Origin of the sequence: Caulobacter sp. UNC358MFTsu5.1, from assembly GCF_000712075.1 — a bacterium.
In the GTDB taxonomy this organism is placed as follows: Bacteria; Pseudomonadota; Alphaproteobacteria; order Caulobacterales; family Caulobacteraceae; genus Caulobacter.
This window is the reverse complement of sequence record NZ_JONW01000012.1, coordinates 220811-274528: the sequence shown is the minus strand read 5'-3', so window position 1 is coordinate 274528 and position 53718 is coordinate 220811. Positions and strand designations below refer to the sequence as shown.

Sequence of the window (53718 nt, the reverse complement as noted above, 5' to 3'; positions counted from 1 at the left end):
AGCAGGCCCACGAACCAGACCATCACCACGATCAGCAGCGCTGCGAAGCTCTTCACGGCATGCCTCTCAACAGGCGCAGGGAGGCGGCGCGGGCCGCGATCCCGGCCACCAGCGCCGCCACCAGCGGACAGGGCAGGGGCGCCAGGAGATCGATCCAGGCCAGCGGCAGGACCGGCGTCAGTCCCTGGCCGCCCCCCACGAGCCGCGCCGCCGCCCCGATCATGGCCGCCCCGGCCCCGCCCAGCAAGCCGGCGAAGAAGGCCATGCCCGCGAAGCGGTTCTGGAACAGGTTGGCGATGAAGCCGTCCTCGGCGCCGGACAGGTGCAGGACCTCGACGATGTCGTGCCGCGCGGTCAGGGCGGCGCGGGTGGCGAAGACGATCACGGCGGCCGCCGCCGTGGCGATCAGGGCGAACACCCCGATGGCGGCCCAGCCGGCCAGGCGGGCCGCGTGCTCGATATCGGCGATCCAGCGGCTGTGGTCGTCGACCACGGCGTCGACATTGGCGTCCTTCAGGGCCTTGGTCAGGGCGGCCGCGGTGGCCGGGGCCTTTGGGTCGAGGTCCAGGGTCACCAGCCGCGGCACGGGCAGGTCGGCGATCAGGGCCTCCCGGCCGATCCACGGTTCCAGTAGCGCCTCGGCCTTGTCCTTGGGCAGGGCGCGGGCCTCGCTGACGCCCTTGACCCCCGACAGGGTCTCGGCGGCGCGGGCGGCGGCGCTGTCGGGGCTTTCGCCGGCGCGGGGGCGGACCACCACGGTGGCCGAGCCGGTCAGCTGGGCGGTCCAGCCGGTGGCGGCGCGGGTCGAGGCGATCGCGGCCAGGGCCGTCAGGCAGGCCAGGAAGCACAGCACGGCCACCACGAACACCAGAGACCCGTCGCGGGCGTCGCGCGGCGGCAGCAGCTGGCCCGGCCTCCAGCGGGCGACGACGAACTCGCTCACGCCTCGTCCTCCTCGCCGTAGTCGTCGTCCTCGTAGGCGTAGGGCGGGTCCGGCTCCTCGTCGGCGAACTCGACCAGGCGGCCCTGCTCCAGGTGCAAGGTGGGGCGGTTGGCGCGGGCGACCAGGTCCTCGTCGTGGGTGGCGATCAGCACGGTGGTGCCCAGGCGGTTCAGTTCGACGAACAGCCGCAGCAGGCGCAGCGACATGGCCGGGTCGACGTTGCCGGTCGGCTCGTCGGCCAGCAGCACGTCGGGCCGGTCGACCACGGCGCGGGCGATGGCCAGGCGCTGCTTCTCGCCGCCCGACAGGGTGGCGGGCAGGGCGTGCATGCGGTCGCCCAGGCCCACCCACTGCAGCAGCTCGGCCACGTCGTCGCGATAGCTGGCCGGCTTGCGGCCGCCGATGCGCAGCGGCAGGGCGGCGTTGTCGAACACCGACAGGTGGTCCAGCAGGCGGAAGTCCTGGAACACCACCCCGATCCGGCGCCGCACGAAGGGCAGGTCCTCGGGCCGGGTCAGGCTGATGTCGCGGCCGAACAGCTCGACGCGACCCCGTGACGCACGGTGGGCCAGGTAGATCAGCTTGAGCAGCGAACTCTTTCCGGCCCCCGACGGTCCGGTGAGGAAATGGAAAGACCCTGGGTGTAGGGTAAACGTGAGATCGCTGAGGGTTTCCGGCCCGCGTCCGTACCGCATCGAAACACCTTCGAAGCGGACGACAGGGACGGCGCCGCCATCCTGGACGTCATCGATGCGCAAGGGTGTGTCGCTGGGTCGTGTGGACATGGCTGGCAAAATCGGCGACCTCGTTTGTAGGAGCGGGGAGCGTCCGATTCGCGGCCATGATACTGACCTGTCCCGAGTGCGCTAGCCGCTATTTCGTCGACGATTCCAAGGTTGGTCCCTCGGGTCGTACGGTGCGCTGCGCGTCGTGCGGCGCCCGCTGGACCGCGCGGAACGAAGACGACCTCGACCTGTTCGAAGAACCCTCGGCGGCCGACCTGGCCGCGGCCGAGGTGCTGGCCAAGCTGGAAGCCCAGAACGCCGCCGACGATCCCGAGACCCCCGTCGACCAACTGCCGGGCGAGGAACTGCCCAAGGTGTTCCGCGCGCGCGCCGACGCCGAGCGCCGCCTGAAGGAAGCCAAGACCACCGGCATCATCTGGGGCGGCATGGTCGCGGTCATGGTGCTGCTGCTGGTGGCCGCCGGCGTGTTCCGCATGAACGTCGCCCACCTGTGGCCCAGCACGGCCGGCGCCTACGCCTTCGCGCGGATGCCCGTGAACAATGTCGGCCTGGTGGTCGAGGACCTGAAGGCCGAGCCGTCGATGCAGAACGGCCATGCGGCGATCACCATCACCGGCGTCATCCGCAACATCACCGACCACCCGGTGTCGACGCCGCCACTGCGGGTGGCTCTGCTGAACAAGCACGAGAAGCGCGTGGCCGGGCAACTGGCCGCCGCCGCCGATCCGCTGATCCCGCCCAGCCAGACCCGGCACTTCGCCGTGACCCTGCTGGATCCGCCCCGCACGGCCAACACCCTGGAGATCGGCTTCGCCCTCGAGCCCGGCGCGGCCAAGCATGCCGGGCCGGCGGGCCATGTCGAGAAGGTCTCGAACCCCGAGGCGCCGTCGCTGCGCGGCGCCCAGGACCAGCCGGCGGAGCTGGCGGCGGGCGGGCAACCGTCGGTCGACGACGCGCAAGGGGCTGGACACGAGCCCCCAGGTCATGAGACCGGAACGGTCGAACCGGCCCCGGCCGACCATCATTGACCAAGAAATCCTGAAATGACCGAACGCCCCGCCCCCGAAGTCCTGATTTCTCAGGAGGAAATCGCCGAGCGGGTGGAAGCCCTGGCCAAGGCCATCGCCCCGCGCATCGACAACGACACCGTCGTCGTCTGCCTGCTGACGGGCGGACTGTGGTTCGCCGCCGACCTGACGCGCGCCCTGTGGCGCGCCGGCCGCGACGTGCGCTTCGACGCCCTGTGGCTGGCTTCCTATCACGACGAGCGCAAGAGCTCGGGCCGCTGCGAGGTCCGCGCCGACCTGCAGCGTCCGCTGGTGGGCCGCCGCGCCCTGGTGGTGGACGATGTGCTCGACACCGGCCTGTCGCTGGGCGAGGCCGCCAAGCTGGTCAAGGACGCCGGCGCCAGCGAGGTGCTGACCGCCGTCTTCGCCCGCAAGCCGTGGGACAAGCCGCGCATCGAGCCCGACTTCATCGCCTGGGAAGCCCCGGCCCGCTACCTGGTCGGCTACGGCCTGGACGACGAAGGCAAGAGCCGCGGCCTGCCGTACGTCGGGGCGCTGGACTAACGTAACCAGTTCTCGATCGTTAGGTCTTCGACTCGGGAGAACTCTCGCTCGTTGTCGGTGACCAGGATGCATCCGCTCGCCAGGGCGTGAGCCGCGATCAGAAGGTCATTGCCGCCGATTGGCGCGCCATTCCGCTCAAGATGGGCTCGCAGCCAGCCGTAAATATGATCGGCTGGCGGCGTCAGCGGCAGAATCTCGATCGCGGCGAGCACTTGTTCCAACTGGCGGGTCAGGCGCTCGGAGCCTCGCTTGGCGGCCCCGAACCGCAGTTCGGCGGCGACGATCACGCTCGTGCAGATATCGACCTCGCCGACCTCCTGCAGGCGACTTGCGACCATGCCGCTCGGATTGCGCACCAAGTCCGATAGGATGTTGGTGTCCAGGAGGCGGAGTGCGCTCACAGATCGACGGGCTCGGGAGCCGGATCGTTGATCGGGGCGAAATCGTCTTCAATGGGCTCCAGCGAGGCCAGGACCGCCAATAGCGAGCGCTTGGGGGCGGGCTCCAGGATCAGACGGTCGCCATCCTTGCGCAGGATGGCCTCGTCGCCCGGAAGTTCGACTTCACGAGGGATGCGGACAGCTTGATTGCGGCCGTTGCGGAACAGTTTGACGTGCTTCTCGTAGCCCATGGCGAAAGCTCCGGCCTATGCCGTAGCATAGGCCAAATGCCGCCTTCCCGCAAATCACGCTAGGCCGCCCGCCGCTGGCTCGCTGAATCCTTCCGCCCCACGTCGAAGATATCCACCCGCGCCGACAGCTCCCGGCTCTCGACCTGCAGGGTCTGGGCCGCGGCGGTGGTTTCCTCGACCATGGCGGCGTTGCGCTGCACCACGCGGTCCATCTCCGCCATGGTGGTGTTGACCTCGCCCAGGCCCTGGGCCTGGTCCTGGGCCGAGCGGGCGATGGCGGTGACCTGCTGGTCGATCTTGGCCACCACTGCGACGATCCGCTGCAAGGCCTCGCGGGTGCGCCCCACGCGCTCGACGCCGGCCGCGACCTGGGCGCCGGACTCGTTGACCAGGCCCTTGATCTCCTTGGCCGCGTCGGCCGAGCGCTGGGCCAGGGCGCGGACTTCCTGGGCGACGACCGCGAAGCCGCGACCGGCGTCGCCGGCCCGGGCGGCCTCGACCCCGGCGTTCAGGGCCAGCAGGTTGGTCTGGAAGGCGATCTCGTCGATCACGCCGATGATCTGGCCGATCTTGCCGGACGAGGCCTCGATCAGGGTCATGGCCTCGACCGCCTCGGTGACCACCGGGTCCGAGCGCTCGACCTCGGCGCGGGCGCTGGCGGCGGCGGCGTTGGCCTGGTGGGCGCCCTCGGCGGTGGAGCGCACGGCGGCGGTGATCTGGTCCAGGGCGGCGACGGTCTCGACCAGGCTGGCGGCCTGCTGCTCGGTGCGGTCGGCCAGTTCGTCGGTGGCGCGGGCCATGTCGGCCACGCCGGCGCCCATGGTGGCCGCGTTGCCGGTGATCTCGCGCATCGCCGCCTGCAGCTTCTCCATCGCGCCGTTGAAGTCGTCGCGCAGCGGCTCGTAGCGCGTCGCGAAGGGCTGGGTCAGGCGGCAGGTCAGGTCGCCGCGCGACAGGCGGGCCAGGCCGGTGGCGACCGTATCGACGACCAGGGCCTGTTCGGCTTCCAGCGCGGCCTTCTGTGCGGCCTGTTCGGCGTTGTCGGCGTCGCGGGCGGCGCGGGCGGTCTCGGCGGCGGCGTTGGCGGCGTCGGCCTCGCGCGCGGCGGTCAGGGCCTTGTCGGTGCGGGCGCCGACGGTGACGAACAGGCGCGAGACGCTGGCCGTCAGCCAGATCAGCGACCAGGCCGTGACCAGCGTGACCCCGGCGTTGAAGGCGATCCGCAGGGGCGTCACCGCGCCCAGCATCAGCAGGTTGGGCGCGACGATCGACGCGCCGACGTCGATGGCCACCACGCTGGCCGCGCCGACCGCCACCACCCGCCAGTCGCCATAGGCCACCAGCAGGGCCAGGGCGGCCAGATAGGCCATGCGCGCGTCGGTCTGCCAGGCGTGGCCGGAGAAGGCGGCGACGAACAGGGTCACCTGGCCGGCCAGGCTGATGGCGGTGGAGATCCGCTGGGCGGCGCTGTCACGCCAGATGGCGAAGCCGCCCCAGGCCAGCGCGCCCAGGCCCACCGACCCGAGCGCCAGGCCCAGGATCGGGCCGCCGGCGAACAGGCGGGCCGCCGGCACGATCAGGATCATCGCGGCGATGCAGGCCAGGACCAGATGGCCCCCGACGCGGCGCTGGGCCTCGATGCTGTCGAACTCGACCATGTGTCGACTCCACTACCAAACTCGGTCGCGAGGTTTGGGCGGCGGAGGTTAATCCCCTGTAACAAGTAGGGGCTTTGTGGCCTAGGTACGAATACCTAGGCTATGGCAGGGGTGCGGACATTTGCGTCGCCCCCGTCCCATATCGAACACCGACCGGCCCGGTGGGTAGTTCTCGGAGCCCTCCGGGTTTCGCCTGATAGGAACATCCGAACAGCCTCGCCGTAATCGCGACCGCCGGTCTCTCCCGGCGCAAGCGATCATCCGAGCGAGGAGGCCCGCCCATGCCGAGCCAAGCCAAGCGTCCCAACATCCTGGCCATCATCGCCGACGACCTGGGTTGGTTCGAGGTCAGCGCCTATCACCGGGGCGTCATGGGCACGAAGACGCCCAATATCGACCGGATCGCCAAGCAGGGCGCCCTGCTGGTCGACGCCTACGCCCAGGCCAGCTGCACCGCCGGCCGCGCCGCCTTCATCACCGGTCAGCTGCCCATCCGCACCGGCCTGACCACCGTGGGCATGCCGGGCGCGCCCCAGGGCCTTCAGAAGGAGGATCCCACCCTGGCGGAGCTGCTCAAGCCGCTCGGCTACATGACCGCCCAGATCGGCAAGAACCATCTGGGCGATCGCAACGAATACCTGCCCACCGTTCACGGCTTCGACGAATTCTACGGCAACCTCTATCACCTCAACGCCGAGGAAGAGCCCGAGCAGCCCGACTACCCCAAGGATAACCAGAAATTCAAAACCCTCTTCGCGCCGCGCGGCGTGCTGGAGTGCAAGGCGACCGACACCGACGACCCGACCGTCGACCCCCGCTTCGGCCGGGTCGGCAAGCAGACGATCAAGGACACCGGCCCGCTAACCCGCAAGCGGATGGAGACGGTCGAGGACGACCTGCTGGCGCACTCGCTGGACTTCCTCGATCGCGCGGCGGCGACGGGCAAGCCGTTCTTCCTCTGGCACAACACCACCCGCATGCACGTCTGGACCCGGCTGTCCGAGCGCTGGGCGGGCAAGACCGGGCTGGGCGTCTATGCCGACGGCCTGATGGAGCTGGACTGGGTCGTGGGCGAGTTGCTGAAGAAGCTCGACGACCTGGGGATCGCCGACGACACCATCGTCGTCTTCACCAGCGACAACGGCGCCGAGAAGTTCAGCTGGCCCGACGGCGGCACCTCGCCGTTCCGGGGCGAGAAGGGCCTGGGCTGGGAGGGCGGCTTCCGCGCGCCCTTCCTGATCCGCTGGCCGGGAAACATTCCCGAGGGCCAGGTGCTGAACGGCATCTTCTCGCTGGAGGACGTCGTGCCGACCCTGATGGCGGCGGCCGGCGAGCCCGAGATCAAGGACAAGCTGCTGAGCGGCCACCAGGCCGGCGACAAGACCTTCAAGGTCCATCTCGACGGCTACAACCAGCTTCCCTACCTGACCGGCCAGGCCGAGGACTCGCCGCGCGAGGAGTTCTTCTACTACGGGGAGCAGAACCTGTTCGCCGTGCGGTTCCGCGACTGGAAGATCCACTTCGCGCTGAAGGACGACTGGTTCGCCGGGACCTTGCGCACGCCGACCGTCCCCCAGCCCGTCAATCTGCGCAACGACCCGTTCGAGCAGCACATGGACGCGCCCTACTACCCGATCTATGTCGGCGAGAAGCTGTGGACGGTCATGCCGGCGGCCTACCTGCTCCAGGTGCATGCGGCGACGTTCACGGACTTCCCGCCGCGCCAGGCCCCGGCCGGCTTCAGCGCCACGGACATGCTGGGCAAGGTCCTCCACGCAGCCGCGTCGGGCGTGGGGAACAGCTAGGCAGGTCGCGGCGCGCGATGTCCGGCGGGGTCGCCCTTGAGTCCTCCTGGGCCGAGGGCGCCTACACCCAGTCCGGCGGCACGTCCCGGCCCAGCATCTCCTCGTACGAGGGACGGGCCCGGATCACGGCGTACTTGTCGCCGTCGACCAGCACCTCGGGCACCAGCTGGCGGGTGTTGTACTCGCTGGCCATGGCCGCGCCGTAAGCCCCGGCCGACATGAAGGCCACCAGGTCGCCTGTCGCCAGCGGCGGCAAAGCGCGATCACGTGTAAACGTGTCGCCCGTCTCGCAGACGGGCCCGACCACGTCGTAGACGGCCTCGCCGGCCCGCTTGGTCACGGGACGGATGTCGTGGAAGGCGTCGTACATGGCCGGACGCACCAGGTCGTTCATGGCCGCGTCGATCACCAGGAACTTGCGGCCTTCCGGGCGCTCGTGGACGTGGATGACTTCCGAGACCAGCACGCCGGCGTTGGCGGCGATGACGCGGCCCGGCTCGAAGGCCAGGGTCACGGGCAGGCCCTGGGTGACCTCGCCGACCATCTTGGCGAACTCGGCCGGCGAGGGCGGTTCGGGGTGGTTGAAATAGGGCACGCCCAGGCCGCCGCCCAGGTCCAGCCGCTCGACGTGCAGGCCTTCGCCCAGCAGTTGCTCGACCAGGCCCCGCATCTTGGTGAAGGCCGCGCGCATCGGCGCGAGATCGGTGATCTGGCTGCCGATGTGGCAGGCCACGCCGATCGGTTCGAGATTGGCGTTGTTGCTGGCGTTGGCGTAGAGGCGCGCGGCCTCGGCGAACGAGACGCCGAACTTGTTCTCGGACTTGCCGGTGGCGATCTTGGCGTGGCCGCCGGCCGCGACGTCCGGATTGACCCGGAACGCGACCTTCGCCTTCAGGCCCAGACCGGCCGCGACGTCCGCGATCAGGTTCAGCTCGGGCTCGGACTCGACGTTGATCTCGGCCACGCCGGCCCGCAGGGCGAAGGCGATCTCGCCGCGCTTCTTGCCCACGCCCGAGAACACGATGCGCTCGGCGGGGATGCCGGCGGCCAGGGCGCGGCGCACCTCGCCCTCCGACACGGTGTCGGCGCCGGCGCCCAGCTTGCCCAGCACCTTCAGCACCGCGACGTTGGAATTGGCCTTCACCGCGTAGGCGACCAGCGGGTCGACCACCCCGGCCGCCAGGAGGGCGTCGCGGAACACCGTGAAGTGCCGCTCCAGGGTGGCGCGGGAATAGACATAGACCGGCGTGCCGACCTCGGCCGCGATGCGCGCCAGGGGGACGCCTTCGCAGGCCAGGCCCTCCGGGCCGTATTCGAAATGGTTCACTTAAGAAGGCCTAGTTGGGCTGCGAGCTGGGGAAGCCGGCGCCGGAGGGGCCGCCGAAGGGGTCGGACTGGGTGCCGCCCAGCGGCGCGGCGCGGGTCGTGCGGTTGCTCGACGCCGGGTCCATGTTCTCCTGGGTGCCGTTGGCGCGGGCCGGCTGGTTGGCCGTGGCGGAACCCTTGCGGCGCTCGGCCTCGTAGGCCGCCTTCTTCTGGGCGTTCCACAGCGGGGCGGGACGCTCCAGCTCGGCCTGCTTGCCGCAGGCGGCGGCGGTCAGGGCCAGGGCGGCGACGGTCAGGATAGTGACGGGGCGGATCATCCGAGCAGTTCCTTCCAACGCGCGATCTGGGCGCGGACCTGGGCGGGAGCGGTCCCGCCATAACTCATGCGGCTGGCCGCCGAGGCGGCCGGGGTCAAGACGGCGTAGACCGCGTCGGTGATCCGCGGCTCGATGGCCTGGAACTCGCCGAGCGACAGGTCCGCCAGGTCGACGCCTTTGGTCTCCGCGGCCTTCACGGCCGAGCCTGTCACGTGGTGGGCGTCACGGAAAGGCATGTTCAGCTCGCGGACCAGCCAATCGGCCAGGTCGGTGGCCGTCGAGAAGCCCGCGCCGGCGGCGGCGGCCATCTTCTCGGTGTTCGGGGTCAGGTCCGACACCATGCCGGCCATGGCCAGCAGGGAAAGCTCCAGGGCGTCGAAGGCCTCGAAGGTCGGGACCTTGTCCTCCTGCATGTCCTTCGAATAGGCCAGCGGCAGGCCCTTCATCACCACGGTCAGGGTGGTGAGCGAGCCCAGGATCCGGCCGACCTTGGCGCGGATCAGCTCGGCCGCGTCGGGGTTCTTCTTCTGCGGCATGATCGAGCTGCCGGTCGTGAAGGCGTCGGTCAGCTTGATGAAGCCGAACATCGGCGTCGTCCACAGCACGATCTCCTCGGCCAGGCGCGACAGATGCATGGCGGCGATCGAGGCGGCCGACAGGGCCTCCAGGGCGAAGTCGCGGGCCGAGACGCTGTCCAGCGAATTGGCGGTCGGGCGGTCGAAGCCCAGGCTGGCGGCGGTCTGATGGCGATCGATGGGGAAGGGCGAGCCGGCCAGCGCCGCGGCGCCCAGCGGGCACTCGTTCATCCGGGCGCGAGCGTCGCGGAAGCGCGAGGCGTCGCGGCCGAACATCTCGACATAGGCCATCAGGTGGTGGCCGAAGGTCACCGGCTGGGCCGGCTGCAGGTGGGTGAAGCCCGGCATCAGGGCGTCGGCATGGGCCTCGGCCTGGGCGATCAGGGCGCGTTGGAGCGCCTCCAGCTGGCCGGCCGAACGCTCGCAGGCCTCGCGCACCCACAGGCGGAAGTCGACGGCCACCTGGTCGTTGCGCGAGCGGGCGGTGTGCAGGCGGCCGGCCGTCGGGCCGATCAACTCGCGCAGCCGCGCCTCGATGTTCATGTGGATGTCTTCGTATTCGTCGCGGAACGGGAAGGCCCCGGCCGTGATCTCGCCCTCGATGGCGTCCAGGCCCTTGAGGATTTCCTCGCCGTCGGCGCTTGCAATCACGCCCTGGCTGATCAACATCCGCGCATGGGCGCGGGAGCCCGCCAGGTCCTGCGCCCACAGGCGCTTGTCGAAGCCGATGCTGACGTTGATCGCCTGCATCAGCTCCGCCGGCTTGGCCGAGAACCTTCCGCCCCACATGGCTTGGCCCTGGCCGTTGGCGGCGGGCTTATCGGAGGCGTTGTCGGTCATATGAGCCAATTCCAGTCGGAAAGAGACGAAGCCGCGCGCAAGCTCGGCCCGCTGAAGTGGGTGATCGGCGCCGCGCTGCTGATCGGCGTCGCGGCGGTTCTATACGTCATCGCTCAGGCTTCGTTCAAACCCGCAGGCGCGCTCGACCTCAACGAATTCAAGAAAGCGTCCTTAGCAAAGCTGGACGTGCCGGCCCAGCCGCGCGCCGCGCCGGCCACGGTGTTCACCGACGGGGCCGGAAAGCCCCACACCCTGGCCGATTTCAAGGGCCAGGTGGTGGTCATGAACCTGTGGGCCACCTGGTGCGCGCCCTGCAAGAAGGAGATGCCCACCCTGGCCCGGCTGCAGGGCGCCTACGCGACCCAGCCGCTGAAGGTGCTGCCGATCAGCGTCGACCGCGACAGCGACCTCAACCTGGTCCAGGCCGAGATGGCCGCCAATCCGCCGCTGCAGGTCTATCGCGACCCCGGCTACAAGCTGTCGTTCGAGCTGGACCCGCGCGCCCAGGGCTATCCGACCACGGTCCTCTACGACAAGCAGGGGCGCGAGCGGGCCCGGCTGGCGGGACCGGCCGAGTGGGACAGCCCCGAAGCCCGCGCCCTGGTCGAGGCCCTGCTGCGCGAACACTGACCGCAGACGGGTGAAAACCCGTGGCGCACGCCCAGGAATATCCGTGTTTTTTGAATTGACCCCTCAACGGGGGCGTGTCCACTGTGCCGTGCAATCCTGGATTTGGGCCCGCGAACCGCTACCCGGACGACTGAGATTGTTACCGCCCGCTTGTCCGGGCATTGGATCGGCTATCTCTAGGAGACACTCCATGGCGACCGGCGTGGTGAAATGGTTCAACGGCACCAAGGGCTTCGGCTTCATCCAGCCCGATGACGGCGGCAAGGACGTGTTCGTCCACATCAGCGCCGTCGAGCGGGCGGGCCTGCGCGGCCTGGACGAAGGCCAGAAGGTCAGCTTCGACACCGCCGAGGAGCGCGGCAAGATCGCGGCGTCCAACTTGAAGCCGCTCTAGGTTCCCGCCTCTACGCGAATTTGAAGGGCGCCGGTTCCAACGAGCCGGCGCCCTTCTGCTATTGATGAGTCGATGACCGTCGATCCCCGCTTCCTCGAAATCGTGGCCGATCGCGCCTGGCCGGCGCGCCAGAGCGGGGCCCTGGGCGGCTGGCGGCTGAACGCCTCGGACGGTTGGTCGCTGCGCATCAACGCCTGCTGGCCGCTGGGCGAGCCCGACCGGCCCATCGACGAGGCCATCGCGGCCACCGAGGCCTTCTACGCCGCGCGCGGCCTGCCGGCCCGGTTCAAGCTGTCGGACGGGGCGGTGGTCCCGGCCAACCTCTCCGAACACCTGCGCGCCCGCGGCTACAGGCCCACCCACGGCACCCTGGTGATGGTGGGCGAGACCGGGGGGACGATCGCGGGCGCCGCGGACCTGGCCGTCACCCTGTCGCACGCGCCCGATCCGGCCTTCGAGGCCGTGCTGACCGCCAGCGCCGCCGGCAACGCCGCCGACGCCCGCGAGCGCCTGGACGCCCTGTCCCGCATCCCCGCGCCGGCCCGCTTCGCGCGGCTGGAAGTCGAGGGCGAGGTGGCGGCCCTGGGCGCCGGCGCCGTCGATGGCGAGTGGGCGGGGATCTTCGGCATGCGCACCCTGCCGGCGCACCGCCGCAAGGGTCTGGCCAGCCGGGTCCTGGCGGCCCTGCTGCACGAGGCCGCGACCCTGGGCGCGCGGCGCGCCTACCTGCAGGTCGAGGCCGACAACGCCCCGGCCATCGCCCTGTACAGCGGCCTGGGGTTCGTGCCGGCCTACGGCTATCGCTACTGGGTGGTCGAGTAGGGCTCAGACGGCCCGATCTATGATCGCCAGGAACAGGGCGACACCGGCGAGCGCCAGCAGCAGCGACATGGCCAGCACCGAACGGCCCAGGCGGAAGGCCTCGGTCTTGCGCACGTGCCTGACCGTGATCCAGTAGTCGATCACGCCCATGACCATGGCGGCCGTGCCCATGGCGACCAGGAACAGGCCCACCTTCTGCGGGCTTTCCGGACGCGCCAGGGACCCCGCCTTGGCGGCGGTCTCCAGGAACTTGTAGATCGTGAAGCCGAAGCTGAGCATCGACAGCGAGGTGCGCAGCCAGGCCATCAGGGTCCGGTCGGCCGCCAGCACCGTGCGCACGGCGCCGAGGTCGGAGGGCAGGACAGGGCGGGATCCCGGGGGCTCGGTCATGGCTGCTTTTCCGCGCGCGGCTCTATTTCGGATAGAGGAAGGTGGCGATGAACCGCAGGCCCCATTCCGGACCGACGCCGTCCTGGGCCGCGTAGGCCCGCACGCCGCCGCCCAGCGACACCCTCTGCTCGCCGAACTTGTAGACGTGGGTGACCGTCAGGTTGATCGGCACGGTCCAGCCCTTGGTCTTCCAGTTGTAGCTGCTCTCGGCGTTGATCCCGTAGGTGGTCGTGGCCTTGTCGGTGTAGCTGAAGAAGGGCTGGATGAAGGTCTGGCTGACGTCCGGCCGGTCGTGGTCGCCGGCGTCGGCGAACGACCAGATGTGGTTGGCCAGCACGCCGTAGGTGTAGCCGTGCTCCTGCTTGAGCAGCAGGGCGGTGGGGCCGGCGCCCCATTTCTTGGTCCCCAGGTCCGACTCGCCCGTCGGCCACAGCACGGCGGGCCCGACCGCCCAGACCAGGCCGTTGTGCTCGGCCTTGGGCGAGATGAAGAAGCTCTGGGTGGTGTCGCTCAGGCCGAACGCCGTGTCGTCGCCCGGATAGGCGTGCTCCTTCTTCACGATGGGCACGATGGTGCGGACGATCAGGTTCCAGTCCTGGTTCAGCGACAGCGGGATCACCGGCTGGACGTTCAGGGTGTAGCGCCCGCCGTCCTCGGGGCCGTAGCAGCAGTCGTAGTTCTGCTGGAACGGCACGCTGATCAGGTTCGAGACCGGGTTGTTCAGCTTCTTGGCCAGCTCGACGTCGCTCTCATGGGCATGGGCCAGGAGGGGGGAGAGGCAGCAGGCGGCCGCGGAAATGGCGAGCGCCCAACGGCGGGATCGACGCTGTTCCACGATACGCTCTCCACCCGGCGCCTGTTGGGCCGGATGGGACTATCCGGTCGGGGATCGGAGCGCGCCATGGTGCGGAACCCCCATCGGTCGGCTGGAAATTCCCGGAGGGCGGAGACGCGTCTCTGACGGGGACATGCCCTTGGGCGTGTCCCCAGATTTCGCGCCGAGCCAGGCGGTTGGGGACACGCCGCAAGGGCATGTCCCCGTCGCTGCGGCGGATAAGTCACTGATATAAAGAGATAAGTCTTTATTCCCCGAGGTCGAACACGAACTTGTCGTGCTCCGGATGCAGGCAGCTCTGGTCGATCGGGGCGGTCGGGTCGGCCAGGAAGCCGCGGATCATCTTGCGCGCGCAGGTGCTGCCGCGCGACACGCCGTGGGTGGCGTTGGGGATGATGGTCAGCTGGCCCTTGGAGAAGCGGCTGACCGCCGCCTTGGCCACGGAGGGCGGGCAGCCGGGGTCGATCTCGGCGGCCAGGAACAGGGTCGGGATCGCGCTGGAGACCGGCTGGGCCTCGACCGGATCGGGCGCGCCGACCGGATAGGCCTTGCAGACGGTGAAGAGGCGGCCGAACGACTTCTCGGTCAGGCGGCTGACCACGTCGCGCTGGGCGCCGGCGCGGGTCGCCGCCTCGCTCTCGAACGGGAACTCCTCCTTGCACAGGTGGGTGAAGAACTGGGCCTCTCGATAGCCGGCCCCGGCGCGGGTGTCGTCCAGGGCCGACAGGTCGCCGGCCGCGAACTTGGCCACGGTGGCGGGCAGGGCGCGGGCGTCGGGGCCGCTGTAGGCGGCGTCCATCAGAAAGCCGCCCAGCAGGTCGGCGGTGTAGGTCTGGCCGTTCTGGACCACGGGGGCGGCCAGCAGCTTGGCGGCCACGCCGTCGAGGTCGGCGCCCGGATGCGGATACTTGGCGTTGCAGGCGGCGTCGGTGGCGCAGCGCTTGAAGATCTCCTTCACCGCGTCGGACACCATCTCCGGCCCGCCCTCGGCCCACTTGGCTTCGGGCGTCCAGGGCGAATCCAGCACCACGGCGCGCACGCCGGCCGGGTCGTGCTTGACCACGGCCAGGGCGATGCGGGTGCCGTACGAGACGCCCATCAGGTCGATCTGCTTGAGGCCCAGGGTCTTGCGCAGGTCCTGGATGTCCTTGACCACCTCCTCGGCGTTGTAGCGGGAGAGGTCGACACCCGACTCCTTCAGGCGCTGGGCGCAGGCGATCGCCTGCTGGGCGGCCGCGTCGCTCAGCGGACCGGCGTCGTTGAGGGCCAGGGTCCCGCAGTCGAGCAGGGGCTGGGCCACGCCGCCGCCGCGCTGGTCGAAGAAGATCCAGTCCTGGTCGACCGCCACCAGTTCGCGGCCGCTGACGCTGCGCAACAGCCGGCCGACGCCCTCCACCAGGCCGCCGCCGGGGCCCCCGTGCAGATAGACCACCGGGACCGCGCCGGGCTTGGGGGCGCTGGCCTTGACGATGGTCACGGGAAGCGAGACGCGCCGCGTGCCGGGCCCGCCCCGGGTCTCGTCGACGGTCAGGGTCCCGCACTCGATCTTGTTCGTGACGCCCGAATAGTCGCCGGCGCAGGCGCCCGGAGTGAACTTGGGTTCGGCGGCGTGGGCCGAGCCGGCCACGGCCAGGGCGGCGAACGCGCCGGACAGGGCGGCGCCCCAGATCATCTTGCTCATGTGAATCCCGTCGTGCTGAAGCCCCGCAGTGAGCATGACGGCGGGGAGGGGGCAAGGGTGTCGGACGGCGCGCGCCCGCATTCATGTCGCGCAACGATGTTCGATCAACTAGTTTACAAAACAAACAAGTTGATGCACGGTCCGGCCATCGCAACGGAGCCCGGCCATGCACGCGCCTCTGAAATCCCTGGAGACCCCGGCCCAGGCCGGTTCCGTCGTCCGAAACGCGCCCGTCGGCGCGATGCGGGCCTTCCTGACCCTGCTGGTCGTCGCCCACCATGCGGTACTGACCTATCATCCGTACGCGCCGCCGCCGAAGGCGTTCGGGGCCCCGCCGATCCTGTGGACCGCGTTCCCCGTGGTGGACCCTCAGAGGTTCGCCGGCTTCGGCCTCTTCACCCTGGTCAACGACATCTTCTTCATGTCGGCGATGTTCCTGGTTTCGGGGCTGTTCGTCGCCGAGAGCCTGAAGGCCAAGGGGACGGGCGGCTTCCTGAAGGGCCGGGCGCTGCGGCTGGGCGTCCCGTTCGTGATCGGGACGGTGCTGCTGGCGCCGCTGGCCTATTTTCCGGCCTGGCTGCAGTCGGGCGGGACGCCGTCGCTGGGCGCCTATGTCCAGGCCTGGACCCACCTGCCGTTCTGGCCCAGCGGCCCGGCCTGGTTCCTGTGGGTGCTGCTGGCGTTCGGCGCGGTCGCGGCGGCGCTGGACGCCCTGTTCCCCCGTCTGATCCCGGCGCTGGGTCGCTGGACGCAAGGCGCCGCGCGGCGCCCGGGTCGCGCCTTCCTGCTGCTGATCGCCGCCAGCGCCCTGGCCTATGTGCCGCTGAACATGGTGCTGCCGTTCGGCCATTGGACGACGGAGGGGCCGTTCACGGTCCAGACCGGCCGCATCGGCCATTACCTCGTCTATTTCCTGGCCGGCCTGGCGTTCGGGGCGGCGGGCGTCGGCCAGGGGCTGACCGATCCGCAGGGCGCGCTGGCCCGACGCTGGTGGGCGTGGCAGATCCTGCCCGTCCCGGCGGTGATCGCGGCGATCGCGGTCTTCATCGTCGCCTTCTCGCCCAACCCGCCGCCCAAGCCGGTGCTGGACGTGGTGGGCGGCCTGGCCTTCGTCGTGGCCTGCGCCAGCCTGACCTTCGCGGTGACGGCCGTGTTCCTGCGCTTCGCGCGCAAGACCAGGCCGGTCGGACGCAGCCTGCAGGCCAACGCCTACGGCATGTACCTGACCCACTACGTCTTCACCGCCTGGCTGGGCTGGCTGCTGTTGCCCCAGGCCTGGGGCGGGCTGGCCAAGGGGCTGGTCGTGACCGCCGCCGCCATCGCCCTCAGCTGGCTGCTGACCCTGGCCCTGCGACGCCTGCCGCTGTTGGGACGAATCCTGTGACCGGCCATGATGCGCAAACGAGGGGACCTTGCCCATGAACGACAAGATCAAGTCCGTGCAGGACGACCTGGCCTTCCTGCGGACCCTGGCCGAGGGGCGGGGCGAAGGCGGGATTGGCGTGGCCGGCGGCGCGCTCTACGGTTCGGCGGGGCTGATCTACGGCCTGGAGTGCCTGGGTCACTACGCCCAGGCGATCGGGGCGCTCCGCATGCCGGTGGCGGGCAATCTGGCCCTGGCCTGGGTTCCGACGCTGATCTTCCTGGTCCTGATGACCGTGGTGATCGTGGTCGATCGCAAGCGTCCGACCCACGGCGTGGCCAATCGGGCCGTCAACGCGGCCTTCCAGGGCGCGGGGATCGCCAACCTGACGCTGGTCGTGATCTTCGCCGCGGCGGCCACGCGCAACCACGATTTCCGCTACTGGCTGTTCCATCCGGCCGTGGTCTTCGTGCTGCAGGGCGCGGTCTGGTACGTGATCTTCATGCTGCGCAAGAAGCTGTGGACGGCGTTGGTGTCGATCGGATGGATCGGGGCGGGCCTGGCCATGGGCCTGCTGATCGATCGCCCGGACCTCTTCCTGCTGGTGGCCACCCTGGGGCTCTTCGCCCTGATGATGGTTCCGGGCTTCTGGATGATGCGCCAGGCCCTGCGCCAGAGCGCCGTGACGGCGGCGGCCTGAGGCGAGCGTGAGCGGCAGGTTCGACATCAGCGGATTGGACGACGTCATCCACGGCCGGGTGCGGCTGGGGATCGTCGCCTATCTGGCCAGCGCCGAGGTGGCGGACTTCACCGAGCTGAAGGACCTGCTGGAGGTGACCCAGGGCAATCTCTCGGTCCACCTGCGCAAGCTGGAGGACGCCGGCTACGTGGCGATCGACAAGAGCTTCGTCGGCCGCAAGCCGCTGACCCGGGTCCGGCTGACCGACGAGGGGCGCGCGGCCTTCGGGGTCTATCTGAAGGCGATGAGCCAGCTGGTGGATCAGGCCGGCGGCGGTTAGAGGCCCATCTCCGCCCGCAGCTGCTTGGGCGTCACGCCCGCCGCCCGCAGCTCGCGCAGGGTCTGGGCCTTGTCGCGCTTGGCGTAGCGCCTGCCGTCGGGACCGACCAGCAGGCGGTGGTGGCGGTAGGTCGGGGTCGGCAGGTCCAGCAGGGCCTGCAGCAGGCGCTGGATGTGGGCGGCCTCGAACAGGTCCTGGCCGCGGATCACGTGGGTGATCCCCTGCAGGGCGTCGTCCAGGACCACGGCCAGGTGATAGGCCACGCCGACGTCCTTGCGGGCCAGGACGATGTCGCCGGCGGTCTCGGGGCGGGCGTGGATCAGGCCGGTCTCGCCGTCGGGGCCCGCGCCCTCCTCGACGAAGGCCAGGCCGTCGAAACTGCCCAGGGCGCCGCGGGCCGCGTCCAGCGACAGCCGCCAGGCGAAGGCCTCGCCGCGCTCCAGCCGCGCGGCCTCCTCGGCGGGCGGCAGCGGGCCGCCGACGAAGGGCCTGGCCGGCTCGTGCGGGGCGCGGCCGATGTCCAACTCCTTGCGGGTGCGGAAGCAGCGATAGACCAGGCCCTTCTCGCGCAGCACGTCGATGGCGCGGTGATACTCGGCCAGGTGCTCGGACTGGCGGCGGACGACGCGTTCCCACGTCAGGCCCAGCCAGGCCAGGTCCTCCAGGATCGAGGCCTCGAACTCGGGCCGGCTGCGGGTGGCGTCGATGTCCTCGATCCGCAGCACGAAACGGCCGCCCTCGGCCTGGGCGGCGTCGAAGGCCGTCAGGGCCGAGAACGCGTGGCCGCGATGCAGATGGCCGGTCGGGGAGGGGGCGAAGCGGGTGGCGAAGGTCATCTCCTCACCCGTAGCGGAACGTACGGGGGAGGTGGCTCGGCGCGCAGCGACGAGACGGAGGGGGCGTGCGGCGTTCGCCGATCAACAGATTCAGGCCTGGTCGAGCTTGGCGAACATGCCCAGATGTTCGAACACGCCGCGCAGGAAGGCCTCCTCGCCGCCCAGGGCCTCCTTCAGCGGCGCGAACTGCTTGAAGCTGATCATCTCGGCCAGGCCGTGGCCGGCGCACCAGGCGGCGATCGTGGCCAGCTCCAGGTCGATCGGCGAGGCCGTGCCGCCGCTGCGCTCGTCGATGGTGTTGCGCACCTGGCAGTAGGCGCCTTCTTCCTTCATCTGGTCGGGCAGGGCGTCCTTGTCGCGCGAGCAGTCGTACATCACGCGATAGAGGGCGGGGTTGTCGCGGGCGAAACAGACATAGGCCACGCCCAGGCTGGTCATCCGCTCCTTGCTGTCGACGGACTTGGCCCGCGCTTCGGTGAGGGCGGCGTCCAGGGCGTGCCAGCCTTCGTGGGCGACGGCGTCCAGCAGCTCGCCCTTGTCCTTGAAGTGGTGGTAGGGCGCGGCCGGGCTGACGCCCGCCTCCCGCGCCACCGCCCGCAGCGACAGCGCCGCCGGCCCCTCGGTCTCGAGGATGCGACGGGCGGCCTCGACCAGGGCGCGGCTGAGGTCGCCATGGTGGTAGGGGCGGGCTTCGGACGGCGCCAAGGAGGAGGGAGTCTGTGTCATCTCCGACACTGTAACCGTTCCTGTTCAAAAATCCATCCTAACGGCGTAAAGATTCATCTTGACGTCGTTCAGATAGATGTTATCTAAGCACTGTCCAGATCGGGCTCGGTCTGGAACGGGGGCGGCCTTCTCGATCACCGCGCCTCGCAACCCAAACTCAAGGATGTGTGTGATGACCAATACCGTCTTCGCTTTCGAAACCGCTCTCGACCGCATGGCCGTGGGCTTCTTCCTGGCCGCCGCCGTCGGCGTCGCCGCCGCCCTGATCGGCATCGCGATCTAAGCTCCGGTAGCGTTTGTGGCCGACGGGACCCAGCGGATCCCCACGCCGTCCCGCCGACACGATCGCCGCCGCCAGGAACCCGCCTGAAGTGTTCGAAGCCGCCCGCGCTTGCCCGCCGGCGGCTTTTGCGTGTCTTGATCCCGCGACGCGGGGCGCTTACGTCCGATCTTCCTGTCGCGGAACATCCCGCCGCGGGCCGGATTTTCCAGACATGACGCTTAGCTTCCCTTCCGCCGAGACGCGGCCATGAGCGTCGCCTTCACCAAGGAAGGCGACAGCGAGGCGTTCGCCGCCGACCTGCTGGACCGTCCGATCTCGCCGCATCCGAACCTGGTCACGGCCGACGGCCTGGCCGAGATCGAGGCGGCGCTCGCCGAGGCCCGCGCCGCCTACAGCGCCGCCCAGGCCGGCGGCGACGTCGCCCAGGACCGCACCGCCATGGCCCGCGCCACCCGCGACCTGCGCTACTGGTCGGCCCGCCGCGCCAGCGCCCAGCTGCGCGAGCGCGATCCGTCCGCCCAAGGCCTGCAGTTCGGCGACACCGTCACCTTCGACCGCGAGGACGGCCGCCGCCAGACCTTCCGCATCGTCGGCGAGGACCAGGCCGACCCCGCCAACGGCTCGGTGTCCTACGTCTCGCCGGTGGCCCGGGCCCTGCTGGGCAAGGGCGTCGGCGACACCGCCATGGTGGCCGGCGGCGAGGTGGAGATCATCGCCGTCGCCTAGGGCGTCGGGGCGGGAGCCTCGAAGATGTCCATCCGGCCCGGACCCAGGGCCGGGCAGTAGGCCGAATAGAACAGCACGCCCGGCCGCCTGGGATCGACGGCGGGTCCGTTGTTGATCGCCTCGGAACAGTTGATCGGCGCGGCCAGGACCTTGCGCGGGCCGAACCGCCCGTCGTCGCCGCGCCGGGCGCTGTTCAGCGTCACGCGGGTTTCGGCCTTCAGGTCGCCCGAGCTGAACACCAGGGTGCGGCCGTCGGCCAGGAAGGTCGCGTCGAAGTCGTCCAGCGGGCCGTTGACCTCGGGCCCCAGGCCGCGCACCGGGGCGTCGCCCGCCAGCTCGCCCTCGAACAGGTCCTGCTTGCCCAGCCCGCCGTGGCCGTCGGACGAGAAGATCAGCCGCCCGTCGGCGGTGGGGGAGGGCGCCCATTCGTCGCCGGGCGTGTTGAAGCGCGGACCCAGGTTGCGCGGCGTTCCGAACGCCCCGGTCGCCGGGTTGCGGTCCACGGCGTAGAGGTCGTCGCCGCCCTGGCCGCCCGGGCGGTTGGAGAAGAAATAGACCGTCCTGCCGTCCGGCGAAAAAGCCGGATCGAAGTCGTTGTCGGGCCCGTCGAACGACACCGCCTCGGGCCTGGACCATCCCGCGCCGTCGCGGCAGGTCTGCAGGATGCGCCAGGGCGTCTTGGGGGCGCCGATCGACCCCCACAGCACGCATCGGCCGTCGGGGCTGAAGGCGGGCCGGACCTCGGTGTCGGGCGAATCGACCACGCCGGGCAGCAAGGGAACAGGCGGTCCGGACGCCAGAAGACCGGCCAGGACGATCGCGGCGACGGCGGGTGGCGGCATGGCGAAGACTCCCCAAGGTCCGTCGCCGACCATAGCCGCGATCGTTCACGCGCCAAGCGCAAGGATGTCTTGGTTCTGTCGTCGAGTTGGCTCATCCTTTCCATGCGTTCGGGAATGAATGGCGATTCCCGAGAACGCGCAGGAAGGAGGCCCGTCTTCAGTCCGACCGCGTATCCGCTTCATCGGAGCCCGTGCCGCTCCAGAGGGAGGCCCTGATGCAGGTGCTGTCCCGTCCACCGTCCGGCATGCCGGCGCTTGTCCTCAACGCCGACTATCGGCCCCTGAGCTACTATCCCCTGTCCCTCTGGCCCTGGCAGGAGGTGATCAAGGCGGTGTTCCTTGAGCGTGTCGACGTGGTCTCGACGTACGACCACGTGGTTCACTCGCCCTCGTTCGAGATGAAGCTGCCCAGCGTGGTGTCGCTGAAGCAGTACGTGCCGCAGGATCGTCCGCCGGCCTTCACCCGCTTCAACCTGTTCCTGCGCGACGGGTTCTCCTGCCAATATTGCGGTTCGCCCGACGAACTGACCTTCGACCACGTGATCCCCCGCTCGCGCGGCGGCCGGACCACCTGGGAGAACATCGTCACCGCCTGCGCGCCCTGCAATCTGCACAAGGGCGGCCGCACGCCGCGCGAAGCCGGCATGCATCCGTTCCACACCGCGCGCCGGCCCAGCATGCACGAGCTGCAGGATCGCGGTCGCCGGTTCCCCCCGGGACACCTGCACGCCAGCTGGCTGGACTACCTCTACTGGGACATCGAGCTGGAAGCCTAGACCGCGACGACACTGAGTCGCGAAAATGTCTACAAAACAAAGCTTTGTGGCTCTGCTTGCATCGACTCGCCGCTGGGCGGACCCCAAGGACGGGGGCCGTCCAGTGGGAGGGTTCGATGCTTGCCAGTTCTTCGACGCCTTCGAGGCTTTCGATGCTTTCCGGTCCGACGCTTCACGAGCACGGACACGCCCTGAGCGTCAAACGTCGCCTAAGATGGCTGATGGCCGCCATGACGCTGGCCAACGTGGTCCTGTGGACCGTGGTGTTCGGGCTCTAGGGCGCAACCCGGGCGCCCGCTCACGGGTTCTATCCCCAACGCCTTCGGGCGAAAAATCGGGAGAGACCCCATGATCTTTGGCCATAAAAAAGAAGAAACCGGCCGCCACTTCACGCACGGCACCAGCGCCTCGACGGCCGACATGGCCAGCGACGGCAAGGTCCGGCACGAGGACAAGCACTTCGACGCTCCCCATTCCCGCGAGGCCGAAACCCCGCTGGCCGAGGGCGAGAAGCACGATCAGCTGGCCGAGAAGGTCGAGTGCTCGGAGAGCCGTCAGGAAGCCCTGCTGGACGAGGGACTGGAAGAAAGCTTCCCGGGCAGCGACCCGGTCAGCGTCAAGCGCATCACCTGACGCGGCTCAGGCCTGGCGCGGGAAGCGTCGGGCCGCCCGGCTGGCGAAGCCGCCGGTCGAGCGTTCGGCTTCCGCCTCGGCGGGAGGCGGGAAGGCGGCCTGGATCACCGGCGCCAGGCGGCGCGCGCCCCGACGGCGATCCTGGGCGGCGATCTCGGCGAAGGTCGCCGCGCCCCGTTGGCGGGCCATGGCGCGCAGGCCTTCGATGTGGCTGGCCAGATAGATGACGGCCACGCCGGCCGTGTCGGCCAGCAGGTCGCCGATCGAGGCGCTGCGGTCGGCGGTGAACAGTTGGGCCGCCTCGACGCTGGCGCCCAGCAGGATCGCGGCGACGGCCAGGTCGTTGCGGCGCATGCGGGGGAAAGCCACGAACGAGACGGCGAGCAGGCCGCCGAAGGCCAGGGCGTGGGCCGCCTTGTCGCTCAGGCCGAACACCTGCTCCAGACCCGGCCAGGGACCCAGCATCAGCACCGCGGCGGTCAGGGCGCCGACCACCAGGACGGCGCGGGCGGTGGTCACGACATGGTTGGGCGTCAGCATCGGCTTCCTGGCTCGCTACGAGCCCAAAGCCTTAGGGCGCCTTGGCCTACAAGCCGTGAAGGAACAGGGTCAACGGAAGATGACCAAGGCCCGCCGCGCCCCGGATTCCGGGAGCGGCGGGCCCGCGGCGTCCGTTATTTCTTCGCCGGGGTCTTCTTGGCGTCCTCGGCCTTCTTCGCCTCGGCGGCCTTGGCCGCGTCGTCGGCCTTCTTCCAGGCCGCGTATTCTTCCAGATAGGGCTGGCGGCGCAGGATCTTGGAGGCCGGATCGACGATCACCGGCACGGCGTCGCCCACCTTGACGCGGCCGGTGTTGTCGCTCATCGGCGCGGTGACGATCTTGTCGCCGACCTTGACCTCGACCGGCATCGGGAAGGCCTTGCCCGACGGCGTCTTCCAGCTCAGCACCAGGTCGTCGCCGTCACGCGTGGTCAGCAGTTCCGGCAGCTTGGCCTGATAGAAGTAGGCGTCGAAGAACCACTGGTAGTCCTTGCCCGTCACGTCGTTGACGATCTTGATGAAGTCCTTGGTCGTGGCGTAGCGCGGCGCGAAGTTGCCCGGCTTGGGATCGGGGCGGCCATAGACCAGGGTCCGCACCGACTTGAAGAAGGCCTCGTCGCCGATCGTCGCGCGCAGGGTGTGCATGACGTTGGAGCCCTTGGCGTAGATGTCGTTCGCCGGGCCGCCCTCGGGCTTGTAGACCTGATCTTCGGTCATCACCTTGTCGGAGACGATCGGGAAGGCGTTCTTGGACTGCACGCGCTGGGCGTTCAGGCGGGTCATGTATTCCATGTCGCCGTGCAGCCATTGCGAGAACAGCGGCTGCATGTAGCTGCCCAGGCCCTCGTGGATCCACATGTCGTCCCAGTCGACATTGGTCACCTGGTTGCCGAACCATTCGTGCGACAGCTCGTGCTGGAACAGCCAGTCGTAGCCGTAGACGTCCTTTTTGTACTCGTTGCCGTAGGCGTTCATGGTCTGGTGTTCCATGCCCAGGTGCGGGGTCTCGACGACGCCCAGCTTCTCGGACCGGAACGGGTAGGGGCCGATCATCTGCTCGAAGAAGTCGAGCGTGGTCGGGAACTCGGCGAACAGGGCCTTGGCCTTCGCCGGATCGTCGCTCTTCAGATACCAGTACTCGATCGGGAAGCTGTCGCCGAACCGGCTCTTGTAGGTCGCTTCCAGCTTGTCATAGGGACCGACATTGACCGCGACGGCGTAGGTGTCGGGCTGCTTCTGGCGCCAGTGGAAGGTGCGCCAGCCGTCCTTCTCCTGCACGTCCACCAGCACGCCGCCGGCCGGGGCCGACAGCGGGGCGGGCACGGTCACGTAGAAGTCGACCAGCAGCGGCTCGCCGGTCGGGAAGTCGATGCACGGCCAGAACAGGTCGCAGCCGTCGCCCTGCACGGCGCTGGCGATCCAGGGCTCGCCGGTCGGGGTGGTCTTCCAGACGAAGCCGCCGTCCCACGGCGCCTTTTCGGCCTCGTGCGGCTGGCCGGCGTAGCGGATCTGGACGGTCGTCTTGGCGCCGGCCTGGATCGGGGCGGCGAGGTTGATGGTCAGCCGGCCCTCGGGGTTGGTCCAGGTCGCGGGCTTGCCGTCGACCAGCAGGGCGCTGACCGTGAAGTTCTTGTCGAAGTCCAGGACGATGCGGGGCAGGGCGCTCTTGACCGCCAGGGTCAGGGTGGCGTCGCCCTCGATCGACTTGGTCTTGGGGATCACCTTCAGCTTCAGGTCGACGTGCTCGATCGACACCGCCGCTTCCTCGGCGGGCATCTGGCCGCCGGTGCCCAGGGTCAAGGCGGTGGTCGGCGTCGGCTTGGGCGGATTGACCGGAGTCGCGGCGTGAACCGCGCCGGCCAGCGCCAGCAACGAAACGGCGCACAGGGCCGCGGCCCGGCGGTGAAACTGGATAGGCAAAGCGAAACTCCCCTCGCAACGCGTTTTCTGGGCGACATGGGTAAGCTCGGCCACGCACGCCGCCAAGCGGGAAGTTTCGGGGGCGGTTATTCCCGCGTTTCAGCGAACGTGGGTCAGATCTTCTCGCTGATCTTGATGGCCGCGCGGCAGCCGGCGCGGATCACCGCCGACAGCAGCGGATAGGCCGGAGCCTCCAGGGCGCCTTCGCCGATGGCGATCTCCTTGTGGTGCAGCTCGTCGTCGCGGAACTGGCTGAGTTCGGCGGCCAGGGCCGGATCGCGGGCCTCCAGCTCGGCGATCTGGCCGGCGTAGTGCTGCTCGATCACCGTCTCCACGGCCTCGGTGCAGGCGTGGGCGGCCTTCTCGCCCAGCAGGGCGGTGCCGGCGCCCAGGGCGAAGGCGGCCGCGCGCCAGACGGGCGACATCAGGGTGGGGCGCACTTCCCGCTCGCCCAGCAGTTCGTTGAAGCGGCTCAGGTGGACCTGTTCGTGGCCCTCCATCTCCTGCAGCTGATCGGCGATCCGCTCACGGCCCGGCGCCTGGCGCATCACCGCCTGCTGGCCGCGATAGATGTGGACGGCCGCCAGCTCGCCGGCCTGGTCGACCCGCAGGATTTCCGCCAGCCGCGCCTTCTGGGCGCCGGCGCCGGGACGGGGAGGGACGGGCTGGCTCATCTCAGGCGGCCGTAGTCTTGGGCGAGGACTGGCGCAGGCCGGCGAAGAAGGATGCGATCGCCAGGCCCAGCGAGATCAGGGCGTTCCAGCCGGCCATCGACAGGCCCAGGAAGATCCAGACGGCCTTGTCGCACGACGGGGCCGAGATCTTGGCGCCCTTCAGCAGGGCGGCCAGGTCGCCGGCCGTGGCCTTGGCGCCGGCGGCGGCGCAGGCGGCGGGGCCGGGCCAGAACTTCCACTCCGCGCCGGCGTGGTAGACGGCCACGCCCGCGCCGTACAGGAAGCCGATCCCCAGCAGCAGGATCAGCGGCTTGCGCACCCGGTCGGCCCAGGGCGTGCGCGACAGCACAACGCCGGCCAGCGCCACCGATCCGGTGACCCAGTAGACTTCGCGCTGCTTGAGGCACAGCAGGCAGGGCGCCAGCTTGCCGAAGGTCTCGAAGGCGTGGGCCGCGCCCAGCATGACGGCGCAGGCGAGGAAGGCCACGACGGCCCATTGCTCGGCGATCAGGTCCAGCGCGCCCCGAGTCGGGGCCGGGCCCGTGGCGCGGATATGGACCACCTTGTCGTCGATGTTCTCGATCGTCATCCCGCGCACGCTCCGCCACTGCTTCCGCCCAAGAAGTGGCTCGCCCCGAGGCCGATGACAAGCAGGGCGATCAGGATGCCGGCGAACAGGGCCAGGCGACGCTCGATCACCGGCATCATGGCCGGGCCGAATTTCTTGACCACGAAGGCCACCAGGAAGAACCGCATGCCCCGCGTGAAGACGCAGGCGGCGACGAAGATCGGCAGGCTGAACTTCAGCAGGCCCGAGGTGATGGTGATCAGCTTGAACGGGATCGGGGTGAAGCCCTTGATGATGATCACCCACGAGCCGTAGCGATCGTACCAGCATTCGGAATCGCGCAGGGCGTCGGGCTTGCCCAGCACCGCCAGCAGATGCTGGGCGGCCTCGTGGAAGAAGTAGCCGATCGCGTAGCCCAGCAGGCCGCCCAGCACCGAAGCCACCGTGCACAGGGCCGCGTAGCGCCAGGCCTTCTCCGGCTTGGCCAGCACCATGGGGGCCAGCATGATGTCGGGGGGGACGGGAAAGAACGAGCTTTCGGCGAACGAGACGGCGAACAGGCTGGCGGGGGCATGGCGGGAGGCGGCCAGGCCCATGACCCAGTCGTAGAGGCGACGCAGCATGCGGACTCCGAAAAGAGGACGCGCCGTAGCTAGCAGGCGACCATGACCTTGTCGCGGCGGTTCGCGCGATCGCGTGCAATCCTATTGGAATTGCGGCCCCGGGTGGCTATCACGCGCGTTCGACGGCGCTAGCTGTCCAAATTCTTCGAAAGACCATCCCATGAGCGACACGCTTCCCGACCGCCTCGCCATCAATCCCGCCAGCCCCTATCATGACGCCGACGCCCTGGAGCGCGGTGTGGGCATCGTCTTCAACGGCGTCGAGAAGACCAATGTCGACGAGTACTGCGTCAGCGAGGGCTGGATCCGCGTGACCGCCGGCAAGGCCGTCGACCGCAAGGGTAACCCCATGACCATCAAGCTGCAGGGCAAGGTCGAGCCCTACTGGCGCAACGACAACGCCGAGGGCTGAGGCCATGCCTCCGCGCCGCCTGATCGACCTCCCCGGCTTCGCCGACCTGGAGACCCGGGCGCTGATGAAGCCGTCGTTCGCCGATCCGGAGGCGCGGGCCCAGTTCCCCGAGATCGATCAGCTGGCGCGCGACACCTTCGGCCTGACGGCCGACGAGGCGGCGCTGATCCCCGATCCGCCGGGCTGGGACGGCATCGACGTCAAGTCGATGCGCGACCAGGCCGACCAGTTCGAGCTGGAGGGCTGGGACGTCACCGACGACAAGCGCCGGCCGCTGCGGATCCTGGGCCATTTCAGCCATCCGCTGTGGCTGGCCCTGCGCGGCGTGGCCGGTCATCTGCCGTTCGAGCCCGAACCGGAGGACTTCGATCCCTCGGCCTCGTCCCTGGCGGCCGAAGCGGCGAAGTTCCGGCGGGATAAGCGCTAGCTAGCGCTTCTTGCCCAGCTCGGCGCCGATGTCCTTGATCGAATTGCCGACCTTGCGGTGGGCCGCCACCAGTTGGTCCTTGGTCACGCCCCAGCGTTTCATCCAGTATTCGACCTGATGGCGCTCGCGCGGATCCAGGCGGTCCTCGTCGCGGAAGTCGCGCTTGCCCTTGGGAACGCCCATCTTCGTCTCCTTCGCTATCCCTAGCGGCCTATCCCGCGCGGCGGGCGTTGTCGAGGCGGGGACCAGAACACCGAAAGGCTCCGCATGAGCGACCCCGACCTCGAATCCATGGCCCAGGACGAGCTTTCCCGCGCCATGACCCTGACCTGGCGCGACCTGAACAAGGTGATTCCCTGGGGCGACACCTTCGAGGGCATCTCGCCGGCCGGGCGCAATGTCGAGGTCGAGCGCAATTACCTGTGGGCCGGCGAGCCGGGCGGCGACATCCTGTGCGAGGTCGCCGTCTATGGCGGCCCCAGCCGCTACGACCAGGGCGCCCGGGCTAGAGGCGTGATTTCCGCGCCTCCCAGATAACCTTGGTCGTGCAAGCTGGGCCATCATGCGTTAACCATGTGACTCTTGCTTGCCTGATGCTGGAGGGGGTCCGGTGTACCAGTCAGAGTTTCCCGTCGATACGCCGGTTCCGATCTTCGATCCCACCCTGCTGGCGGGAATCGCCCTGGTCGTGCTGGCCGTCGCCGTCCTCACCTATTTCATCGGCAAGCACGTCGGCGGACGCGGGCGCGACGACCGCTGGCGCGAGGCGCCCAAGACCATCCACGAGGCGATCAAGGCCAAGTGCGTGGCGGCCACCAGCGCCCCGTCGGGCGAGCTGCTCTACAAGGCCCAGGAGCTGGTCGAGGAAGTGCAGCGCCGGATCGGTCCGGTGCTGGCCTTCGGCGGTCCAGCCGCCAAGGCGCTGAAGGGCATCACCGAGGCGCTCAAGGGCGAGCCGCTCGAGGAGAAGGACAAGGACAAGCCCAAGGGCGCGCACGGCGCGCACGGGGGCAAGAAGGACGACAAGCACGGCCACGGCCATGGCCACGACGACGGCCACGGCGGCCACGGCCACAAGTCGGAGACCGAGCTGGAGCTGGCCGCGGCCAATGTCACGATCCTGGGCGGCCAGACCCTGGTGCTGACCGGCCACCGCCCCGAGCCCGACCACGGTCCTGGACACGACGAGCACGAGGACGAAGAGCCGAAGGTGCTTGACCACAAGGACTATTCTCGCCAAGTCCGCATGGCTGTTGTGGAATTTTCCGATTTCTGGAGCCGGGGCGATTGTCTCAACGAACTTCGACGCTGCCAGGCGGCGCTGACCCAGACCGAGCCGTTCGAGGACGACAAGGGCGCGGGGAAGCACTGACGAGTCGGGTCCACCTTCGCCCGGCGCCCCTTCGCTGTGCGTCCTGGCGGCCGGTTGCACAACCGGCGAGCGAAAACCGGGCTTTCCCATCCTCCGACCCGGCCGTGATTGAGCGGGGCCGTGGCGCCGCGCCAGATCGGGGCCTGTCGACGCGAGCGACCGCCAGAGTCGCGGGCGTAAGGAGGACGAAAGGAAGCCCATGGCCGCGACGGTCTCAACCATGACTCAGTTCCCCGCCGAAGGCGCGCCCGACCACGTCTCGCTGGCCGATTACCTGCCCTATCAGCTGGTCGTCGCCGCCAATGCGGTCACCCGCCTGGTGTCCCGCGCCTACGAGGACCGCTTCGGCCTCAGCATCCCGCAGTGGCGGCTGATGTCGGTGCTGGCCGAGGGCGCCCTGACCCAGCAGGCGGCCGTCGTGCGCACGGCCATGGACAAGGTGCGCGTCAGCCGCGCCGCCCAGGACCTGGTCGAGCGCCGCCTGGCCGTGCGGATCAGCAACCGCGTGGACCGGCGTTCGCACAGCCTTGAGCTCACCGCCGCCGGCCGCCGCCTGTTCGCCGAGATCGTGCCCCTGGCCCGCGCCTACGAAGCGGCGCTGCTGGCCGGCCTGCAGCCCAGCGAGGTGACCACGCTGAAACGCCTGCTGGGCCAGCTGGAATCCGCCGCCGGCACGCTCTACGGGGCGGACATCGTGGCCAACTCCGCGCGCGCCGAATAGGCGGCGCCGGCGGGGACGTCCCGTCTCGATCGGATTGTCGGAAGAGTATGGTGCGGGCGGTCGGGGTCGAACCGACACTCCTTTCGGAACCGGATTTTGAGTCCGGCGCGTCTACCAGTTTCACCACGCCCGCGCTTCGGTCCGGCCCGGAGGTCGGCGAAGGGAGGGTTGTCTAGCAAAGGCTCGGCGCGCGCGCCAGCCGCCTTTCGACGGCTGGACGCCCAAGCTTCAGTGCGTCGGATCGAAATCCGGCGTCTGGGCCTTCACATAGGCTTCCCAACCCGCCCGGTCGTGGAAATCCAGGCCTTTGTCCCAGGCCGCGCCCATGTAGTAGACGAACGGCTTGCCGGGCTCGACCTTGACCAGGACGATGTAGTTGTCGGCGTCCTGGCGCACCTCGACCAGGGCCTTGGGATCGACCATCAGGGCGATGCCCATGGTGCCCTTCACCGGATCGGTGGGTTCCCAGTACGACACGCGCCCGGCGCCCAGCGCGTCCTTGGTGAACACCCCGCCCGCGCCCTGATGGGTGGCCTTGCGCTTGCTGATGCCGATGCCGACGATCAGCGGGCCCGGCTTGTCGGAGCTGATGGTCGAGACCATCCGCGTGAAGTTGGTGCCCAGGGGCAGGGTGAAGGTGCGGGTCTCCCAGACCTTGCGGTCCACATCGACCGGCCAGGGGGCGTAGTCGATCTTGAACGAGGCCACGTCGCCGCCGGTCTTGAGGATCTCGTAGGACTTCCAGTTGCGCGAGGTCCACAGCTTGTTGTCCTGCCAGACGCCCAGCCCGCCCGCGCCGCGGAAGGTGTTGACGTCGTAGAAGTCCATCCCTTCGCCGTGGAAGTCGTGCTGCTTGCCCGTCTTCAGCTGGCGCTCCATGAACGGCCAGCGCACCAGCTTGCCCCAGGCGTCGATGCCCGAAGTCGAGGGCGGCTCGGCCGCCTCCAGCGCGGGGCCGTAGATGCGGTGGGCGGTGCGGTCGTTCTCCCAGAGGATGTCGTCGAAGCGATAGGGCGCGTAGGCGACGATCGCGCGGGGCTTCTGGCCCTCGGCGTCGGGCTTGGTCAGCACCGGCTCGACCAGCGGGGGCAGGCCTCCCCCTGCTGGAGGGGCGGGCTGGGCCTGGGCGCAGGCCAGGGCGGGCAGGGACAGGCTCGCGGCGACCGCGAGGGACAGCATCAGCTTGGACATGGGGCGCTCGCTCTAGATTTCGGTGCGCCGAGCCAGCTCGCGTCGCTGCTCGGCCATTTTCTGGCGGGTCTGCTGGAGGGCGTCCAGCTCGGTCACGGCCAGCAGGTCGTCGATCACCTGGGCCAGATGGACGTGGATCGCCTGGCGGGCCGCCTTGGGATCGCGCTGGCGCAGGGCGGCGATGATCTGGCGGTGCTCCTCGACGAAGTCGCCGCCGCCGTGGGCGCGGGCCCGTCGCAGCATGGCCACGCAGCCGGGCGACTGCAGGCGCAGGGTCCACAGGTCCTCGACCCCGGCCTCGATGGCGGCGTTGCCGGTGGCGCGGGCGATGGCCAGGTGGAATTCCTGCTCCAGCCGCTCGACCTCGTCGGGCGCGAAGCTGCGGGCCATTTGGCCGACGATCTGGTCCAGATGGGCCAGGTTCTCGTCGGTGACGGTGGCGGCCGACAGGGCGCAGGCCTCGCCCTCGAACAGCCGCCGCGCCTCGGTCAGCTCCAGGGCCCCGACCTCGACCTCGGCCGGATCGTCCACGCCCGGCGCCGCGACGGCGTTGACATAGACGCCCGACCCCTGGCGCGCCTCGACCAGGCCCTGGAACTCCAGGGCGATCATCGCGTCGCGAATGGTCGGACGACTCACGCCGAAGTCATCGGCCAGTTCGCGCTCGGAGGGCAGCTTGTCGCCCGGTCCGTAGCGGCCGTCGTTGATGGACGTGGCGATCGCGCGGGCGATCTGCTGATACAGCTTCTGGGGGTCTTGGGCGCCGGTGGTCATGTCGATCATCCTAGCGGGCGGCGGGGCGACGGCGTCAAGGCTTGGCCGAGACGGGCAGTCTCGACACCTCGCTGGCGGCCAGCAGGAACGCGCCGACGCCGTACAGCTGGGTGTCGTCCGGCCCCACCTGGTCGGGCGCGGCGCCCACGCGCTGCACCCAGCCCAGCTTGCCGTCCGGCTCGACCGCGGCGGTCAGGGCGGTCCAGCCCTTGTCGACCGCCGGACGATACTGGGCGGCCGGCAGCAGGCCGTGGTTCACGCCCCAGGCCAGGCCGTAGACGAAGAAGCCGGTGCCGCTGGTCTCGGGCGTCCTCTGCGGCTCCAGCAGCGACACCGGCCAGTAGCCCTGGTCGCCCTGCAGGGTGACGATCTTGGCGGCCATCTGTTTGAACAGCGCCTCGTAGCGCGGCCGGCTGGGATGGTCCTTGGGCAGGTCCTGCAGGATGCGGGCGATCCCGGCGAAGGCCCAGCCGTTGCCGCGGCCCCAGAAGATCTTGGCGCCGGCGTCGCTGCGCTTGGCGATGAAGCGGCTGTCGCGGAAATAGAGGTGGTCGGTCTGGTCGTAGAGCAGGTCGGTGGTCGCCCAGAACTCGCTGTCGGCGTGGGCCAGGTAGCGCGGGTCCTTGGTTTCCTTGGTCAGGGCGATCCAGGCGGGCGGGGCCATGAAGATGGCGTCGCTCCAGCACCAGCGGGCCTGGCAGTAGGGATCTCCGCCCTGCGGCGGCTTGGCCTCGAAGCCCAGGTCGACATGCGAGGGATCGGCCAGGACGGCGTCGAACCGGGCGCGGGTCGGGGCCAGCTTGGCCGCGTCATGGGTGCGGGCGGCCGACCAGATCCACACCGCGCTGGTGGCGTCGGCGTCGGCGTGGCGCGGTCGCTTGTCGAAGCCCCAGCCTTCCTTCTCGCCATGGGCGACGATGGCGGCGGCGTACTTGGGGTCGTTCTGGGCGTCGGCGAAGGCGGTCAGGCCGATGTAGAACGCGGCCTGGATCCAGTCGCGCGGCGCCTCGGTGTCGCGCCGGAACTGCGAGGCGGGGACGTAGTCGAAGTTGTCCATGTGGGCCAGCTGCCAGTCGGCCACATGGGCGCCGGCGGCGAGGACCGCTGCGTTGGCCGGAGCCTTCGCGGCGGCGGCGGGCTTGGCGGGCGTCGCCGCGCAGGCCTGCATCGGTCCCATCAGGGCGGCCGTCGCCAGAAGAACTCCCGTCAGGCGTCGCAGCATCGTCTCGTCTCCCAATCGTTCTTGTTCTTGTCGGGGCCGTCCGCGCCCTAGCGCAGGTCGGCCAGGGTCAGGTGGTCCATGTCGTCGAAGTCCAGGTTCTCGCCGCCCATCGACCAGACGAAGCGGTAGGCGGCCGTGCCCACGCCGCTGTGCATCGACCAGCTGGGCGAGAACACCGCCTCGCCGTCGTCCATGAACACCGTCCTGGGATTGGTCGGCTCGCCCATGATGTGCATCACCCGGGCGGGGGCGGCGTCGAAATACATGTAGATCTCGCTGCGCCGGCCGTGGGTGTGCGGCGGCATGGTGTTCCACACGTTGCCGGGCTCCAGCTCGGTGAAGCCCATGACCAGCTGGCACGTCTCGACGAGGCCGGGGCGGATGCTCTGGCGGATGACCCGGCGGTTGGCGGTCTTCTGGTCGCCCGCCTGGATCGCCCGCGCCTCGGCCTTGCGCACCACCGTGCTGGGGTGGGCGGCGTGGGCCGGGTAGCTGACGAAGTAGAACTTGGCCGGGGCGTCGACCGAAGCGCTGGCGAAGGTCACGGCCTGGACGCCGCGACCGACATACAGGCTGTCCAGGTTGTCCAGATCGTGGCGCGCGCCGTCCAGCTCGACCCGGCCGGGGCCGCCGATGTTGATCACGCCCAGTTCGCGACGCTCGCAGAAGTAGCTCGAGGCCAGGCGCCGATCGGTAGGGAGGGGCAGGGGGGCGGTCAGCGGGGCGGCCGAGCCCACCACGGCGCGATCGACTTCGACATAGGTCATCGACACCTGGCCGGGCTGGAACAGGTCGCTGATCACGAAGGTGTCGCGGATGTCCTCGGCGGTCATCCGGCGCAGGCCTTCGCGGTCGGTGCTGGGGCGCAGCTTCATGCCGGGTGAGCTCATCGGGCGCGCTTCGCCTGGTGGCCGGCCGTCGCCTGCGGTGGTGTGCGGATCATTCGCCCCTCAATCCTTGTGACCAATCTGGCATTACCAATTTGCCGCTCGGCCGCAAGGCTAAATGACCATATTCCACAGCCACACGCAAAGGTGCTGGTGCTGCCAGGCGGGCGGAGGCGGATAAGGTCTCGCATTTTCAGTAGCTTATGGCGAAATGACAACGATGTCACGAGTTACTTGACAATTTACCTGACCAATGGCTCATTTTGGCCTTACCAAATTGAGCGCTCATAATTGACCGGATGAACTGGCTGGGCGCAGGCGAGGAAGCGAGGGGAGAGACCATGAGAACCATTCAACGCGCCCTGTTGGCGTCGACCGCCATGTTCGCCGTAGTGGCGGGCGCGGGCGTCGCCCAGGCCCAGTCCGATCCGTCGGTCCAGCTGGAAGAGATCATCGTCACCTCGACCAAGCGCGCCGAGCGCCTGCAGGACGTGCCAGTGTCGGTGACCGCCCTGACCCAGGACGTCATCGACCGCAACAACGTCCGCGAGCTGGGCGACGTGGTGAAGCTGTCGCCGGCCATCTCGATCGACTACGGCAGCCAGCCCGGCAACTTCAGCATCAAGATGCGCGGCATCGGCACCTTCTCGAACGGCATCGCCGTCGAGTCCGATGTCGCGGTGGTCATCGACGACGTACCGATCGGCTTCCAGGCCGCGGCCTTCAAGGACCTGATCGACGTCGAGCGGGTGGAAGTGCTGCGCGGCCCGCAGTCGACCCTGTTCGGCAAGAGCGCCATCGCCGGCGTGCTGAACATCGTCACCGCCGCACCCTCCAGCACCTTCGGCGGCAAGGCCATGGCCCTGACCACCGACGACGGTGAAAAGCGCCTGGGCTTCACGGTCACCGGACCGGTCAGCGACACCGTGCGGGCCCGCCTGACGGTGTCCAAGAGCGACTACGACGGCAACCTCAAGAACCTGACCACCGGCAAGAACGTCAACGGCAGCTCGGGCCTGACCGTCACGGCGAAGGTCGAGTGGACCCCGACCGAGAACCTCAAGTTCAGCCTGGCCCCGCGCTTCAACCACAACGTCTCCAGCTGCTGCGCCAGCGCGATCACCGAGCTGACGCCGGGCCTCAATTACCAGGGCGAGCCGGCCTTCCCGGCGACCCTGACCCTGCGCGGCATCACCATCGACAAGAACAACCACTTCATCCGGGCCGACGACCGCATCGGCGGCGGCAATTCCGAGGTGTTCGGCACGACCGCCCGCATGGACTACGACTTCGGCGAGGGTTCGATCCTGAAGGGCCACACCTTCTCGTCGATCACCTCGCACGACCGTTGGAAGATGCGCGACTTCCAGGACATCGACGGCACCGACCAGCCGTTCCTGCTGGGCTTCCCGGTCGCCAGCCCCTCGGGCATCAACAGCGGCGCGGTGATCAACGGCTACTTCCACGCCTCGTCCTGGACGCAGGAGTTCCGCCTGACCTCGCCGGGCAGCGGCCCGCTGCGCTACGTGGCCGGCCTGTGGTACGCCAAGAACGACCTGGACCGGTTCCTGGACCGCGGCCCGGTGCTGCAGCTGGCCCGCTACCTGGCCGAAAGCACCAACGAGAACTACTCGGCCTACGCCAACGCCACCTACGACATCACCGACAAGCTCAGCCTGACCGGCGGCGCGCGCCTGAACCGCCAGAAGATCAGCTACAACTTCGACAAGACGATCTTCGCCAGCACCACGCCCGGCGCGGCCACCACCCATCAGTATTTCGGCCAGTCCGACCAGGACGACGCCGTGACCGGCAAGATCGGCGTCCAGTACAAGGTCACGCCGGACATCATGACCTTCGCGACCTATTCGACGGGCTACAAGGGCCAGGCCTATGACCTGGTCAGCACCTTCGACGCCAAGATCGCGGCGAACATGCCGGTGCCGCCCGAGACGGCCAAGAATTACGAGCTGGGCTTCAAGAGCAGCCTGCTGGACCGCCGCGTCTACTTCAACGCCACCCTGTTCAAGGCCGACTATCGCGGCTTCCAGACCTCGGTGACCTCGTTCCTGCCCGACGGCACGTTCCTGACCTTCCTCAACAGCATCGGCCACCTGCGCACCCAGGGCCTGGAGCTGGACGCCGTGGCGCGGATCACCTCGAACTTCCGCCTGAACGGCGCCTTCGCCTACACCGACGCCACGGTCGTCGATTTCCCGAACGGGCCCTGCTATTCGGGCCAGCCGACCCTGGCCGGCTCGCCGCTGCCCGTCGGCCAGGTGGGTGCGCCCGGTACCTGCTACACCCAGCTCCAGCCCATCGTGGCCGGCAAGCCGCAGACCGTCAGCGGCCGCCAGCAGAACCTGCACGGCGCGCATCTGAACAACGTGCCCAAGTACAAGTTCAGCATCGGCGGCCAGTACGACATCGACTTCCCCGACAGCGTGCCGTTCAAGGGCTTCATCGGCGCCAACGTCCGCTGGCAGGACGACATCAACTTCTCGCTCAGCCAGGATCCGCGCACGATCCAGAAGGCCTACAGCATCACGGACCTGAACGTCGGGATCGCCGATCGCGACGGCAAGTACAAGCTGACCGCCTTCGCCAACAACCTGTTCGACAAGCGCTACGCCCAGGGCCTGGGCAACGGCACCTCGGGCTACAGCAACCCGGCCATCCCGACGGCCCAGGGTCGGACCTGGTTCCCCGGCCGCGACGCGTTCCGCTACTTCGGCGCGCGCCTGGACGTGAACTTCTAGACCTCCCCGTTTCATCCCCACTGTTGGCCGGTCCCGTTCGCGGGTCCGGCCAATTTTTTTGCGTGCTGCGACGCCGGGGGCGCGCCACGGGGCGGGTTGGCTGTGCTATTGGCGCGCTCTTGCTGGCGAACTTCCGCCTGAACGAGTGCGACCCGAATGTCCGACGCCGCCGACGACCGCGACCCCATCGACCCGACGCCGCCCCCGGAAGGGGCATCGGACGCGGTCGCCGAAGGGCCGCCCGTGGCCGAGGTCCTGGAAGCGGCGACGCCCAAGCGCAAGCCGCGCACCCGCAAGGCCAAGCCCAAGGTCGACGCTGCGCCGGCTGAGGTGGACGAGCCTGAGGCCGTCGCTGAGCCTGAGGCCGTGATCGCCGACCCGCCGGCGCCGGAAGTCTCGGAAGCCGTCGTCGAGACCGCCGAGGAGCCGGTCGAACCCGAGGCGGTCGAAACGCCCGAGCCCGAAGCGGCCGAACCGCCGCCTCCGCCGCCGGCCAAGCCGCCGATCTGGAAGCGGCGGCCCTGGCAGATCGGCGCCGCCGCCTCGGTGGCGGTCGTGATCGCCATCGTCGTGTCGCTGCTGTGGTCGCTGCCGTTGGGCCGGGCGCTGGAGCCCCTGGCCAATCCGACCCTGGTGATCGTCGCCTCGGACGGCTCGCCGATCGCCCGCCGCGGCTCGTACAAGGAGGCGCCGGTCGACGTCGCCAAGCTGCCCGCCTACGTGCCCGGCGCCTTCATCGCCATCGAGGACCGGCGCTTCTACAAGCACATCGGCGTGGACCCGAAGGCGATCCTGCGGGCCGTGGGGGCCAACGCCAAGGCCGGCGGGGTGTCCGAGGGCGGCTCGACGATCACCCAGCAGCTGGCCAAGAACGCCTTCCTGTCCAACAAGCGCACCTTCCGCCGGAAGATCCAGGAGGTGCTGATCGCCCTCTATCTGGACGCCCGCCTGTCCAAGGACGAGATCCTGTCGCGCTACCTGTCGTCGGTCTATTTCGGCGACGGGACCTTCGGCCTGGGCGCGGCCTCGCGGCACTATTTCGACAAGACGCCCGAGCAGCTGTCGGTGGGCGAGGCGGCGATGCTGGCGGGCCTGGTCAAGGCGCCGTCCCGCTGGGCCCCCACCGAGAATTTCGAAGGCGCCAGGACGCGGATGAAGACCGTGCTGGGGGCCATGGTCGACACCGGGGTGATCACCCAGGCCCAGGCCGACCGCGCCGAACGGCAGGTCCACGTCCAGGCCGGCCGCCCCAAGCTGCCGACCGGCTCGTACTTCGCCGACTGGGTGTTCCCGCAGGCCAAGGCGGTGTTCGAGAACACCTACGGCGAGACCGTGGTCCGCACCACCCTGGACCCGCGCCTGCAGGCCCAGGCCGAGAAGATCCTGAACGACGCCATCGCCCGCGACGGCAAGGTGTTGAACGTCACCCAGGGCGCGATCGTCGCCATGCGCACCGACGGCCGGATCGTCGCCATGGTCGGCGGCCGCGACTACAAGGTCAGCCAGTTCAACCGCGCCGACGCCGAGCGCCCGCCGGGATCGGCCTTCAAGCTGTTCGTCTATCTGGCGGCCATCCGCCAGGGCATGACCCCGACCACCCCGATCCTCGACGCCCCGGTCCAGGTCAGCGGCTGGACGCCCAAGAACCACGAGGGCAAGTACGCCGGCCGCGAGGTGCCGCTGATCACCGCCTTCGCCGCCTCGTCCAACGTGGCGGCCGTGCGCCTGGCCCACGACATCGGGCGCGACCCGATCGTCAAGACGGCGCGCGACCTGGGCGTCACCGATCCCATCCCGGACGACCTGACCCTGGCCCTGGGCACCGGTCCCATGAGCCTGGTGCGGCTGACGGCGGCCTATGCGGCCATCGACGCCGGCGAGGCCCCGGTGATCCCGCACGGCCTGGCCGACTGGAAGAAGCCCGCCAACGTCCACCCGCTGACCAAGGCCGAACTGGTCAGCATGCGCGACCTGCTGCGCTCGGCCACCCAGCGCGGCACGGGCATCGAGGCGGCCATCCCGGGCGCCTTCGGCAAGACCGGCACCAGCCAGGATTCCCGCGACGCCCTGTTCGTCGGCTATGTCGGCGACCTGGTGATCGGGGTCTGGGTGGGCAACGACGACAACAGCCCGATGAACGGCGTGGTCGGGGGCGGCCTGCCGGCCAAGATCTGGAAGAGCGTGGCCACCTACGCCGTCAATCGCGACGCGCCCAAGCCGGCCGAACCCGAAGGCGACGACGCCGTCTCGGCGGCCGAAGACCCGACCCTGCTGAACCCGGACGGGACGCCGGTGGACGGCGCGGTCCCGGTCGAGGGGGCTGCTCCGGCCGATCCGAACGCGCCGCCCGTGCCGGCGCCGGGCCCTGCGGCGCCTGCGGTTCCGGCCGCGCCGGTGGTCACCGCTCCGGCGGCGGCGCCCGCGACGGATCGCCCCGCCAACTAGGAGCTAAACCCGTTGTCATCCCGGAAGCCTCGCAGAGGCTGTCCGGGACCCAGGAGACTGGGCTGGCGCGGTGCGGTTCACCTGGGTCCCGGACAAGCGCTCCGCGCTTTCCGGGATGACAACGCTGAGCGCTACTTCGCCGCGCTGGCGGCGCGCAGCGCGATCTCCTCGCGCTTGCTGGCGAGGCGTTCGCGGGTCTGCTCCATGGCCTCCAGCTCGGCGGTCAGCAGCAGGTTCTCGATCAGGCCGCCCAGGTGGGTCTGCATGGCGGCGCGGGCGGCCTTGGGGTCGCGGGTGCGCAGGGACTCGATGATGTCCTGGTGCTCGTCGTTCAGCGGCCGCTTGCGCACGTGCCGGGCCTTTTCCAGCATCTGCATGCACAGGCGCGACTTGTAGCGCAGGTCCCAGGTGTTCTCGACCACGCGGACGATGGCGCTGTTGCGGGTGGCCTGGGCGATGGAGATGTGGAACTGGCGGTCGGCCAGTTCGGACTGCTCCTTGGTCGCCTTCTCGCTGTTCATCTCGGCCACCAGGGTCTCGAGATAGGCCAGCTCCTCGTCGGTGATCAGGGTGGCGGCCAGGGCGGCGGCCTCGCCCTCGAACAGGCGGCGGGCCTCGGCCTGGTCGAAGGCCCCGATGTCGAGGTCGCGCGGCGGCGGGGGCGGCTGGCCCCCGGCGCGGACATAGACGCCCGAGCCCTGGCGGGCCTCCAGCAGGCCGCGCATCTCCAGGGCGATCACCGCCCGGCGGATGGTGGGACGGCTGACGCCGAACTCCTCGGCCAGGTCGCGTTCGGACGCCAGGCGCTGGCCGGGCTGGTGACGGCCGTCGGCGATGGCCTGGCCGATGTCCGCGGCCACGCGCTGATAGAGGCGCAGGGGATTGGCGGCGGCCGTCGTCGTCATCTTCGTCTCAACCCTCTCGACAGCGCTATCTTAAGCGGCGTCGCGGCGGAAGGGTAGGGTGGTCTGGCCAGTTGGCCTAGTCCGCCGGGGGAGGCGCGCCGCCGCCGCTCATCGCCTTGTTGGTCAGCCAGATGCAGGGGATCAGCAGCACCGCCAGCCAGGCCGAGGCGCGGAAGAAATCCACCGTGGCCAGCAGGTAGGCCTGGTTGACCACCTGGGCGGTCGCCGCGCCCACCGCCTGGGCGTGGGACAGGCCCACGGCCTGCATGCGCTCGACCGCCGCCAGCCAGGCCGGGTCGTTGGAGCCCATGGTCTCGGCCAGGCGCGTCTGGTGCAGCGACTCGCTGCGGTCCCAGATGGTGGTGACCAGCGAGGCCGCGAAGCTGCCCGCGGTGATCCGCGAGAAGTTCGAGAGGCCCGAGGCCGAGGGCAGCTGGTGCGGCGCGATCCCGTTCAGCGAGATGGTCACCATCGACAGGAAGAAGGTGCTCATCGCCACGCCCTGCACCAGCATCGGCCAGACCAGGGCCTTGAAGTCGACGTCGGGCGTGAACTCCGAGCGCATGAAGAACGACAGGGCGAAGGCGGCCATCGACAGGCTGGCGGTCCAGCGGGCGTCGACCTTCTGCATGATCCGGGCGGCGAACGGCGTCAGGATCACCGCGACCACGCCGCTGGGGGCGGCGACCAGGCCGGCCCAGGTGGCGATGTAGCCCATGCGGGTCTGCAGCCACAGCGGCTGCAGCAGGTTGCTGCCGAAGAACACCGCGTAGCCCAGGCAGAAGGCCAGGGTGCCCAGGGCGAAGTTCTTGGACTTGAACAGCGACAGGTCGACGATCGGGTGCTTTTCGCCCAGCTCCCAGATCACCCAGGCGATGAAGCCGACGATGGCCACCAGCAGCTCGACGACGATGGCCGGTGAGTTGAACCAGTCGGCTTCCTTGCCGGTGTCCAGCATCACCTGCAGGGCGCCGACCCAGATCAGCAGCAGCATGAAGCCGGTGGTGTCGATCGGGACCTTGCGGGTGGGCGTCTCGCGGCTGGCCAGCGGCCGCCAGCAGAAAAAGGCGCAGATCAGGCCGACGGGCACGTTGATCAGGAAGATCCACGGCCAGGCGATGTTGTCGGAGATGTAGCCGCCCAGGATCGGCCCGCAGATCGGCGCCACCAGGGTGGTCATCGACCAGATGGCCAGGGCCGTCCCGCGCTTGTGGGCGGGGAAGATCATGATCAGCAGGGCTTGCGAGCCCGGGATCATCGGGCCCGAGACCAGGCCCTGCAGCAGGCGGAAGCCGATCAGCGAGGTCAGGCTCCACGAGATCCCGCACAGGAACGAGGCGATGGTGAACAGCAGCACCGAGACCACGAAGGTCTTCACCACGCCGTAGCGTCCCATCAGCCAGCCGGTCAGCGGCACCGAGACGCCGTTGGCCACGGCGAATGAGGTGATCACCCAGGTGCCCTGGCTGGTGCTGACGCCCAGATTGCCGGAGATGGTGTTGATCGAGACGTTGGCGATGGTGCTGTCCAGCACCTGCATGAAGGTGCCCAGCGCCAGGGCGATGGCGGTCACGCCCAGCGTGACCCCCGTCAGCGGCGCTGGGCCCGCCGCGGCGGGGGGAGCCGCGGCGGAACCCGGGGTGGGGCCCGTGGGGGGAGAAGAATCCTGGTCGGCCATGCGGCGCTTCCTTGGAGAGGCTTTACGGGCGCTTGCGGACTACTTGGAGGTGTCGATCGTGGCCTTCATCGACAGGCCAACGCGCAGCGGATGGTCCTTCAGCTCGGCCGGATCCAGCTGGATGCGGACGGGCAGGCGCTGGACCACCTTGATCCAGTTGCCCGAGGCGTTCTGGGCCGGGATCAGCGAGAAGGCCGAACCGGTGCCGCCCGACAGGCCCTTCACCGTGCCGTGGAACTTCACGCCGTGGCCGTAGAGGTCGGAGGTCAGGATCACCGGCTGGCCGATGCGCACCTTGTCCAGCTGCACTTCCTTGAAGTTGGCGTCGACATAGGCGTCGGTCGTCGGGACCACGGCCATCAGCGGCGTGCCGATCTGCACCTGCTGGCCGACCTGGACGTTCTTCTTGGAGACGACGCCGGCCAGCGGGGCGCGCAGCACGGTGCGGTCCAGGGAAAGCTGGGCGCTGGCCAGACGGGCCTCGGCGGCGGCGATCTCGGGGTTCTTGTTGGCGGGCAGGCCGGAGATCAGGGCGGTGTTGACCTCGCGATTGCCCTCGGCGGCGGTGCGGCTGGCCTTGGCCTGGGCTAGGGCGGCGCGGGCCTCGGTCACGGCCGACTGGGCGTTGGTGAACCGGCTCTGGGCGATGGTCAGCTCCTCGCCCGAGACCGCGCCGGAGTCCGACAGGGCCTTGCGACGCGACAGTTCCAGCCGAGCCTGCTCGAGGCTGGCCTGGGCGCCGGTCACGGCGGCCTCGGCGCGGGCGATGTCGGCGTCGCGGGCGGCCACCTGGCCGGCCAGGGCGTCGTCGCTGGCGAAGTAGCCCTGCACCTTGCGCTGGGCCTGGCCCAGGGCGGCCTGGGCGGCCAGGACCGCGATCCGGGCGTCGGAGTCGTCGAGCACCACCAGCGGCTGGCCGGCGGCGACGACCTGGGTCTCGGAGACCAGCACCTTGGCGACCGGCCCGCTGATCAGCGGCGTCACCTGGGCCACCTCGGCCCCGACATAGGCGTTGTCGGTCTCGACGTGATGCGAGCCGATGAAGACCTGGTAGAGGCCCCAGGCGGCGACGCCGACCACGACCACGGCCGCCAGGCCGCTCAGGAGTTGACGACGATTGCCCGTGGCCTTGGCGGCGAACTGGGCGGGGGAGGCGGTGGTGTCGGCCATGGGGGGAGGTCCTGAAGGCGCGAAAAGCGAAAGGGCGAAGGGGGGGCGGGTCGGGGTCAGGCCGGGGCGAAGCCGCCGCCCAGGGCGCGCACCAGGGCGACGTCCAAGGTCAGGGCGCGGCTTTCCAGGTCGGCGACGACCCGGCGCTGGGCCAGCACCGCCAGCTCGGCGATCAGCACGTTCTGATAGGTGGACAGACCCCCCTGGTAGCGCAGGCGGGCGATGCGGAAGCCGTCCTCGTTGGCGGCCAGGGCGGCGCGGCTTTCGGCCAGGCGGGTGTTCAGGGCGCGCTCGCTGGCGGCCACGTCGGCCACGTCGCGCAGGGCCTGGGTGACCGCGCCGTCATAGGCGGCCACCGCGCCGTCGCGGTCGGCCTCGGCGGCGCGCAGATTGGCTTTCAGGCGGCCGCCCTCGAAGATCGGCAAGCTGACGGCGGGGCCGACGCTGCCGATGTCCGAGCCGCTGTCGAACAGGTCGCTCAGGTGCAGGGCCTGCACGCCGATGCCGGCGGCCAGGTTGATGTTCGGATAGAAGGCCGCCTTGGCCTGGCCGATCCGCTTGCTGGCGGCCTCGGCGCGCCACTTGGCGGCCACCACGTCGGGGCGGCGGCCGATCAGGTCGGCGGCGAGGTTGGCGGGCAGGCCGAACGGCTTGAGATTGGCGACCGAGGGGCGGGCGATGGCCAGGCCGCGATCGGGTCCGGCGCCCAGCAGGGCGGCGAGGCCGTTGCGGGTCTGGGCGATCTGCTCGTCGATGGCGGCCAGCTCGGCGCGGGCGTTGGGCGGTCCGGCCTCGGCCTGGCGCAGCTCGCCGCGGGTGTCGAGGCCGTTGGTGACCCGGTCGCTGACCAGGGTCAGGGTTTCCTGCCGCAGGGCCACCGACCGCTCGGCCACGTCGCGTTCGGCGTAGAGCCGGGCGAGGTCGGCGTAGGACGCGGCGACCGAGGTGGACAGCATCAGCCGGGCCTGGGCGGCGTCGGCCTGGGCGGCCTTGGCTTCCGAGGTCGCGGCGGCGACGGCCGTGCGGTTCTTGCCCCAGAAGTCCAGCTCCCAGGAAAAGTCCAGGCTGAGCCGGCCGTAGTCGTTGTAGCCCTGGGGCACGAAGTCGGCGGGGATGCCGTAGTTGTAGCTCTGCTTGGCCCGCTCGACGCTGCCGTTGGCGCTGACGCTGGGCAGTTGGGCGGCCTTGGCCTGGTTGGCCAGGGCCTGGGCGCGGCGCAGGCGGGCCTCGGCCTGGGCCAGGGTGGGCGAACCGGTCAGGGCCTCGTCGACCAGGGCGTCCAGCTGGGCGTCGCCGTAGCCCTTCCACCAGGCGTCGGCCGGCCAGGCGGCGGCGTCCGAGGCGGGCAGGGTCTGGGCGGTGGCATAGGCCTCCGGCGCCTTGGCGACCCGGGCGGGCGTCGCCGCCGGCATCGTCGCGCAGGCGCTGGTCAGCAAGGCCGCCATCAGGATCGAGACGGTGACGCCGACTTCGCGCGACCTCGGCGACTTGGCGACCCGGGGGGAGGCGAAGGGCTTGTCCAGGGCGTTGGAAGTCATGAGCGCCGACCTTGAATTGACCGTACTGTACGGTCATATGTGGCGCTGATATAAACGCGAGCTTGACGGGATCAAGGGGGACCCGGAAGGAAAACAAATGATGCAGGACGTGAAGCCGCGTCTCGACCGAGACGCCCGCCGCGAAGCCATCCTCGACGTCGCCAGCGACGTCTTCCTGGAGGAGGGCTACGCCAACGCGTCCATGTCGACCATCGCCGCGCGAGTCGGCGGGTCCAAGGGCACGCTCTACAATTACTACAAGAACAAGGAAGAGCTGTTCGCCGCCTATGTGGTTCGCCACTGCGCCTGGCAGCGCGACGCCATGTTCGAGATCGAAAGCGACCTCAGCGACATCCGCGAGGCCCTGATCAAGACAGGCCGCATCTATCTGTCGATCGTGCTGAGCGACTTCAGCATGGCCAATTTCCGGGTGATCGTCGCCGAGGCCCAGCGCACGCCGGAGATCGGCCACGCCTTCTACGAGGCCGGCCCCCGCAGCGGCGCCAAGCGGCTGGGCGCGACCCTGCAGAAGGCGGTCGACAGCGGCCAGCTGAAGATCGACGACACGGTCCACGCCGCCCACCAGTTCATCGGCCTGTGCCAGAACCGCCTGCTGAAGGCGCGGCTGTGCGGCGCCATGGCCGAGCCGACGGCCGAGGAGATCGACCGCGAGGTGCTGCCCGCCGTCCGGGTGTTCCTGGCCGCCTACGGCGCCTAGACGTTTTCCGCTTGGCGGGACGGCGCTTAGACGGCACTTGGTCCGCTGAGGGCGTCGCCGCCCGCGAGAAGGAAGTGGGCGTCGCCGCCCGCGAGAAGGAAGTGGGCGCCGCGCCCGCGAGAGGGAACTTGGCCATGCAGGGCGTCACCGTCGTCGATCACCCCCTGGTCCGCCACAAGCTGACCCGGATGCGCGACAAGCAGACCTCGACCAAGACCTTCCGCGCCCTGATGCGCGAGACGGCGACCCTGCTCTGCTACGAGGTCACCCGCCACCTGCCGACCCACACGGTCGAGATCGAGACGCCCGTCGCCCCGACCAAGGCCGAGGAGATCTCGGGCAAGAAGCTGGTCTTCGCCCCCATCCTGCGCGCCGGCCTGGGCATGGCCGAGGGCATGCTGGACCTGGTGCCCTCGGCGCGAGTGGCGCACATCGGCCTGTTCCGCGACCCGGAGTCGCTGGAGGCGGTGGAGTACTACTACAAGACCCCCGAGGACATCGCCGACCGCCTGGTCATCGTGGTCGACCCGATGCTGGCCACGGGCCACACGGCGGTCGCGGCCCTGACGCTGCTGAAGCGGTCGGGCGTGACCGACCTGCGCTTCGTCTGCCTGGTCGCCTCGGTCCAGGGCGTGGAGACCCTGCGCGCGGCCCATCCCGACGTGCTGATCTGGACGGCGGCGGTGGACGCCGAACTGAACGATCACGGCTACATCGTGCCCGGCCTGGGCGACGCCGGTGACCGGACTTTCGGCACCCGCTGACGAAAGACGGGCCGCCGTCTTCCTCTGGTCAAGCTCGGGCGTTAAGGCTGTTCCATGCCGTTCACGCCGCCCCTGATCTTCGTCGCCGACGACGACCCCGTCACGCTGGAGCTGATCCAGATCACGCTGGCCGGCGAGGGCTTCTCCGTGCGCGCCTTCCCGTCGGTGGAGCCGATGCTGGAGGCCTTGGCCCGCGAGGCGCCGTTGCTGGTGCTGCTGGATGTGCGCATGCCCGGACAGAGCGGGCTGGACGGCCTCAAGGCGATCAAGGATTCGCCGGACGGCGCGGCCTTGCCCGTGCTGATGCTGACCGGCGACGGGCGCCTGGACCGCATCGTCCAGGCCATGCAGCTGGGCGCGGCCGGCTATGTGATGAAGCCCTTCGAACCCAGGCAGCTGGCCGCCAAGGTGCGCGAGGTCCTGGCTGGAGCCTAGGCCCGCAGGATCTTGTCCATCGCCTTGCCCTTGGCCAGCTCGTCGATCAGCTTGTCCAGGTAGCGGATCTCCCGCATCAGCGGGTCCTCGATCTCCTCGACGCGGACGCCGCAGACCACGCCCTTGATCTCGGCCCGCGCGGGGTTCAGCCGGGGCGCCTGGGCGAAGAAGGTCTCGAAGTCCGTCTTGTCGGCCAACTGGGCGGCGAAGGCCTCGGGGCTGAAGCCGGTCAGCCACAGGATGATCCGGTCGACCTCGGCCCGGGTGCGGCCCTTTCTCTCCGCCTTGGCGACGTAGAGGGGATACACGCTGGCGAAACTCATCTTGTAGATGCGGTGGGTCATCGCGCGCTGATCCGCTGAGGCCGGGACCTCCAACGGTTAGCACGTTTCGACGCGCCCTAGGCGTCCAGGGTGATGTCGATCTTCATCTGGTCGTCGCCGGGCGTGCCGACCACCTTGATGCTGACCCCCGACCATTTCGAGCGCGGCATGTTCAGCGGCGGCTTGGTCTTGCGCCCCAGCTCGGCGTTGCCCAGCGAGGGATACAGGTCGTTGGAGTCGCCGCGATTGCCCTGGCCGAAGATCTTGGCCAGGTCGCGCCGGTTGTCGGCCTGCATCAGCTCGATGGCCAGGCGGCCCTCGTCGTTCACGTCCTCGACCGCCTCGTCGACCACGTAGACGGCGATCCCCTGGTCGGGGAGGAAGGCGTCCTGCTGCCGCTTTCGCCGGTATTCCACCAGCAGGTACTGGCTGTCGGTCATGAAGGCCGAGTTGCGGATCACCACCGGCGCGCCGCCCTCGGCGGCAGGCTTGAGCACCACGCCCTTCTTGCTCTCCATGATGATGTCCGGCTCGACCCAGCCGTGGAACATCCGCAGCATGCCGTTGGGATAGACCGGGGTCAGGCCGGAATTGCCCCACGAGCCGGCGGCCATCAGGCAGTAGTTGCCAAGCCCGTTGGACTGGGTGCTCTGGGTGGCGCCGGTGTCGTAGTAGTCGGCCCAGCGCGCGGCCAGGTGGCCCCACTCATGGGCGCAGACGCCGACGCGGCAGTCCTCGGGCACGGTCAGGTAGGTGCTGACCGACAGGCCGTGGCCGACGTCCACTCCGTCCGGGATGATCCACTTGTGGCTCCAGATGTCGTTGCGGTCGCCGGTGGTCTCGGCGCCGCCGCCCGCGTGGATTACGAACAGAGCCGTGATGGTCCCTTCGCCCAGGGCGTCGAAGCCGGCGAAGTCGACCCCCGCGAACTTGGCGGCCAGCACCGCGTCGCGCGCCAGGGCCGGGGCGTTGCGCGGAAAGTTGTCGCTCATCCCCGAATTGCCGTCGGCGTAGAAGGTGATCGGGTTGGGCATCCGGAACCAGCCGTGGACCTCGCCGGCGACGTCGATGCCGGGACCGTCCTCGGCCGTGCTGTCCTTCGTCCAGCCGCTGACCTGGCGGTAGAAGTCGCGCATGCTGCCCGACGGGAAGGCCCCGACGCTGAACAGCATCTGCTCGTACATGCCGGGGCTGTGATCGTCCCCATGCGGACGATCGGGGAAGTCGACCAGCAGCACCATGGTGCGGATCTGGCCGGTCAGCTTCTTGGACGGCTGGTCGATCCGCAGCGGGCCCTTGATCCCGCCCAGCCGGACCTGGCCGTCGTCCAGCCCCACATTGTTGGGGCCCCGCCGGCTGGCGCGCCAGACCTTGTAATAGGCTTCGAAGGTCATGTCCTTGTCGAGCCGACCCTCGGCCAGCAGCGACAGGTACCGCGCGTAGAGCTGCGAGATCAGGCCCGGCGAGGCCGGGACCTCGCACTGGGCGCGCCGGCAGGCGCATCCGGAAAACGGCTTGAACGCATAGCGCATGGAACCCTCCGCGAGACGCCCGACGCGGCCCGCACAGTGTCCTAAAAGTGCATGTCAGGCAAACTCAACCATATGGAGATGTTCGCGCTAGAACGGCCACCATCCGCGCCACCAGTTCACCACGCCGTCCCAGAAGGCCGCCAGGCGCTCCAGCGGGCCGGGCGCGGCCTGGGGGACGACGGGCTTGGGCGGCGGGGCGGGGACGAACCAGCTGGGCGCGGCGGGCGGCGCGCAGTTCATCCGCATGCCCACGCCCTTCAGATAGCCCCGGCGGACGCCGCCGGCCCGGATCGCCGCCTGCACCGCCTTGTCGTGTCGGCTGGCGCCGGTCAGCTTCCGCACCCAACCGCGGAAGGGCAGGACGTGCTGGGTGGTGTTGCGCACCTCGCCGACGCCCGCCCCGTAGGCGGCGTCGGCGACCTTCTTGCCGCGCGAGCGGGTGTCGGGCGGCGGCGCCTCGTCCAGGTCCGGACCCAGGGCCGCGTCCAGCCGGCCGATCTCGCCGGCGATCCCCTCGCAGCGGGTCAGGTCCTCCAGGTCGTAGGGGTTGTCGACGGCCCGCAGCAGGACGGGCGGGATAGCGGTGCGCTTGAGGTTCAGGTCCTCCAGCGGCGCGGCCACGGCGTCGCGCAGGGTGTCCTTCTGCTGCAGCGTGCCGGGATCGGACGCATGAGCGGGACCGGCCAGCAGAAGGGCCGTGATCAGGGATGGAAGAAGCAGCCGACGCATGCCCCGAGTTCTCCCAGCTTGAGCGTACGGCGCAAGAGGAAAGCAAAATCGGTTGTCATCCCGGAAGCCTCGCAGGCTGTCCGGGACCCAGGGGACTGGGCTGGCGCCTTGAGGTTCACCTGGGTCCCGGACAAGCGCTGCGCGCTTTCCGGGATGACAACGGAAACTTCCCGTTAAGGCCTGGGCTCAGGGCCGCCGCACGATCGCGCCGTCCTTCATCACGAAGGTCACGGCCTTGGTCGCCTCGATATCCTTGGTCGGGTCGCCGGCGACCGCCACGATGTCGGCCAGGAAGCCCGGCTTCAGCCGGCCCAGGTCGTCCTGGCGGCGCAGGACCTTGGCGTCGACGGCCGTGGCGGCCAGCAGGGCCTGGACGGGGGTCATGCCGTCTTTGACCATCCAGACCAGCTCGCGGGCGTTGTCGCCATGGCGGAACACGCCCACGTCGCTGCCCATGCCGATGGTCACGCCGTTCTTGAGCGCGAGTTTGAACGCGCGCTCGGCGGCCTGCATGGCCGGGGTCGGCGGGGTCTTGCCGGCGACATAGCCCTGGAAATAGGTCGAGGTCGCCTCGCTGGCCGTCAGGGTGGGGAAGAAGGCCACGCCCTTCTCGGCCATCAGCTTGAAGGTGGCGTCCGAGCCGCCGTAGCCGTGCTCGATGGTGTCGACCCCGGCCAGGATCGCCCGGCGCATGCCCTCGTCGCTGGAGGCGTGGACCGAGACCGGGCGACCGCTGGAATGGGCGGCGTCGACCATGGCCTTCAGCTCTTCCAGGCTGAAGGTCGGCTGGGTCGAGCCGTCGGGGCCGACGCGGTAGTCGGCGTAGATCTTGATCCAGTCGGCGCCGGCCCCCGCCTGCTTGCGCACCGCGCGGACGGCCTCGTCGATCCCGCTGGCCTCCTGGGCGCCCTGGGGCAGATCGGCGTCGGGGTTGTAGTTCCGGCGGGCCGGGCCGTAGGCGCCGGTGGCGACGATCGCCCTGGTGGCCACGAACAGGCGCGGGCCGGGGATCAGCCCGTCCTTGATGGCCTTGCGGAGCGAGACGTCGGCCACGCCCGCGCCCTCGGTGCCCAGGTCGCGCAGGGTGGTGAAGCCGGCGTCCAGGGTCGCCTTGGCCTGGACCGTGGCGCGGACCACGCGATAGTCCGGCGCCTCCTTCAGCACCTGATCGTCCCACGAGGTCTCGTTGTAGGGATGCAGCAGCAGGTGGCTGTGCAGGTCCATCAGGCCCGGGATCACCGTGGCGCCGGGCAGGTCGACCACCTCGGCGCCGGTCGCGTCCAGGCTGGCCGCCGGTCCGACGGCGGCGATCCGGCCGTCCTTGACCAGCACGCCCCAGCCCTCGTGCGGCGGCCCGGCGTCCTCGGCGGTCCAGACCCGGGCGGGCTTGAGCAGGATCGGCTGGGCGGCCTGGGCGATGGCGGGCGCCAGGATCAGGGCGAGGGCGGTGAGGAGAGGGCGCATGGGGGACTCGCGGAGGAGATGGGGCAGCTAAGCTGATTTTCGGGCTTGGCCCAAATCTGGAGGGACACGCGCGACGGGGACACGCCCTTGGGCGTGTCCCCAAGACTTGGCCCCGTGCATGCCGATGGGGACACGCCCGAGGGCATGTCCCCGGCTGAGCGACTTACGCTCGGCGGATAGCGAACGAACTCCGGCGATTTCAAAGCCTTAAACTTTCTCGACCGAACTTGTCCTCACCCTTCCAGGCGCCCGTATCCTGATCCCACCTGAAAGCACGGGAAGGGCGTCCGGCCGGCGACCGAACGGCTCTCAGGGGTGGACGAGCGGGAAGCGCTCGCCGGTGGTCTTGAGTGACGCCTTCGCGGCGGTCCTGGGCAGGTTCTTCTGTGAAGACGAAACCCAGGCGGCGGAGGATCGGCGGACGCAACAGGCCTGGGCTGAAATCGCCCAGGCGGTCCGGGGTGCGGCCAGCACCCCGCCCGTCGGGGGCGTAAAGCGGGAGCGGGTTAAAACCCCGCGTCTCGAACGCTCACCGGGTAACGGCTCCGCGCGAAGCGCCTGTCTTCGTCGAAACGGTATTCAAAACTGCAAATCATCCGGGCGAGGCCCGGGCGCTTCGCACCCTTCCCATCACCCGCCGGGCTTCCCGGCCAGGGACATGCGCTCGCGCGTGTCCCCATCAGCCTCCACGGAGCCAGGTCTTGGGGACACGCCGCAAGGGCATGTCCCCGGCCTCAGATCACGCCGGCCCGCAGCAGGTCGTGCACGTGCAGGATGCCCACCGGGCGGCCGTCGTCGACCACGAACAGGACGGTGATGCGCCGCTCGTTCATCAGCTTCAGGGCCTCGGCCGCCAGGGCGCCGGGCGAGATGGTCAGGGGCGCGCGGGTCATGACCTCGCCGGCCACGTGATCCATCAGTCCGTCCATGTGGCGGCGCAGGTCGCCGTCGGTGATCAGGCCGGCCAGGGTCCCGTCGGGCGCCACCACGCCCACCGCGCCGAAGCGCTTTTCGCTCATCTCGAGCAGCGCCTGGGGCATGGGCGCGTCCTCGCGGGTCAGGGGCAGTTCGCCCTCGCCGTGCATCAGGTCGCCGACCGTGCGCAGCATGGCGCCCAGCTTGCCGCCCGGGTGGAAGACGCGGAAGTCGCTGGCCGTGAAGCCGCGCCGCTCCAGCAGGGCCACGGCCAGGGCGTCGCCCAGGGCCATCTGCAGCGTGGTCGAGGTGGTCGGGGCGCTGACCTCGGCCGTGGCTTCCGGCGCGTCGGGCAGCAGCAGCAGGATATCGCCCGCCCGGCCCAGCTGGCTGTCGGCCACGGCGGTGACGGCGATGATCGGGATCGAGAACCGCTTGGCGTAGGCCAGGGTGTCGGACAGCTCGCGCGCCTCGCCCGACTTGGACAGGGCCAGGACCACGTCGCCCTGGCCGATCATGCCCAGGTCGCCGTGGCTGGCCTCGGCGGCGTGCACGAACATCGCCGGCGAGCCGGTCGAGGCCAGGGTGGCGGCGATCTTGCGCGCCACGTGGCCCGACTTGCCGATGCCGGTGCAGACGACCCGGCCCTTGGCGTCGAACAGGGCCTCGACGGCGCGGACGAACGACTCGTCCAGGGCGGCCGACAGGGCCGACAGGGCCTGGGCCTCGGTGTTCAGGACCCGCTGGCCGACGGCGATGGCGTTGAAGGCGCTCACGGGGCGCTCGCCGCCGCTTCGCGGGCGTCGCTCATCTGCTGGCGGGCCTGCTGATCGCGCTGGGCCGCGGCGTCCTTCTCGCGCTGGATCTTCACGCGCATTTCCGGCGTCTGCTGGATCGGGACCGAGCCGAACGGACCCGGCGAGCGGGCGCCGTAGCCTTGCGGCCAGACGAGCGAGAACGCGATCAGGGCCAGGCCGATGAGCGCCAGGAAGGGCATGAGGATGCGATCGGGCATGGCCTGCCTATAGCACGCCGCCCGGAGGAGAGAAGGGCGAGAGAAGGGCGACGGCGGGGGCAGGGCGCTTGACGCGAAGGCGGCCGGGGCTTAGCCCGCGCTCCGACACATCCTGGAGGTCCGATGCCCGTTCTCGTCCTGCTCCGCCACGGCCAAAGCCAGTGGAATCTCGAAAACCGCTTCACCGGCTGGGTGGACGTGGACCTGACGGCCGAGGGCGAGGCCCAGGCCCGCAAGGGCGGCGAGCTGATCAAGGCCGCCGGCATCGAGATCGACGACGCCTTCACCTCGGTCCAGACCCGGGCCATCCGCACCTGCAACCTGGCGCTGGACGCGGCCCAGCAGAGCTTCGTGCCGGTGACCAAGGACTGGCGCCTGAACGAGCGCCACTACGGCGGCCTGACCGGGCTGAACAAGGCCGAGACCGCCGAGAAGCACGGCGAGGAGCAGGTCACCATCTGGCGCCGGTCCTACGACATCCCGCCGCCGGAACTGGCCCCGGGCGGCGAGTACGACTTCGGCAAGGACCGCCGCTACGCCGGCAAGGACCTGCCCAGCACCGAAAGCCTGAAGACCACCCTGGTGCGCGTGCTGCCCTACTGGGAGGCGGCCATCGCCCCCAAGCTGAAGGCCGGCGAGACCATCCTGGTGGCCGCCCACGGCAATTCGCTGCGCGCCATCGTCAAGCACCTGTTCAACGTGCCCGACGCCGACATCGTCCACGTCGAGATCCCGACCGGCAATCCGCTGGTCATCGACCTGGACGCCGGCCTCAAGCCGACCGCCGCGCGCTATCTCGACGAGAGCCGCGCCCAGCCCCTGCCGACGGCGCGCTGACACGGTTCGGGACGCCGGGGCAAGCTGGGCCTCGGTGTCCCGAAATACTTGGAAACTCAGCGTTAATCCGGCATGACGCATTGTCGGAGTCCAGCCCTTCGGGGAGTCGATACGAGCAGCCATGAGCGCCCCTCCCGCGGCAGGCCAAGAGCACAAGCGCCTGACGCAGCACGATGTGGACGTGATCTGCGCCAAGCATGACCGTCTGTGGTCGGCTCGGATGGGCGGCGCTCGCGCCGTTTTCGCTTTCTGCGATCTCTCGGGCCTGTCGGTCGCCGGCCGCAATCTGTGCGACGCCGACTTTACCGGCGCCCTGATGGTCGGCTGCGACATGCGGCGGGCCAAGCTCGACAACGCCACCATGTACGGCGCGGACATGCAGGGCTCGGACCTGACCGACGCCTCGATGCGCCGCACCGACCTGCGCGGCTCCAGCCTGCGCGGCGCCAACCTGACCGGCGCCGACCTGTTCGAGGCCGACCTGCGCGAGGGCCAGATCGCCGCCGCCGACCGCAAGGAAGGCTACCGCATCATCGAGCCCGTCCAGCGCGAGGCCCAGGCGACCGGCGCGATCCTGGCCGGCGCCAACCTGGAACGCTCGCGCCTGTCGGGCATCATCGCCACCAAGGCCGACTTCAGCGACGCGATCCTCAAGGACGCCAAGCTGGTGCGCGCCAACCTCAAACAGGCCAATTTCAACGGGGCCAACCTGGCCGGGGCCGACCTGTCGGGCGCCAACCTGGTCGGGGCCGACCTGCGCAACGCCGTGCTGGTCGGCGCCAAGACGATGTCC

60 protein-coding genes and 1 tRNA gene (2 of these 61 only partly in view) are annotated in these 53718 nt (G+C 69.7%); 25 read left to right on the top strand and 36 right to left on the bottom strand.

Annotated elements, in window-relative coordinates; translation table 11 throughout:
* The 3 genes in view from BR39_RS0123970 to ftsE are tightly spaced (each overlapping or abutting the next) and all read right to left on the bottom strand, a layout consistent with a single transcriptional unit that may run on beyond the window.
* On the bottom strand, positions 1-56 hold the beginning of the coding sequence (locus BR39_RS0123970) for a YdcF family protein (RefSeq protein ID WP_029916951.1). The gene continues 568 nt to the left of window position 1, outside the view; only the first 56 of its 624 coding nucleotides appear in the window; the start codon lies at positions 54-56; its stop codon lies off the left edge, out of view.
* Positions 53-943 (bottom strand): ABC transporter permease, encoded by an 891-nt coding sequence (locus BR39_RS0123965; protein ID WP_029916949.1) that lies wholly within the window; start codon positions 941-943, stop codon positions 53-55. Before BR39_RS0123965 ends, BR39_RS0123970 begins: the two co-directional genes overlap by 4 nt.
* Positions 940-1701, bottom strand: coding sequence for a cell division ATP-binding protein FtsE (gene ftsE / locus BR39_RS0123960; protein WP_231499547.1), 762 nt, complete (start codon positions 1699-1701; stop codon positions 940-942). The genes BR39_RS0123965 and ftsE overlap by 4 nt, the downstream gene beginning before the upstream one ends.
* Before the next feature lie 83 nt (positions 1702-1784).
* Between ftsE and BR39_RS0123955 the strand changes: the two genes are divergently transcribed.
* Positions 1785-2717: an MJ0042-type zinc finger domain-containing protein gene (locus tag BR39_RS0123955; RefSeq protein WP_029916945.1), complete on the top strand. Its 933-nt coding sequence runs from the start codon at positions 1785-1787 to the stop codon at positions 2715-2717.
* 15 nt (positions 2718-2732) lie between these two features.
* Positions 2733-3260 carry a phosphoribosyltransferase gene (locus tag BR39_RS0123950; RefSeq protein ID WP_029916943.1) on the top strand — a complete coding sequence of 176 codons (528 nt, stop codon included), beginning with the start codon at positions 2733-2735 and terminating at the stop codon, positions 3258-3260.
* Here BR39_RS0123950 and BR39_RS0123945 read toward each other — a convergent pair.
* The 3 genes from BR39_RS0123945 to BR39_RS0123935 are packed head-to-tail and all read right to left on the bottom strand — an operon-like array spanning position 3257 to position 5549.
* The gene (locus tag BR39_RS0123945; RefSeq protein WP_029916941.1) at positions 3257-3661 is read right to left on the bottom strand and encodes a type II toxin-antitoxin system VapC family toxin; all 405 of its coding nucleotides are present in this window, start codon (positions 3659-3661) and stop codon (positions 3257-3259) included. The two genes, BR39_RS0123950 and BR39_RS0123945, sit on opposite strands and share 4 nt — an antisense overlap.
* Positions 3658-3891 carry an antitoxin gene (locus BR39_RS0123940; RefSeq protein WP_029916938.1) on the bottom strand — a complete coding sequence of 78 codons (234 nt, stop codon included), beginning with the start codon at positions 3889-3891 and terminating at the stop codon, positions 3658-3660. The genes BR39_RS0123945 and BR39_RS0123940 overlap by 4 nt, the downstream gene beginning before the upstream one ends.
* Before the next feature lie 59 nt (positions 3892-3950).
* Positions 3951-5549 (bottom strand): methyl-accepting chemotaxis protein, encoded by a 1599-nt coding sequence (locus tag BR39_RS0123935; RefSeq protein ID WP_029916936.1) that lies wholly within the window; start codon positions 5547-5549, stop codon positions 3951-3953.
* A 281-nt stretch (positions 5550-5830) separates the two neighbouring features.
* Here BR39_RS0123935 and BR39_RS0123930 point away from each other — a divergent pair, with 281 nt between their 5' ends.
* A complete protein-coding gene (locus BR39_RS0123930; protein ID WP_029916935.1) occupies positions 5831-7354 on the top strand; it encodes an arylsulfatase in 1524 nt (507 codons plus the stop codon).
* A gap of 61 nt (positions 7355-7415) precedes the next feature.
* Here the strand turns inward: BR39_RS0123930 and lysA are convergent, their stop codons facing one another.
* Genes lysA through argH form a run of 3 tightly spaced genes read right to left on the bottom strand, consistent with a single transcriptional unit; the run spans position 7416 to position 10412 of the window.
* On the bottom strand, positions 7416-8681 hold the full coding sequence (lysA, locus tag BR39_RS0123925; protein WP_029916932.1) for a diaminopimelate decarboxylase: 1266 nt from the start codon (positions 8679-8681) through the stop codon (positions 7416-7418).
* A gap of 10 nt (positions 8682-8691) precedes the next feature.
* Positions 8692-8997, bottom strand: coding sequence for a hypothetical protein (locus BR39_RS0123920; protein ID WP_029916931.1), 306 nt, complete (start codon positions 8995-8997; stop codon positions 8692-8694).
* Complete coding sequence (argH, locus tag BR39_RS0123915) at positions 8994-10412, bottom strand: argininosuccinate lyase (RefSeq protein WP_029916929.1); 1419 nt, start codon at positions 10410-10412, stop codon at positions 8994-8996. The genes BR39_RS0123920 and argH overlap by 4 nt, the downstream gene beginning before the upstream one ends.
* On the opposite strand from argH, the gene BR39_RS0123910 reads away from it, so the two are divergent.
* From BR39_RS0123910 to BR39_RS0123900, 3 genes are all read left to right on the top strand, one after another.
* Positions 10413-11042, top strand: a complete 630-nt coding sequence (locus BR39_RS0123910) for a TlpA disulfide reductase family protein (RefSeq protein WP_029916926.1) — start codon at positions 10413-10415, stop codon at positions 11040-11042.
* A gap of 190 nt (positions 11043-11232) precedes the next feature.
* On the top strand, positions 11233-11436 hold the full coding sequence (locus BR39_RS0123905; protein WP_029916924.1) for a cold-shock protein: 204 nt from the start codon (positions 11233-11235) through the stop codon (positions 11434-11436).
* A gap of 72 nt (positions 11437-11508) precedes the next feature.
* Positions 11509-12258 (top strand): GNAT family N-acetyltransferase, encoded by a 750-nt coding sequence (locus BR39_RS0123900; RefSeq protein ID WP_029916922.1) that lies wholly within the window; start codon positions 11509-11511, stop codon positions 12256-12258.
* Between the two features lie 3 nt (positions 12259-12261).
* Here BR39_RS0123900 and BR39_RS0123895 read toward each other — a convergent pair whose 3' ends face one another.
* From BR39_RS0123895 to BR39_RS0123885, 3 genes are all read right to left on the bottom strand, one after another.
* Positions 12262-12648, bottom strand: a complete 387-nt coding sequence (locus BR39_RS0123895) for a YidH family protein (RefSeq protein ID WP_029916921.1) — start codon at positions 12646-12648, stop codon at positions 12262-12264.
* Positions 12649-12670: 22 nt separating this feature from the next.
* On the bottom strand, positions 12671-13483 hold the full coding sequence (locus BR39_RS0123890) for a hypothetical protein (RefSeq protein WP_197026754.1): 813 nt from the start codon (positions 13481-13483) through the stop codon (positions 12671-12673).
* Positions 13484-13730: 247 nt separating this feature from the next.
* Positions 13731-15164, bottom strand: coding sequence for an alpha/beta hydrolase (locus BR39_RS0123885; protein WP_029916917.1), 1434 nt, complete (start codon positions 15162-15164; stop codon positions 13731-13733).
* A 166-nt stretch (positions 15165-15330) separates the two neighbouring features.
* Between BR39_RS0123885 and BR39_RS0123880 the strand changes: the two genes are divergently transcribed.
* From BR39_RS0123880 to BR39_RS0123870, 3 genes are read left to right on the top strand one after another with little or no spacing between them, the layout of a single operon-like run.
* Complete coding sequence (locus BR39_RS0123880; protein WP_029916915.1) at positions 15331-16548, top strand: acyltransferase; 1218 nt, start codon at positions 15331-15333, stop codon at positions 16546-16548.
* Between the two features lie 34 nt (positions 16549-16582).
* The gene (locus BR39_RS0123875; RefSeq protein ID WP_029916913.1) at positions 16583-17227 is read left to right on the top strand and encodes a hypothetical protein; all 645 of its coding nucleotides are present in this window, start codon (positions 16583-16585) and stop codon (positions 17225-17227) included.
* A gap of 7 nt (positions 17228-17234) precedes the next feature.
* Complete coding sequence (locus tag BR39_RS0123870) at positions 17235-17546, top strand: transcriptional regulator (protein ID WP_029916911.1); 312 nt, start codon at positions 17235-17237, stop codon at positions 17544-17546.
* Here BR39_RS0123870 and gluQRS read toward each other — a convergent pair.
* Positions 17543-18382, bottom strand: coding sequence for a tRNA glutamyl-Q(34) synthetase GluQRS (gene gluQRS / locus BR39_RS0123865; protein WP_029916909.1), 840 nt, complete (start codon positions 18380-18382; stop codon positions 17543-17545). The two genes, BR39_RS0123870 and gluQRS, sit on opposite strands and share 4 nt — an antisense overlap.
* 90 nt (positions 18383-18472) lie before the next feature.
* Complete coding sequence (locus BR39_RS0123860; protein ID WP_029916907.1) at positions 18473-19108, bottom strand: TetR/AcrR family transcriptional regulator; 636 nt, start codon at positions 19106-19108, stop codon at positions 18473-18475.
* Positions 19109-19637: 529 nt separating this feature from the next.
* Between BR39_RS0123860 and greA the strand changes: the two genes are divergently transcribed.
* Positions 19638-20117 carry a transcription elongation factor GreA gene (gene greA, locus BR39_RS0123850; protein ID WP_029916905.1) on the top strand — a complete coding sequence of 160 codons (480 nt, stop codon included), beginning with the start codon at positions 19638-19640 and terminating at the stop codon, positions 20115-20117.
* On the opposite strand, the gene BR39_RS0123845 is transcribed toward greA, so the two are convergent.
* Positions 20114-20959 carry a PD40 domain-containing protein gene (locus BR39_RS0123845; RefSeq protein WP_197026753.1) on the bottom strand — a complete coding sequence of 282 codons (846 nt, stop codon included), beginning with the start codon at positions 20957-20959 and terminating at the stop codon, positions 20114-20116. The two genes, greA and BR39_RS0123845, sit on opposite strands and share 4 nt — an antisense overlap.
* Positions 20960-21171: 212 nt before the next feature.
* Here BR39_RS0123845 and BR39_RS0123840 point away from each other — a divergent pair, with 212 nt between their 5' ends.
* The 3 genes from BR39_RS0123840 (at position 21172) to BR39_RS0123830 (ending at position 22368) form a co-directional block, all read left to right on the top strand.
* A complete protein-coding gene (locus BR39_RS0123840) occupies positions 21172-21735 on the top strand; it encodes an HNH endonuclease (RefSeq protein WP_089930049.1) in 564 nt (187 codons plus the stop codon).
* Positions 21736-21887: 152 nt separating this feature from the next.
* Positions 21888-22013 carry a hypothetical protein gene (locus tag BR39_RS27325; RefSeq protein WP_255347309.1) on the top strand — a complete coding sequence of 42 codons (126 nt, stop codon included), beginning with the start codon at positions 21888-21890 and terminating at the stop codon, positions 22011-22013.
* Positions 22014-22083: 70 nt separating this feature from the next.
* Positions 22084-22368 carry a hypothetical protein gene (locus tag BR39_RS0123830; protein WP_029916901.1) on the top strand — a complete coding sequence of 95 codons (285 nt, stop codon included), beginning with the start codon at positions 22084-22086 and terminating at the stop codon, positions 22366-22368.
* A 6-nt stretch (positions 22369-22374) separates the two neighbouring features.
* Here the strand turns inward: BR39_RS0123830 and BR39_RS0123825 are convergent, their stop codons facing one another.
* The 5 genes from BR39_RS0123825 to BR39_RS0123805 form a co-directional block, all read right to left on the bottom strand.
* A complete protein-coding gene (locus tag BR39_RS0123825; RefSeq protein WP_029916899.1) occupies positions 22375-22908 on the bottom strand; it encodes a VanZ family protein in 534 nt (177 codons plus the stop codon).
* A gap of 134 nt (positions 22909-23042) precedes the next feature.
* The gene (locus tag BR39_RS0123820; RefSeq protein ID WP_035018979.1) at positions 23043-24827 is read right to left on the bottom strand and encodes a M1 family metallopeptidase; all 1785 of its coding nucleotides are present in this window, start codon (positions 24825-24827) and stop codon (positions 23043-23045) included.
* Between the two features lie 113 nt (positions 24828-24940).
* Entirely contained in the window at positions 24941-25501 is a 561-nt protein-coding gene (locus BR39_RS0123815; RefSeq protein ID WP_029916895.1) for a demethoxyubiquinone hydroxylase family protein, read from the bottom strand.
* 1 nt (position 25502) lies between these two features.
* Positions 25503-26090 (bottom strand): disulfide bond formation protein B, encoded by a 588-nt coding sequence (locus BR39_RS0123810; protein ID WP_029916893.1) that lies wholly within the window; start codon positions 26088-26090, stop codon positions 25503-25505.
* On the bottom strand, positions 26087-26692 hold the full coding sequence (locus BR39_RS0123805; RefSeq protein ID WP_029916890.1) for a YqaA family protein: 606 nt from the start codon (positions 26690-26692) through the stop codon (positions 26087-26089). Before BR39_RS0123805 ends, BR39_RS0123810 begins: the two co-directional genes overlap by 4 nt.
* Before the next feature lie 160 nt (positions 26693-26852).
* Here BR39_RS0123805 and BR39_RS0123800 point away from each other — a divergent pair, with 160 nt between their 5' ends.
* A complete protein-coding gene (locus BR39_RS0123800; RefSeq protein WP_029916888.1) occupies positions 26853-27104 on the top strand; it encodes a DUF3297 family protein in 252 nt (83 codons plus the stop codon).
* 4 nt (positions 27105-27108) lie between these two features.
* Positions 27109-27531, top strand: coding sequence for a hypothetical protein (locus tag BR39_RS0123795; RefSeq protein WP_029916886.1), 423 nt, complete (start codon positions 27109-27111; stop codon positions 27529-27531).
* Here the strand turns inward: BR39_RS0123795 and BR39_RS0123790 are convergent, their stop codons facing one another.
* On the bottom strand, positions 27532-27714 hold the full coding sequence (locus BR39_RS0123790; RefSeq protein WP_029916884.1) for a DUF3606 domain-containing protein: 183 nt from the start codon (positions 27712-27714) through the stop codon (positions 27532-27534).
* Positions 27715-27822: 108 nt separating this feature from the next.
* Between BR39_RS0123790 and BR39_RS0123785 the strand changes: the two genes are divergently transcribed.
* The 3 genes from BR39_RS0123785 (at position 27823) to BR39_RS0123775 (ending at position 29624) form a co-directional block, all read left to right on the top strand.
* Positions 27823-28068, top strand: a complete 246-nt coding sequence (locus tag BR39_RS0123785; RefSeq protein WP_035019027.1) for a hypothetical protein — start codon at positions 27823-27825, stop codon at positions 28066-28068.
* A 73-nt stretch (positions 28069-28141) separates the two neighbouring features.
* On the top strand, positions 28142-28903 hold the full coding sequence (locus BR39_RS0123780) for a hypothetical protein (RefSeq protein WP_029916880.1): 762 nt from the start codon (positions 28142-28144) through the stop codon (positions 28901-28903).
* Positions 28904-29102: 199 nt separating this feature from the next.
* Complete coding sequence (locus tag BR39_RS0123775) at positions 29103-29624, top strand: MarR family winged helix-turn-helix transcriptional regulator (protein WP_029916878.1); 522 nt, start codon at positions 29103-29105, stop codon at positions 29622-29624.
* 48 nt (positions 29625-29672) lie between these two features.
* Here BR39_RS0123775 and BR39_RS0123770 read toward each other — a convergent pair.
* The 5 genes from BR39_RS0123770 to kduI all read right to left on the bottom strand — a co-directional run bounded on the left by BR39_RS0123770 (position 29673) and on the right by kduI (position 33701).
* Positions 29673-29757: transfer RNA gene (locus BR39_RS0123770), tRNA-Leu, on the bottom strand.
* A 95-nt stretch (positions 29758-29852) separates the two neighbouring features.
* Complete coding sequence (locus BR39_RS0123765; RefSeq protein ID WP_029916876.1) at positions 29853-30815, bottom strand: DUF4861 family protein; 963 nt, start codon at positions 30813-30815, stop codon at positions 29853-29855.
* A gap of 12 nt (positions 30816-30827) precedes the next feature.
* Positions 30828-31589: a FadR/GntR family transcriptional regulator gene (locus BR39_RS0123760; RefSeq protein WP_029916873.1), complete on the bottom strand. Its 762-nt coding sequence runs from the start codon at positions 31587-31589 to the stop codon at positions 30828-30830.
* A gap of 34 nt (positions 31590-31623) precedes the next feature.
* Entirely contained in the window at positions 31624-32811 is a 1188-nt protein-coding gene (locus BR39_RS0123755) for a glycoside hydrolase family 105 protein (protein ID WP_029916871.1), read from the bottom strand.
* Between the two features lie 47 nt (positions 32812-32858).
* Positions 32859-33701: a 5-dehydro-4-deoxy-D-glucuronate isomerase gene (gene kduI / locus BR39_RS0123750; protein ID WP_035018977.1), complete on the bottom strand. Its 843-nt coding sequence runs from the start codon at positions 33699-33701 to the stop codon at positions 32859-32861.
* Between the two features lie 338 nt (positions 33702-34039).
* Here kduI and BR39_RS0123745 point away from each other — a divergent pair, with 338 nt between their 5' ends.
* Complete coding sequence (locus tag BR39_RS0123745; RefSeq protein WP_051696067.1) at positions 34040-36457, top strand: TonB-dependent receptor; 2418 nt, start codon at positions 34040-34042, stop codon at positions 36455-36457.
* A gap of 156 nt (positions 36458-36613) precedes the next feature.
* Positions 36614-38902 (top strand): transglycosylase domain-containing protein, encoded by a 2289-nt coding sequence (locus BR39_RS0123740; RefSeq protein WP_029916865.1) that lies wholly within the window; start codon positions 36614-36616, stop codon positions 38900-38902.
* Between the two features lie 131 nt (positions 38903-39033).
* Here the strand turns inward: BR39_RS0123740 and BR39_RS0123735 are convergent, their stop codons facing one another.
* From BR39_RS0123735 to BR39_RS0123720, 4 genes are all read right to left on the bottom strand, one after another.
* Positions 39034-39807 (bottom strand): FadR/GntR family transcriptional regulator, encoded by a 774-nt coding sequence (locus BR39_RS0123735; RefSeq protein ID WP_029916863.1) that lies wholly within the window; start codon positions 39805-39807, stop codon positions 39034-39036.
* A 76-nt stretch (positions 39808-39883) separates the two neighbouring features.
* On the bottom strand, positions 39884-41485 hold the full coding sequence (locus tag BR39_RS0123730) for a DHA2 family efflux MFS transporter permease subunit (protein WP_029916861.1): 1602 nt from the start codon (positions 41483-41485) through the stop codon (positions 39884-39886).
* A gap of 39 nt (positions 41486-41524) precedes the next feature.
* A complete protein-coding gene (locus BR39_RS0123725; protein ID WP_029916859.1) occupies positions 41525-42655 on the bottom strand; it encodes an HlyD family efflux transporter periplasmic adaptor subunit in 1131 nt (376 codons plus the stop codon).
* A gap of 56 nt (positions 42656-42711) precedes the next feature.
* Positions 42712-44193: an efflux transporter outer membrane subunit gene (locus BR39_RS0123720; protein WP_231499545.1), complete on the bottom strand. Its 1482-nt coding sequence runs from the start codon at positions 44191-44193 to the stop codon at positions 42712-42714.
* 97 nt (positions 44194-44290) lie between these two features.
* On the opposite strand from BR39_RS0123720, the gene BR39_RS0123715 reads away from it, so the two are divergent.
* From BR39_RS0123715 to BR39_RS0123705, 3 genes are all read left to right on the top strand, one after another.
* Complete coding sequence (locus tag BR39_RS0123715; RefSeq protein ID WP_029916855.1) at positions 44291-44911, top strand: TetR/AcrR family transcriptional regulator; 621 nt, start codon at positions 44291-44293, stop codon at positions 44909-44911.
* A 134-nt stretch (positions 44912-45045) separates the two neighbouring features.
* Positions 45046-45675: a uracil phosphoribosyltransferase gene (upp, locus tag BR39_RS0123710; protein WP_029916853.1), complete on the top strand. Its 630-nt coding sequence runs from the start codon at positions 45046-45048 to the stop codon at positions 45673-45675.
* Positions 45676-45729: 54 nt separating this feature from the next.
* Entirely contained in the window at positions 45730-46110 is a 381-nt protein-coding gene (locus BR39_RS0123705) for a response regulator transcription factor (protein WP_029916851.1), read from the top strand.
* Here BR39_RS0123705 and BR39_RS0123700 read toward each other — a convergent pair.
* The 6 genes from BR39_RS0123700 to BR39_RS0123675 form a co-directional block, all read right to left on the bottom strand.
* A complete protein-coding gene (locus BR39_RS0123700) occupies positions 46107-46454 on the bottom strand; it encodes a DUF2200 domain-containing protein (protein WP_029916849.1) in 348 nt (115 codons plus the stop codon). The genes BR39_RS0123705 and BR39_RS0123700 overlap by 4 nt on opposite strands.
* Before the next feature lie 56 nt (positions 46455-46510).
* On the bottom strand, positions 46511-47965 hold the full coding sequence (locus tag BR39_RS0123695) for a M6 family metalloprotease domain-containing protein (protein WP_029916847.1): 1455 nt from the start codon (positions 47963-47965) through the stop codon (positions 46511-46513).
* Between the two features lie 87 nt (positions 47966-48052).
* Complete coding sequence (locus BR39_RS0123690; RefSeq protein ID WP_035018975.1) at positions 48053-48694, bottom strand: hypothetical protein; 642 nt, start codon at positions 48692-48694, stop codon at positions 48053-48055.
* 186 nt (positions 48695-48880) lie between these two features.
* Positions 48881-50158: an amidohydrolase family protein gene (locus BR39_RS0123685; protein ID WP_029916842.1), complete on the bottom strand. Its 1278-nt coding sequence runs from the start codon at positions 50156-50158 to the stop codon at positions 48881-48883.
* Between the two features lie 734 nt (positions 50159-50892).
* Entirely contained in the window at positions 50893-51849 is a 957-nt protein-coding gene (locus BR39_RS0123680; RefSeq protein ID WP_029916840.1) for an SIS domain-containing protein, read from the bottom strand.
* Positions 51846-52088 carry a hypothetical protein gene (locus BR39_RS0123675; RefSeq protein WP_029916838.1) on the bottom strand — a complete coding sequence of 81 codons (243 nt, stop codon included), beginning with the start codon at positions 52086-52088 and terminating at the stop codon, positions 51846-51848. Before BR39_RS0123675 ends, BR39_RS0123680 begins: the two co-directional genes overlap by 4 nt.
* A 123-nt stretch (positions 52089-52211) precedes the next feature.
* Between BR39_RS0123675 and gpmA the strand changes: the two genes are divergently transcribed.
* Entirely contained in the window at positions 52212-52925 is a 714-nt protein-coding gene (gene gpmA, locus BR39_RS0123670) for a 2,3-diphosphoglycerate-dependent phosphoglycerate mutase (protein WP_029916836.1), read from the top strand.
* A 121-nt stretch (positions 52926-53046) separates the two neighbouring features.
* On the top strand, positions 53047-53718 hold the 5' portion of the coding sequence (locus tag BR39_RS0123665) for a pentapeptide repeat-containing protein (RefSeq protein ID WP_029916834.1). 588 nt of this gene lie beyond the right edge of the window; only the first 672 of its 1260 coding nucleotides appear in the window; the start codon lies at positions 53047-53049; its stop codon lies beyond the right edge, outside the window.

Excerpts from the sequence above, each read along its gene's own strand:
- BR39_RS0123955 (WP_029916945.1), top strand. The coding sequence starts at position 1,785 with ATGATACTGACCTGTCCCGAGTGCGCTAGCCGCTATTTCGTCGACGAT.
- BR39_RS0123950 (WP_029916943.1), top strand. The coding sequence starts at position 2,733 with ATGACCGAACGCCCCGCCCCCGAAGTCCTGATTTCTCAGGAGGAAATC.
- BR39_RS0123940 (WP_029916938.1), bottom strand. The coding sequence starts at position 3,891 with ATGGGCTACGAGAAGCACGTCAAACTGTTCCGCAACGGCCGCAATCAA.
- BR39_RS0123935 (WP_029916936.1), bottom strand. The coding sequence starts at position 5,549 with ATGGTCGAGTTCGACAGCATCGAGGCCCAGCGCCGCGTCGGGGGCCAT.
- BR39_RS0123930 (WP_029916935.1), top strand. The coding sequence starts at position 5,831 with ATGCCGAGCCAAGCCAAGCGTCCCAACATCCTGGCCATCATCGCCGAC.
- BR39_RS0123920 (WP_029916931.1), bottom strand. The coding sequence starts at position 8,997 with ATGATCCGCCCCGTCACTATCCTGACCGTCGCCGCCCTGGCCCTGACC.
- argH (WP_029916929.1), bottom strand. The coding sequence starts at position 10,412 with ATGACCGACAACGCCTCCGATAAGCCCGCCGCCAACGGCCAGGGCCAA.
- BR39_RS0123910 (WP_029916926.1), top strand. The coding sequence starts at position 10,413 with ATGAGCCAATTCCAGTCGGAAAGAGACGAAGCCGCGCGCAAGCTCGGC.
- BR39_RS0123905 (WP_029916924.1), top strand. The coding sequence starts at position 11,233 with ATGGCGACCGGCGTGGTGAAATGGTTCAACGGCACCAAGGGCTTCGGC.
- BR39_RS0123900 (WP_029916922.1), top strand. The coding sequence starts at position 11,509 with ATGACCGTCGATCCCCGCTTCCTCGAAATCGTGGCCGATCGCGCCTGG.
- BR39_RS0123895 (WP_029916921.1), bottom strand. The coding sequence starts at position 12,648 with ATGACCGAGCCCCCGGGATCCCGCCCTGTCCTGCCCTCCGACCTCGGC.
- BR39_RS0123885 (WP_029916917.1), bottom strand. The coding sequence starts at position 15,164 with ATGAGCAAGATGATCTGGGGCGCCGCCCTGTCCGGCGCGTTCGCCGCC.
- BR39_RS0123880 (WP_029916915.1), top strand. The coding sequence starts at position 15,331 with ATGCACGCGCCTCTGAAATCCCTGGAGACCCCGGCCCAGGCCGGTTCC.
- BR39_RS0123875 (WP_029916913.1), top strand. The coding sequence starts at position 16,583 with ATGAACGACAAGATCAAGTCCGTGCAGGACGACCTGGCCTTCCTGCGG.
- gluQRS (WP_029916909.1), bottom strand. The coding sequence starts at position 18,382 with ATGACCTTCGCCACCCGCTTCGCCCCCTCCCCGACCGGCCATCTGCAT.
- BR39_RS0123860 (WP_029916907.1), bottom strand. The coding sequence starts at position 19,108 with ATGACACAGACTCCCTCCTCCTTGGCGCCGTCCGAAGCCCGCCCCTAC.
- greA (WP_029916905.1), top strand. The coding sequence starts at position 19,638 with ATGAGCGTCGCCTTCACCAAGGAAGGCGACAGCGAGGCGTTCGCCGCC.
- BR39_RS0123845 (WP_197026753.1), bottom strand. The coding sequence starts at position 20,959 with ATGCCGCCACCCGCCGTCGCCGCGATCGTCCTGGCCGGTCTTCTGGCG.
- BR39_RS27325 (WP_255347309.1), top strand. The coding sequence starts at position 21,888 with ATGCTTTCCGGTCCGACGCTTCACGAGCACGGACACGCCCTGAGCGTC.
- BR39_RS0123830 (WP_029916901.1), top strand. The coding sequence starts at position 22,084 with ATGATCTTTGGCCATAAAAAAGAAGAAACCGGCCGCCACTTCACGCAC.
- BR39_RS0123825 (WP_029916899.1), bottom strand. The coding sequence starts at position 22,908 with ATGCTGACGCCCAACCATGTCGTGACCACCGCCCGCGCCGTCCTGGTG.
- BR39_RS0123815 (WP_029916895.1), bottom strand. The coding sequence starts at position 25,501 with ATGAGCCAGCCCGTCCCTCCCCGTCCCGGCGCCGGCGCCCAGAAGGCG.
- BR39_RS0123810 (WP_029916893.1), bottom strand. The coding sequence starts at position 26,090 with ATGACGATCGAGAACATCGACGACAAGGTGGTCCATATCCGCGCCACG.
- BR39_RS0123805 (WP_029916890.1), bottom strand. The coding sequence starts at position 26,692 with ATGCTGCGTCGCCTCTACGACTGGGTCATGGGCCTGGCCGCCTCCCGC.
- BR39_RS0123800 (WP_029916888.1), top strand. The coding sequence starts at position 26,853 with ATGAGCGACACGCTTCCCGACCGCCTCGCCATCAATCCCGCCAGCCCC.
- BR39_RS0123795 (WP_029916886.1), top strand. The coding sequence starts at position 27,109 with ATGCCTCCGCGCCGCCTGATCGACCTCCCCGGCTTCGCCGACCTGGAG.
- BR39_RS0123790 (WP_029916884.1), bottom strand. The coding sequence starts at position 27,714 with ATGGGCGTTCCCAAGGGCAAGCGCGACTTCCGCGACGAGGACCGCCTG.
- BR39_RS0123785 (WP_035019027.1), top strand. The coding sequence starts at position 27,823 with ATGGCCCAGGACGAGCTTTCCCGCGCCATGACCCTGACCTGGCGCGAC.
- BR39_RS0123775 (WP_029916878.1), top strand. The coding sequence starts at position 29,103 with ATGGCCGCGACGGTCTCAACCATGACTCAGTTCCCCGCCGAAGGCGCG.
- BR39_RS0123765 (WP_029916876.1), bottom strand. The coding sequence starts at position 30,815 with ATGTCCAAGCTGATGCTGTCCCTCGCGGTCGCCGCGAGCCTGTCCCTG.
- BR39_RS0123760 (WP_029916873.1), bottom strand. The coding sequence starts at position 31,589 with ATGACCACCGGCGCCCAAGACCCCCAGAAGCTGTATCAGCAGATCGCC.
- BR39_RS0123755 (WP_029916871.1), bottom strand. The coding sequence starts at position 32,811 with ATGCTGCGACGCCTGACGGGAGTTCTTCTGGCGACGGCCGCCCTGATG.
- kduI (WP_035018977.1), bottom strand. The coding sequence starts at position 33,701 with ATGAGCTCACCCGGCATGAAGCTGCGCCCCAGCACCGACCGCGAAGGC.
- BR39_RS0123745 (WP_051696067.1), top strand. The coding sequence starts at position 34,040 with ATGAGAACCATTCAACGCGCCCTGTTGGCGTCGACCGCCATGTTCGCC.
- BR39_RS0123740 (WP_029916865.1), top strand. The coding sequence starts at position 36,614 with ATGTCCGACGCCGCCGACGACCGCGACCCCATCGACCCGACGCCGCCC.
- BR39_RS0123735 (WP_029916863.1), bottom strand. The coding sequence starts at position 39,807 with ATGACGACGACGGCCGCCGCCAATCCCCTGCGCCTCTATCAGCGCGTG.
- BR39_RS0123730 (WP_029916861.1), bottom strand. The coding sequence starts at position 41,485 with ATGGCCGACCAGGATTCTTCTCCCCCCACGGGCCCCACCCCGGGTTCC.
- BR39_RS0123725 (WP_029916859.1), bottom strand. The coding sequence starts at position 42,655 with ATGGCCGACACCACCGCCTCCCCCGCCCAGTTCGCCGCCAAGGCCACG.
- BR39_RS0123720 (WP_231499545.1), bottom strand. The coding sequence starts at position 44,193 with ATGACTTCCAACGCCCTGGACAAGCCCTTCGCCTCCCCCCGGGTCGCC.
- BR39_RS0123715 (WP_029916855.1), top strand. The coding sequence starts at position 44,291 with ATGATGCAGGACGTGAAGCCGCGTCTCGACCGAGACGCCCGCCGCGAA.
- upp (WP_029916853.1), top strand. The coding sequence starts at position 45,046 with ATGCAGGGCGTCACCGTCGTCGATCACCCCCTGGTCCGCCACAAGCTG.
- BR39_RS0123705 (WP_029916851.1), top strand. The coding sequence starts at position 45,730 with ATGCCGTTCACGCCGCCCCTGATCTTCGTCGCCGACGACGACCCCGTC.
- BR39_RS0123700 (WP_029916849.1), bottom strand. The coding sequence starts at position 46,454 with ATGACCCACCGCATCTACAAGATGAGTTTCGCCAGCGTGTATCCCCTC.
- BR39_RS0123695 (WP_029916847.1), bottom strand. The coding sequence starts at position 47,965 with ATGCGCTATGCGTTCAAGCCGTTTTCCGGATGCGCCTGCCGGCGCGCC.
- BR39_RS0123690 (WP_035018975.1), bottom strand. The coding sequence starts at position 48,694 with ATGCGTCGGCTGCTTCTTCCATCCCTGATCACGGCCCTTCTGCTGGCC.
- BR39_RS0123685 (WP_029916842.1), bottom strand. The coding sequence starts at position 50,158 with ATGCGCCCTCTCCTCACCGCCCTCGCCCTGATCCTGGCGCCCGCCATC.
- BR39_RS0123675 (WP_029916838.1), bottom strand. The coding sequence starts at position 52,088 with ATGCCCGATCGCATCCTCATGCCCTTCCTGGCGCTCATCGGCCTGGCC.
- gpmA (WP_029916836.1), top strand. The coding sequence starts at position 52,212 with ATGCCCGTTCTCGTCCTGCTCCGCCACGGCCAAAGCCAGTGGAATCTC.